Annotated in this window: 48 protein-coding genes and 2 pseudogenes (1 of these 50 running past the window's edge); 35 read left to right on the top strand and 15 right to left on the bottom strand. The window is 37.3% G+C overall.

The genetic code is table 11. The features are described 5' to 3' along the window. Nucleotides 1-700 carry the 3' portion of an Ig-like domain-containing domain gene (locus tag H6G59_RS23825; RefSeq protein ID WP_190719448.1) on the top strand. Its footprint begins 800 nt before the window's first position, so only the last 700 of its 1,500 coding nucleotides appear in the window; its start codon lies off the left edge, out of view; its stop codon occupies nucleotides 698-700. 66 nt (nucleotides 701-766) lie between these two features. Here the strand turns inward: H6G59_RS23825 and H6G59_RS27895 are convergent, their stop codons facing one another. The 3 genes and pseudogenes from H6G59_RS27895 to H6G59_RS23815 form a co-directional block, all read right to left on the bottom strand. Continuing rightward, a complete protein-coding gene (locus H6G59_RS27895; RefSeq protein ID WP_422603025.1) occupies nucleotides 767-1,162 on the bottom strand; it encodes a TOBE domain-containing protein in 396 nt (131 codons plus the stop codon). 243 nt (nucleotides 1,163-1,405) lie between these two features. Beyond that, nucleotides 1,406-2,038, bottom strand: a pseudogene (locus H6G59_RS27890) (ABC transporter ATP-binding protein); the annotation flags it as partial. Nucleotides 2,039-2,114: 76 nt separating this feature from the next. Beyond that, entirely contained in the window at nucleotides 2,115-3,482 is a 1,368-nt protein-coding gene (locus H6G59_RS23815; protein ID WP_190719463.1) for a response regulator, read from the bottom strand. Nucleotides 3,483-4,266: 784 nt separating this feature from the next. Between H6G59_RS23815 and H6G59_RS23810 the strand changes: the two genes are divergently transcribed. From H6G59_RS23810 to H6G59_RS23690, 25 genes are all read left to right on the top strand, one after another. Beyond that, a complete protein-coding gene (locus tag H6G59_RS23810) occupies nucleotides 4,267-4,941 on the top strand; it encodes a vWA domain-containing protein (RefSeq protein WP_083389541.1) in 675 nt (224 codons plus the stop codon). Nucleotides 4,942-5,086: 145 nt separating this feature from the next. Then, nucleotides 5,087-5,872 (top strand): PP2C family serine/threonine-protein phosphatase, encoded by a 786-nt coding sequence (locus H6G59_RS23805; RefSeq protein ID WP_190719442.1) that lies wholly within the window; start codon nucleotides 5,087-5,089, stop codon nucleotides 5,870-5,872. A gap of 42 nt (nucleotides 5,873-5,914) precedes the next feature. Beyond that, nucleotides 5,915-8,110, top strand: coding sequence for a tetratricopeptide repeat protein (locus H6G59_RS23800; RefSeq protein WP_190719439.1), 2,196 nt, complete (start codon nucleotides 5,915-5,917; stop codon nucleotides 8,108-8,110). Between the two features lie 1,428 nt (nucleotides 8,111-9,538). After that, nucleotides 9,539-10,312 carry a glucose-1-phosphate cytidylyltransferase gene (gene rfbF / locus H6G59_RS23795; RefSeq protein ID WP_190719436.1) on the top strand — a complete coding sequence of 258 codons (774 nt, stop codon included), beginning with the start codon at nucleotides 9,539-9,541 and terminating at the stop codon, nucleotides 10,310-10,312. Nucleotides 10,313-10,363: 51 nt separating this feature from the next. Beyond that, the gene (lhgO, locus tag H6G59_RS23790) at nucleotides 10,364-11,575 is read left to right on the top strand and encodes an L-2-hydroxyglutarate oxidase (protein ID WP_190719434.1); all 1,212 of its coding nucleotides are present in this window, start codon (nucleotides 10,364-10,366) and stop codon (nucleotides 11,573-11,575) included. A 407-nt stretch (nucleotides 11,576-11,982) separates the two neighbouring features. Then, entirely contained in the window at nucleotides 11,983-13,011 is a 1,029-nt protein-coding gene (locus H6G59_RS23785) for an NAD-dependent epimerase/dehydratase family protein (RefSeq protein ID WP_190719431.1), read from the top strand. Between the two features lie 146 nt (nucleotides 13,012-13,157). Further along, complete coding sequence (locus H6G59_RS23780; protein WP_190719428.1) at nucleotides 13,158-14,129, top strand: glycosyltransferase family 2 protein; 972 nt, start codon at nucleotides 13,158-13,160, stop codon at nucleotides 14,127-14,129. Nucleotides 14,130-14,189: 60 nt separating this feature from the next. Continuing rightward, nucleotides 14,190-15,197 carry a glycosyltransferase family 2 protein gene (locus H6G59_RS23775; RefSeq protein ID WP_190719409.1) on the top strand — a complete coding sequence of 336 codons (1,008 nt, stop codon included), beginning with the start codon at nucleotides 14,190-14,192 and terminating at the stop codon, nucleotides 15,195-15,197. 47 nt (nucleotides 15,198-15,244) lie between these two features. Next, nucleotides 15,245-16,066 (top strand): phytanoyl-CoA dioxygenase family protein, encoded by an 822-nt coding sequence (locus H6G59_RS23770; RefSeq protein WP_190719406.1) that lies wholly within the window; start codon nucleotides 15,245-15,247, stop codon nucleotides 16,064-16,066. A gap of 26 nt (nucleotides 16,067-16,092) precedes the next feature. Next, complete coding sequence (locus tag H6G59_RS23765; RefSeq protein ID WP_190719403.1) at nucleotides 16,093-16,941, top strand: phytanoyl-CoA dioxygenase family protein; 849 nt, start codon at nucleotides 16,093-16,095, stop codon at nucleotides 16,939-16,941. A gap of 43 nt (nucleotides 16,942-16,984) precedes the next feature. Continuing rightward, a complete protein-coding gene (rfbC, locus tag H6G59_RS23760) occupies nucleotides 16,985-17,530 on the top strand; it encodes a dTDP-4-dehydrorhamnose 3,5-epimerase (RefSeq protein ID WP_190719400.1) in 546 nt (181 codons plus the stop codon). Nucleotide 17,531: 1 nt separating this feature from the next. After that, nucleotides 17,532-18,845, top strand: a complete 1,314-nt coding sequence (locus tag H6G59_RS23755) for an NAD(P)H-dependent oxidoreductase (RefSeq protein WP_190719396.1) — start codon at nucleotides 17,532-17,534, stop codon at nucleotides 18,843-18,845. A 778-nt stretch (nucleotides 18,846-19,623) separates the two neighbouring features. After that, the gene (locus H6G59_RS23750; protein ID WP_190719393.1) at nucleotides 19,624-20,724 is read left to right on the top strand and encodes a glycosyltransferase; all 1,101 of its coding nucleotides are present in this window, start codon (nucleotides 19,624-19,626) and stop codon (nucleotides 20,722-20,724) included. A 53-nt stretch (nucleotides 20,725-20,777) separates the two neighbouring features. Continuing rightward, nucleotides 20,778-23,006 carry a polysaccharide biosynthesis tyrosine autokinase gene (locus H6G59_RS23745; protein ID WP_190719390.1) on the top strand — a complete coding sequence of 743 codons (2,229 nt, stop codon included), beginning with the start codon at nucleotides 20,778-20,780 and terminating at the stop codon, nucleotides 23,004-23,006. Between the two features lie 622 nt (nucleotides 23,007-23,628). Beyond that, entirely contained in the window at nucleotides 23,629-24,345 is a 717-nt protein-coding gene (hepC, locus tag H6G59_RS23740) for a heterocyst development glycosyltransferase HepC (protein WP_190719387.1), read from the top strand. A gap of 208 nt (nucleotides 24,346-24,553) precedes the next feature. Continuing rightward, nucleotides 24,554-26,404, top strand: a complete 1,851-nt coding sequence (gene hepA, locus H6G59_RS23735; RefSeq protein ID WP_190719384.1) for a heterocyst formation ABC transporter subunit HepA — start codon at nucleotides 24,554-24,556, stop codon at nucleotides 26,402-26,404. A gap of 90 nt (nucleotides 26,405-26,494) precedes the next feature. Continuing rightward, on the top strand, nucleotides 26,495-27,352 hold the full coding sequence (locus tag H6G59_RS23730) for a hypothetical protein (protein ID WP_190719381.1): 858 nt from the start codon (nucleotides 26,495-26,497) through the stop codon (nucleotides 27,350-27,352). 124 nt (nucleotides 27,353-27,476) lie between these two features. Continuing rightward, a complete protein-coding gene (locus tag H6G59_RS23725; protein WP_190719378.1) occupies nucleotides 27,477-28,658 on the top strand; it encodes a glycosyltransferase family 4 protein in 1,182 nt (393 codons plus the stop codon). A 12-nt stretch (nucleotides 28,659-28,670) separates the two neighbouring features. Beyond that, on the top strand, nucleotides 28,671-29,816 hold the full coding sequence (locus H6G59_RS23720; RefSeq protein ID WP_199332140.1) for a glycosyltransferase family 4 protein: 1,146 nt from the start codon (nucleotides 28,671-28,673) through the stop codon (nucleotides 29,814-29,816). A 27-nt stretch (nucleotides 29,817-29,843) separates the two neighbouring features. Then, a complete protein-coding gene (locus tag H6G59_RS23715) occupies nucleotides 29,844-30,839 on the top strand; it encodes a glycosyltransferase family 2 protein (RefSeq protein WP_190719375.1) in 996 nt (331 codons plus the stop codon). Between the two features lie 196 nt (nucleotides 30,840-31,035). Next, the gene (locus H6G59_RS23710) at nucleotides 31,036-32,235 is read left to right on the top strand and encodes a glycosyltransferase (RefSeq protein WP_190719372.1); all 1,200 of its coding nucleotides are present in this window, start codon (nucleotides 31,036-31,038) and stop codon (nucleotides 32,233-32,235) included. Next, complete coding sequence (locus H6G59_RS23705; protein ID WP_190719369.1) at nucleotides 32,153-33,163, top strand: glycosyltransferase family 2 protein; 1,011 nt, start codon at nucleotides 32,153-32,155, stop codon at nucleotides 33,161-33,163. The genes H6G59_RS23710 and H6G59_RS23705 overlap by 83 nt, the downstream gene beginning before the upstream one ends. Nucleotides 33,164-33,267: 104 nt before the next feature. Further along, nucleotides 33,268-34,698 carry an O-antigen ligase domain-containing protein gene (locus H6G59_RS23700; RefSeq protein WP_190719366.1) on the top strand — a complete coding sequence of 477 codons (1,431 nt, stop codon included), beginning with the start codon at nucleotides 33,268-33,270 and terminating at the stop codon, nucleotides 34,696-34,698. A 3-nt stretch (nucleotides 34,699-34,701) separates the two neighbouring features. Continuing rightward, nucleotides 34,702-35,850, top strand: a complete 1,149-nt coding sequence (locus tag H6G59_RS23695) for a glycosyltransferase family 4 protein (protein ID WP_190719363.1) — start codon at nucleotides 34,702-34,704, stop codon at nucleotides 35,848-35,850. A 471-nt stretch (nucleotides 35,851-36,321) separates the two neighbouring features. Beyond that, nucleotides 36,322-37,203: an aspartoacylase gene (locus H6G59_RS23690; RefSeq protein WP_190719359.1), complete on the top strand. Its 882-nt coding sequence runs from the start codon at nucleotides 36,322-36,324 to the stop codon at nucleotides 37,201-37,203. 373 nt (nucleotides 37,204-37,576) lie between these two features. Here H6G59_RS23690 and H6G59_RS23685 read toward each other — a convergent pair whose 3' ends face one another. From H6G59_RS23685 to H6G59_RS23675, 3 genes are all read right to left on the bottom strand, one after another. Continuing rightward, nucleotides 37,577-38,686 (bottom strand): glycosyltransferase family 4 protein, encoded by a 1,110-nt coding sequence (locus tag H6G59_RS23685; RefSeq protein ID WP_190719344.1) that lies wholly within the window; start codon nucleotides 38,684-38,686, stop codon nucleotides 37,577-37,579. Nucleotides 38,687-39,007: 321 nt separating this feature from the next. Then, on the bottom strand, nucleotides 39,008-39,793 hold the full coding sequence (locus H6G59_RS23680) for a PIG-L deacetylase family protein (RefSeq protein WP_190719341.1): 786 nt from the start codon (nucleotides 39,791-39,793) through the stop codon (nucleotides 39,008-39,010). 504 nt (nucleotides 39,794-40,297) lie between these two features. Next, complete coding sequence (locus tag H6G59_RS23675; protein ID WP_190719338.1) at nucleotides 40,298-42,628, bottom strand: NHL repeat-containing protein; 2,331 nt, start codon at nucleotides 42,626-42,628, stop codon at nucleotides 40,298-40,300. A gap of 746 nt (nucleotides 42,629-43,374) precedes the next feature. Here H6G59_RS23675 and H6G59_RS23670 point away from each other — a divergent pair. Both H6G59_RS23670 and H6G59_RS23665 read left to right on the top strand, forming a co-directional pair. Further along, nucleotides 43,375-44,544 (top strand): glycosyltransferase, encoded by a 1,170-nt coding sequence (locus tag H6G59_RS23670; protein WP_190719336.1) that lies wholly within the window; start codon nucleotides 43,375-43,377, stop codon nucleotides 44,542-44,544. A 65-nt stretch (nucleotides 44,545-44,609) separates the two neighbouring features. Further along, nucleotides 44,610-45,749, top strand: coding sequence for a glycosyltransferase (locus H6G59_RS23665; RefSeq protein WP_190719333.1), 1,140 nt, complete (start codon nucleotides 44,610-44,612; stop codon nucleotides 45,747-45,749). Nucleotides 45,750-46,033: 284 nt separating this feature from the next. Here H6G59_RS23665 and namA read toward each other — a convergent pair whose 3' ends face one another. The 3 genes from namA to H6G59_RS23650 all read right to left on the bottom strand — a co-directional run bounded on the left by namA (nucleotide 46,034) and on the right by H6G59_RS23650 (nucleotide 49,760). Beyond that, nucleotides 46,034-47,098 (bottom strand): NADPH dehydrogenase NamA, encoded by a 1,065-nt coding sequence (gene namA, locus H6G59_RS23660; RefSeq protein WP_190719330.1) that lies wholly within the window; start codon nucleotides 47,096-47,098, stop codon nucleotides 46,034-46,036. 441 nt (nucleotides 47,099-47,539) lie between these two features. Next, nucleotides 47,540-47,803, bottom strand: coding sequence for a hypothetical protein (locus H6G59_RS23655; RefSeq protein ID WP_190719327.1), 264 nt, complete (start codon nucleotides 47,801-47,803; stop codon nucleotides 47,540-47,542). Nucleotides 47,804-48,116: 313 nt separating this feature from the next. Further along, nucleotides 48,117-49,760, bottom strand: a complete 1,644-nt coding sequence (locus H6G59_RS23650) for a mechanosensitive ion channel domain-containing protein (RefSeq protein ID WP_190719324.1) — start codon at nucleotides 49,758-49,760, stop codon at nucleotides 48,117-48,119. A 363-nt stretch (nucleotides 49,761-50,123) separates the two neighbouring features. On the opposite strand from H6G59_RS23650, the gene ahcY reads away from it, so the two are divergent. The 3 genes from ahcY (at nucleotide 50,124) to H6G59_RS23635 (ending at nucleotide 52,256) form a co-directional block, all read left to right on the top strand. Further along, the gene (gene ahcY, locus H6G59_RS23645) at nucleotides 50,124-51,401 is read left to right on the top strand and encodes an adenosylhomocysteinase (protein ID WP_190719322.1); all 1,278 of its coding nucleotides are present in this window, start codon (nucleotides 50,124-50,126) and stop codon (nucleotides 51,399-51,401) included. 121 nt (nucleotides 51,402-51,522) lie between these two features. Continuing rightward, nucleotides 51,523-51,939 carry a XisH family protein gene (locus H6G59_RS23640; protein ID WP_190719317.1) on the top strand — a complete coding sequence of 139 codons (417 nt, stop codon included), beginning with the start codon at nucleotides 51,523-51,525 and terminating at the stop codon, nucleotides 51,937-51,939. After that, nucleotides 51,927-52,256, top strand: a complete 330-nt coding sequence (locus H6G59_RS23635; protein WP_190719313.1) for a XisI protein — start codon at nucleotides 51,927-51,929, stop codon at nucleotides 52,254-52,256. The genes H6G59_RS23640 and H6G59_RS23635 overlap by 13 nt, the downstream gene beginning before the upstream one ends. Before the next feature lie 9 nt (nucleotides 52,257-52,265). Here H6G59_RS23635 and H6G59_RS23630 read toward each other — a convergent pair whose 3' ends face one another. The 5 genes from H6G59_RS23630 to H6G59_RS23610 all read right to left on the bottom strand — a co-directional run bounded on the left by H6G59_RS23630 (nucleotide 52,266) and on the right by H6G59_RS23610 (nucleotide 55,172). Continuing rightward, nucleotides 52,266-53,849 (bottom strand): coiled-coil domain-containing protein, encoded by a 1,584-nt coding sequence (locus tag H6G59_RS23630; protein ID WP_190719310.1) that lies wholly within the window; start codon nucleotides 53,847-53,849, stop codon nucleotides 52,266-52,268. Nucleotides 53,850-53,924: 75 nt separating this feature from the next. Then, nucleotides 53,925-54,071 (bottom strand): type II toxin-antitoxin system RelE/ParE family toxin, encoded by a 147-nt coding sequence (locus H6G59_RS23625; RefSeq protein ID WP_190719308.1) that lies wholly within the window; start codon nucleotides 54,069-54,071, stop codon nucleotides 53,925-53,927. After that, complete coding sequence (locus tag H6G59_RS23620; protein WP_190719306.1) at nucleotides 54,068-54,334, bottom strand: ribbon-helix-helix domain-containing protein; 267 nt, start codon at nucleotides 54,332-54,334, stop codon at nucleotides 54,068-54,070. The genes H6G59_RS23625 and H6G59_RS23620 overlap by 4 nt, the downstream gene beginning before the upstream one ends. A gap of 92 nt (nucleotides 54,335-54,426) precedes the next feature. Then, nucleotides 54,427-54,849 carry an HNH endonuclease gene (locus H6G59_RS23615; RefSeq protein ID WP_190719304.1) on the bottom strand — a complete coding sequence of 141 codons (423 nt, stop codon included), beginning with the start codon at nucleotides 54,847-54,849 and terminating at the stop codon, nucleotides 54,427-54,429. Nucleotides 54,850-54,851: 2 nt separating this feature from the next. Further along, nucleotides 54,852-55,172 (bottom strand): hypothetical protein, encoded by a 321-nt coding sequence (locus H6G59_RS23610; RefSeq protein WP_190719302.1) that lies wholly within the window; start codon nucleotides 55,170-55,172, stop codon nucleotides 54,852-54,854. Between the two features lie 212 nt (nucleotides 55,173-55,384). On the opposite strand from H6G59_RS23610, the gene H6G59_RS23605 reads away from it, so the two are divergent. The 4 genes from H6G59_RS23605 to H6G59_RS23590 all read left to right on the top strand — a co-directional run bounded on the left by H6G59_RS23605 (nucleotide 55,385) and on the right by H6G59_RS23590 (nucleotide 57,060). Further along, entirely contained in the window at nucleotides 55,385-55,714 is a 330-nt protein-coding gene (locus H6G59_RS23605; protein WP_190719299.1) for a XisI protein, read from the top strand. 45 nt (nucleotides 55,715-55,759) lie between these two features. Further along, nucleotides 55,760-55,987: a hypothetical protein gene (locus H6G59_RS23600; protein ID WP_190719297.1), complete on the top strand. Its 228-nt coding sequence runs from the start codon at nucleotides 55,760-55,762 to the stop codon at nucleotides 55,985-55,987. Then, on the top strand, nucleotides 55,977-56,393 hold the full coding sequence (locus H6G59_RS23595) for a putative toxin-antitoxin system toxin component, PIN family (RefSeq protein WP_190719294.1): 417 nt from the start codon (nucleotides 55,977-55,979) through the stop codon (nucleotides 56,391-56,393). The genes H6G59_RS23600 and H6G59_RS23595 overlap by 11 nt, the downstream gene beginning before the upstream one ends. A gap of 85 nt (nucleotides 56,394-56,478) precedes the next feature. Next, nucleotides 56,479-57,060 (top strand): Uma2 family endonuclease, encoded by a 582-nt coding sequence (locus H6G59_RS23590; RefSeq protein ID WP_190719291.1) that lies wholly within the window; start codon nucleotides 56,479-56,481, stop codon nucleotides 57,058-57,060. A 288-nt stretch (nucleotides 57,061-57,348) separates the two neighbouring features. Here the strand turns inward: H6G59_RS23590 and H6G59_RS23585 are convergent. Continuing rightward, nucleotides 57,349-57,671: pseudogene (locus H6G59_RS23585) on the bottom strand (photosystem II q(b) protein); the annotation flags it as partial.

Genomic DNA, 57,671 nt, shown 5'->3' with positions numbered 1-57,671 from the left:
CAACCATACATCAGGAGAAAAAAACACCCCAAAACGTCTGGAAAGTCAACCTGGTGGAGACTTTTTGATTACACCAGATAGTAAAGCCGTAGCCGTAGCCCAAGGACAGGGAACAGCAATTTTATCTCTTTTAGGAGATGCTAGTAAACCCCTAGATTTTTTGCCGCAATTTGGTTTAGTCCAAGCTTTCTCTAAGGATGGTTCACAAGCGGCAATGGTTAAGTTTAATACTGACTACACGCGAGATTTGTTCTTGGTTACAAACCAAGGTGTACAGAAACAACTCTTAAAAACAACAGGCTCTATTCTCGGTTGCAATTTTGATACTGCTTCACCCACCCTCTACTGTTTGACAACACAGCTAATATCAAAAGAACAATATATAGAACAGCCTTATTTAGTGGCGATTAATCTCAAAACCGAACAGCAGAAGCCACTGTTAATGCTACCTCCCGCTCAACGTAATGTGCAAATGAGTTTAGCACCTGACGGTTTGGGCATATTGTTTGACCAAGTAGTGCCACTACAAAATACCACTACACCATTACCAGGTAACAACTTAAAAACTGATGATGGTGAACCCATTGCTACTAGTAGTCTGTGGCTTATGCCTCTGTTACCCATCACAGAAGGAGAAAACATCGAAATTAAGCCTGAACAACTTCCTTTAGTCGGCTTTCATCCCCACTGGCTACCCTAGTACCGCTTTCTCGGAATTAAAAATTAACAATTAAAAATGAAAACAGCAAATTTCACGGACAACTGACTATGTTGTCGGAAATAGTGCTAACTCAGTTTTTGGGTCAAAAAAGTGCAGTTTTTCTGGTATGAATGATAACCACAGTTGCTCACCCAGGGTTATAACCCTATCGGGTGGTACTCTTACCTGTAAAGCTTGACCATTTGTATTTGCTAAATCAGGATCAGCAATTCTCACGGAGAGAAAAGTATCATTTCCCAAGTTTTCTACTAAGTCTACTGTTACTGGTAAATTTTTGGTAGCAGCTACACTCAAATTCAGGTGTTCTGGACGAATACCTAACATTAAAGTTTTGCCATCGTATTTTTGTAAGGCATTTCCCCATACATCTGGAAGCGTAAAGCGAAAGTCAGAATGGGTAATTAATAAAGGTGCATGAAATTCCACCGGGATAAAATTCATGGGTGGTGAACCGATAAATTCTGCTACAAAGCGATTAGCTGGACGGTTATAAAGTTCCAATGGTGCAGCGACTTGCTGTATTTTCCCTTCTGACATGATCGCAATGCGATCGCCCATTGTCATTGCTTCTGTTTGATCATGGGTGACGTAAATCGTTGTCGTTCCCAATTGACGCTGCAATTTGACAATTTGGGTGCGGGTTTCTGCCCGTAATTTCGCATCTAAGTTAGATAATGGCTCATCCATTAAGAATACTTGGGGATTGCGTGCGATCGCTCTTCCCAATGCTACCCTTTGTCTTTGTCCCCCGGAAAGTTGTTTGGGGAAACGATGTAACAAAGCTTCAATTTGCAACAATTGAGCAACACTCCGCACCCTTTCATTGATAGCCTGTTCTTTTTGAGAAACATAACGCAGTCCCTTCGGTAGTTTCCTGCTTACCCCTACCAAGAGATTTTCTTTCCATTTGGTAATTGTTTTTTTCCCCACTTCCCCATCATCAAACCGACGACGTAACCCAAAAGCGATGTTGTCATACACCGTCATATGGGGATAGAGGGCGTAATTTTGAAACACCATAGCGATGTCCCGTTCTTTAGGCGGTAAATCATTAATCAAGCGATCGCCTACGGAAATATTACCACCGGTCATGACCTCTAAACCGGCGATCAACCGCAGCAAGGTGCTTTTACCACAGCCAGATGGTCCCACCAATACCATAAACTCACCATCGGCGATGGTTAAATTTATTCGTCGCAAAACATTAATACTATCGGGACTTTCTTTTCCTGGTGATAACTGCTGCTGATTCTGCAAACCTTCCCCCTTCCGAGGAGGGAAACTTTTATAAACGTTTTCTAATACAACTTGTGCCACGATTAATTACTTTATAGAGTCAGTTGTCAGGGAACAGGGAATTCTGAGCTTTTGCCAGCGTCTCCCCCATTTACCTTTATGCTAAATGCATAAAAATCATTTTCAGTAACTCAGCCCGAGTAAAAGGTTTAGTTAAATACCCAGACGCTCCTACCATTCTTGCTTTTACCTTGTCTACAATTCCTCTACTTCCAGTCACAAAAATAATGGGAATTTCTTTAAACATGGAATTATTACGGATAATCCGGCATAATTCATAACCATCAATTCCTGCCATATTCAGATCCAGCAAAATCAAATCTGGTTTATGTCTAATAATAGACATTACTGCTTTGACAGGCTCATTAATCGTCACTACAGAAACATTTTCATCTTCTAAACAACGACTGATTTCTTTGAGAATTGTGGGGCTATCATCTACAGAAATAATTTTGTAGACTTTTGTAGCATTTATAGTAGCATTAGTTACACTTTGCTCATCAGCTTCTATGTTATTTTGTATATTTAATTGTTCCCGGTTATCTGTGGGTAAAGTAGAAATTGCCGATTCAGTATCTTCTGCGGACGTAGCAGGATCTGATAATACTTCTACATTAAATGATTCTCTATTAATTGTTGCTATGCCATATGGCAAAATCGGTGATAGATCTTTAAAAGTCTTCGGTAATTGATCAAATGGAGGATCTGGTTCATGTAAAATAATCGAACCCTCAAGTATATGTGGATATAGCGTTTGAGCCAGTTGCACTTCATCTTGATTGATAATTACAGCCAGATGACGCAAGCTAAAACCCTTCATCCAGTTAGTTAGATTTTGCTGTAGTTCTGGGAGTCGTTTATCATAGAATTTACTGTTAATCAACAGATATGGACGCTGATAGGGAGAAGATATTTGGGGAGCGAAAGACTGCCAATTTTGTAACCGCTTTTGACAGCGTTCTATAATATTCTCTACGTCTAACTTACAAATTTTGGGAATGCTAATTACTGGTTCTGCTAATTTATAAGTTCCGTCGTGAATGAGCAGAAATGATTCAATTACTTCTTTAACTAATTCTTGAATTAGTACTGCGGCTTGTGTAGAAAGTAGATGTTTTTGATTAATCAGCCAGTAAATAGCTTGATATTCTGGAGGTTGACTTGGTAAATTGTCGTCATCATCTGTTAACGGAATTTGCCAATCAGGTTCAAACATCATACGTAACTGCACACGAATGTCACTAGTCAAAAGAGGAATTTGCTGACTTAGGCGACGCATATGCCGTTCTAGTCGATCAAATGGTTCTACTGAATGGGTAGCATAGATAATTTTGCCCTGTTCTAAGTATATTGTCCAAGATACGGAGTTGTTCAGGACTTGTAAACAAGTAGTATCAGAACAATTAGTTAACTGCCTTAATAAACGCTCAGGAGATAGTTTGCTAAATGTGCCAGTATTATTCATATTTGTTACAGTTTTTTCTGGAGAAATTGACTTAGTATTGAGAAAGAGTAAATTTTGAGATAAAATTTTCACTTCTCTTTTATTGTTCTCTATAAACCAATATGTATTTACCAATATTATGTACTTATTATTAGCTATAGCAATTACTTCGGGCTTTTTCTAGCTACCTAATAATATTACTACTGTAAGAACGCAGAAGATAACAAGCTTGTTAACCTTTTGTAACTAGTACCGCTTTCTCGGAATTAAAAATTAAAACAGTAGATTAAACAGGCTTTTTCAGTATTTTTAATGGTTGCTTAACTTACGCCGTGTTGTACTAGATAGTTATTGCCACCCTTGTGTACTAGTCTATAAATATGACTCATGTTTTCACTATAATTAAGGTTTTTCAGTTTTGGTTTTGACATTGTAATAATTATCAAATGCCAAAATTAATGAGGATTACTTAGTAGTTAATCAGTTGTTTATTTTTCCACATAAAATCTTTAAAAACTTATTTTGATAAATGTATATATTGAATATTATATTCTTCTGGTGTTTAACATAAATTATAGTGCATACACTACAAAAACTAAGGTTCTCACCCTGATAAATTTGCTTTAACTAAACTATATAGTTATTCAAATTTCCTGAAATAGAGAATTGTGTGAGAATAATTTGGTTAATGAAGATTAAGCTATTTACCGCCAAATACCATACTTGTAGTCGTACTAGTGTTAGAAATTATATACTTTGAGGAAAGGAAATTAAAGCTTTGGACTATAACATAACACAAAAGGTTATGCTGGATACAATAAAACTAGATGAAGTCGTAGAGTTTGCAGAAAACCCCGAACCCCGTTGTCCTTGCGTGCTATTGCTAGATACATCTGGCTCGATGCAAGGAGAGCGAATAGAGGCTTTAAATCAGGGCTTGCTGAGTTTTAAGGATGAACTAGTCAAAAACTCCTTAGCAGCTAGAAGGGTTGAGGTAGCCATCGTGACATTTGATAGTCATGTCAACGTGGTGCAAGACTTTGTCACCGCAGACCAATTCAACCCACCTATTCTAACAGCCCAGGGACTAACGACGATGGGCGCGGGAATTCACAAATCATTAGAAATAATTCAAGAACGTAAATCCCAGTATCGTGCCAATGGTATAGCTTACTATCGTCCGTGGGTATTTATGATTACTGATGGGGAGCCACAAGGTGAGCTAGATCATGTGATTGAGCAAGCAGTGCAGCGCCTACAAGGAGATGAAGCTAATAAACGCGTTGCCTTTTTTACTGTAGGAGTAGAAAATGCCAATATGATGCGTTTAAATCAAATAGCTGTGCGTACTCCTTTGAAACTCCAGGGATTAAACTTTATCGAAATGTTCGTATGGCTTTCAGCTAGTATGTCAGCGGTTTCTCATTCTAAAGTAGATGAACAAGTGGCACTACCACCAATTGGTTGGGGGTCTGTTTAACAGTTAACAGTTATCAGTTACCAGTTACCAGTTCAATTGCTGGGCAGGGCATTCCCATTAATTGGTAAGCATACTTGCAGGTAGTGATTCTTGATCACCTACCTTGAAACTGATAACTCTTGACTTTAGCTGTGAGAGCAAAATTATGAACACACCAAAACAGATTTCTCAATGGCGGATAGTAGCCGCTTCTGTATGTGGTACTAGCCACGTCAAAAACAAGCAGTTATGTCAGGATGCTCACCATTGGCAAATATTGCCAGATAATGTGTTGGTAGTAGCGACGGCAGATGGTGCGGGTTCTGCCACTTTGGGGAAAGTGGGAGCAATGATTGCTGTAGAAACAGCAATAGATCATCTCTCAAACAATCAAGAAATTACCCATGACACTCTTACCGATGATGATCTGTTGCGTGGACTGCTTACGGGTGCCATATTAGCCGCCAAAAAAGCCGTAGAAGAGGAGGCAAATCTCTGCAACCATCAGCCTCATGATTTAGCAACTACCTTAATTATTGCGATCGCCACACCAGAAGTAGTAGCCGTAGGCCAAATAGGTGATGGCTTGGCTGTAGCCAAAGATAACAGCGGCAATCTACTGGCACTTACCATACCCAATAACGGTGAATACATCAACGAAACTACTTTTTTGACTTCGCCTGATGCGGTAGATACAGCACAAATCAGAATATTGCGGCAAAAAATAGTCAATATAGGTGTTCTTACCGATGGACTACAAATGCTGGCTTTGAATATGGTGGTTGGTGAACCTCACAAACCATTCTTTTTTCCTTTATTCGAGTTTGTAGCGAATGCTGAGGATAAGATTATGGCCAAAGAGCAGTTGGTGAGGTTTTTATGCTCAGAGCGGATTACTCAACGCACGGATGATGATTTGACTTTAGTCCTAGCCGCACTCAGCCACTCATAAGCAATATCTGTAAACATAACCTCTCTTAATCGTAACTCTACCATGCAGGTACTACGTTGTTCTCCCAAGCGGGAAATTCTGGATCTCACTGTTAATTTGGGGCGTGGCGGTGAAGCTTGTGTATATGCAGTGCCGTCTGATGAAAATTTAGTGGCAAAAATTTATCACAAGCCAGTGATCACCCATGCTGAAAAACTTCAGGCCATGCTTGCCAAACCCCCCGAAAACCCTACAGCCAATTTAGGGCATATTTCCATCGCTTGGCCACTGGAATTGTTGCAAGCAGCAGATGGTAGTGGTAGCATCATCGGCTTTTTAATGCCCCGCATTCGGGGGATGCGGCCGATTATGGACTTTTACAATCCTGGAACCCGTCGTCAAAACTGCCCCTTATTCAATTATCAGTATTTACTGCGGACGGCTCGCAATCTAGCCGCAGCTTTTGCCGCGCTGCACGCTAGTCAATACTGTATTGGGGATGTGAATGAGTCGAATATTCTCGTTAGTGACACCGCTTTAGTTACCTTGGTAGACACAGACTCATTTCAGGTGCGTGACTCAGAGCAGAATATTGTCTATCGTTGTTCAGTCGGTAAAGCAGAATATACTCCACCGGAATTACAGAATAAAACTTTCGCTCAGTACGATCGCGATAGTTCCCATGATTTATTTGGGTTAGCAGTGCTGATATTTCAATTGTTAATGGAAGGCACGCACCCATTTTCTGGGATTTTTCAAGGTGTATTTGACCCTCCTGCCTATGAAGCCCGAATAATTGATGGTCATTTTACATACTGTCGAAAACGGCAAGTTCCCTATCAGCCAACCCCCATCGCACCCCCTTGGGAAATGCTCCATCCCAGCTTACGGGATTTGTTTGTGCGTTGTTTTGAGGATGGCCACCACAATCCCCAATTGCGTCCTAGCGCTCAAACTTGGTTATCAGCAATAGCTGCGGCTGAAGAAAGTCTTGTTACTTGTAGTGTAAATCCCCAGCATTTCTATGATCATCACCTGAAACAATGTCCTTGGTGTGAACGTTCCTTGCGATTAGGTGGACGTGATCCTTTTCCATCACTAGAAGCGATCGCTTCCAAAGAACATCTGCAACCGCGCCGAAAACCCAAAAAGCGCCATACAGCAACTCCTCGTTTCCGAAAACCAGTTACAGTAGGATCTTCATTACATCATTGGCAACCAGTATTTACTCAAAACTTTTATGCTTCTCAACCGCCCAAGAATTCTAACAAATCTAGGTTGTACAAGATTATGTTTTGTTTCTTGGGTTTTGGTTTGTTGGGATATTTAGACGTAATGATTAAATTTACTCGCCCCTTTGTCTCCCAAAATCCTTACACTCAACAAACGTTGATGTCTCGCCAAGAAAATAATCCTCTTTCAGATGAAAATATAACTTTTACAGATTACTATGAGCGTGGTAATACTGATTATCAAAAGCGAGACTATGAGCGAGCCATTGAAAATTTTAGCCAAGGCATCAAAAAAAATCCCAATTACGCCAAATTATTTATTAACAGAGGTAATGCTCGCTACAATATGAACGATTTTGAAGGAGCATTAGCAGATTATAACCAAGCTCTTAAAATCAATCCTCAGGAAGTAAAAGCACTTGTGAACCGGGGCAATGCCCATTATATGCTTGCCGACTATAGTAACGATCCTGAACAAGAGTATAAGAAAGCTATCAGCAACTTTAATACTGCTATCAGCCTCAATAGTCAAGATACTGAAGCTTATATCCGCAGGGGTATTGTTCGTTCTCAAATTGCTAAATATAGCCATAGCTCCCAACAAGAATACCAAAAATCAATTGCGGATTTTACCCAAGCGATAAAACTAAATTTATCCAACGCAGAAGCTTATTTTCAGCGAGGTCTGGCTCGGTATCAATTTGCCCAATATAGCAGCAATTATGCTCAAGAATATAAACAGGCAATTACTGATTTTACCGAAGCAATAAATATTAATCCTCATATGGCAAAAGTTTATCTCAAGCGGGGGATGGTGTACTATGAACTAGCACAATATGGAGAAAGTAAAGTTAAAGAAAATCATGCCCAAGCAATTGAAGATTTAGAAAAATCTGCTCAAATGTACCTCGCACAAGAGGATATGGATAATTACCAGCAAGCTCTCAGCAACATTTGCGTTATCGTCTCCAACAAGTGTGATACCATCTTCCAAAGTTCAAGTATTCTTGAACAAATTCATCAGTAATATCAAGCTGTCCTAATTACTGCTGATAGCTTTGGTATTGTTGATATTTACCTTGTCTCAATTATCTCTTCAACAATTATTAATCAACCCGACTTGATTAGGACTTACGCAATAACTCTCTGAAAATTCTTATTTCTTCTCTTCTCCGGTTGGAGACACTGCGTGAACGTTTTTTCATGATTCTGCGTAAGTCCTGTTGATATTACTTGTCAAAAAAATCTCCGTCTCATACCGTTTCACTTTAAGGAGAGACAGTATTATTATATCTTGTCCGGTTAAAAACTTATCATAAAGATAGCTGGGTTAAAGCGAATTTGGCGATGTTGCACAAATGGCGTAATCATAACTAATTAGCCGGACATGGTATTAAATAAATAGGACTTACGCACCAGTCACGGAAAATCGTATCCCTGACGGGAGCCGTCAGGCATACCGCAGAGGACGCAGAGGACTCAGAGAAATAAGAGTTTGAGAGGTTTTTTGCGTAAGTCCTAAGAGGATGTCTGAGAAGTATCAGAATTGATCAAGATCCCCCCTCACCCCCCTTTCTAAGGGGGGATAAATTACTCAAAGTCCTCCTTTTTAAGGAGGATTTAGGAGGATCTACAAGTGTTAGATACCACACGAAAAAGTTTTCAGATATCCTCTAATCAAGTCCGAATAATTGCTTATCAACAAAACTCACCGCGTCAACCCTATTAAAAATTAAAAATTAAAAATTAAAAACAGTTGGAGTAGGGGTTTCAAACCCTTGAATTTAATTAAGATAATATAGGAATCATAAATGATATTTGATAGCTTGCGTGGCGTAGCCATAAAATTTTAAGTAGTGTAGGTAGGGCTATGCCTTACAGAACCGGGATATCGTGGACAATGCCCACCCTACGTAAAATTTCAAAAATCAAATATTAGTCCTATATATTTCTAATCATACGCTGAAGCGAACAACTGGACACAATATTAGATTCCACCATAACCGTCATATTATAATTAACATTATTTTGCTTATTCTTCAGGAAAAATCAGTCCTTTAGAGGTAGGCAATATTTGATGCTACTTATTTGTATATTTAATTTGTATATTTATTTGCTTTTATTAATACCAAGTGTCAAAAAAAATAGTATCAGATGGAAAATTATAAAGCTGATACAGTCAGTCTTTTACCATCTAAAATCTAAAATATCAACTAGTATAATTTATTAAAATTGAACTCGGAATTAGTATATTCATCAAGCTTTTATATATAAAGTATCTTAATTTACTTTTTCTTCATAATATTGCATCAATTTACGGTTAAATTGTTTCTATATAGTTGGTAGAGAAAAATAACTATATGAAAATAAATTTTTTCTCTAGTATTTGTGCATCCTCTTCATCTCGATAACTTAAATAATAACCTATCTGCAAATTTTCGAGGAAATTAATTGCATGAAAGCGGTGATTTTAGCTGGAGGACTTGGTACACGCCTCAGTGAAGAAACCAGTATTAAACCCAAGCCTATGGTTGAGATTGGTGGTAAGCCAATTCTCTGGCATATCATGAAAATTTATTCCTCCCACGGGATTAATGAATTTATCATTTGTTGTGGTTATAAAGGCTACATAATTAAAGAGTATTTTGCTAACTACTTCTTACATATGTCAGATGTGACATTTGATATGCGATTTAATCAAATGAGTATACATTCTGGATATGCAGAACCTTGGCGCATCACCTTAGTAAATACAGGTGATAATACGATGACTGGTGGACGTTTAAAGCAAGTTCGTGAACATATTGGTAACGAAACATTTTGCTTTACCTATGGTGATGGTGTCAGTAATGTAAATATTACAGAGTTAATTAAATTCCATCGAGAACAAAACACACTAGCTACACTCAGCGCCGTCCAACCTGCGGGAAGATTTGGGGCGATTTCTCTAGGACAAGAACAAACAAAAATTACCAGTTTTAAAGAAAAACCAGAAGGTGATGGTGCTTGGATTAATGGGGGTTATTTTGTTCTAGAACCGCAAGTAATTGATTTTATTGCTGATAGCTCAACTGTGTGGGAGAAAGAACCATTAGAAAAGTTAGCTGAGTTAGAACAATTATCTGCTTACAAACATGATGGTTTTTGGCAACCAATGGATACTTTAAGAGATAAAAACTACTTAGAGGATCTATGGCAGAGTGATAAAGCTCCTTGGAAAATTTGGTAATACCAATTTGGGATTTTAGATTGTGGATTTTGGAGTGGGGAAAAATTACTAATGTATGATTTTGCGATTATCGGCGGAGGAATAGTTGGACTTTCCACAGCGATGGCTCTAGGAAATCGCTATGATGATGCACGGATATTAGTGCTAGAAAAAGAAAGTCAATGGGCATTTCATCAAACAGGTAATAACAGCGGCGTAATTCATTCAGGAATTTACTACAAACCAGGCAGCTTTAAAGCTAAATTTTGCCGTGATGGTAGTCGCTCAATGGTAGAATTCTGCCAAAAACATGAAATTGAACATGATATTTGTGGTAAAGTTATTGTTGCCACAGAAGAACAAGAAATACCCAGATTAGAAACCCTCTACAAACGAGGCTTAGAGAACGGCATACCAGTTCAAAGAATCAGTCCCGAAGAAGTTAAAGAAATTGAACCTCATGTCAGTTGTGTAGGTGGAATTCGTGTATTTTCAACAGGGATTGTTAATTACAAGCAAGTTTGTTTAAAATACGCTGAAATCATTCAACAGCAAGGTGGAGATTTACGCCTCAATACCAAAGTTTTACAAATTTCCCAAAGTGGTAAAAATCAGGTAATTGAAACCAATAAAGGTAGTTTTGAAACTCGGTTTGTGATTAATTGTGCCGGATTGCATAGCGATCGCATGGCAAAATTAGGTAAAGCTAACCCCCAAGCCAAAATCGTCCCCTTCCGAGGCGAATATTACGAACTCACTCCAGAAAAACGCTATCTGGTCAAAACTCTCATTTACCCTGTTCCCAACCCCGATTTTCCCTTTCTGGGTGTCCACTTCACTCGAATGATTGATAGTAGTGTCCATGCAGGGCCAAATGCAGTTCTCAGTCTTAAACGTGAAGGTTACAAAAAAACCGACTTTGACTTAAGAGATTTTGCCGAAGTTATCACCTATCCTGGTTTCTGGAAACTAGCAGCTAAACACGCTGATGAAGGAATTCAAGAAATCATTCGTTCCTTTAGTAAAGCTGCCTTTGTCAGAAGTTTACAAAAACTAATTCCCGAAGTCCAAGCGGCAGATTTAGTCCCCACCCATGCGGGAGTTCGCGCTCAAGCATTAATGAATAATGGTTCCTTAGTAGATGACTTTTTAATCATCCAAGGTAACAACTCTATTCATGTTTGCAATGCTCCCTCTCCCGCAGCAACCTCTTCCTTGGAAATTGGTAAAGCAATTGTGGCACAAATACCCCAACAATCATATTTACAAAGCTTAGTAGCCTAGTATCACCAGGCTTTATTTCCACCGCAGTTTACTAGTTAAAAAGGCAAAAATAAAAAGACTTAGATATCTATATAAGCGATCGCACTTCTAAGTTGCAGATTTTTATTTTTGGGCAAAAGACTGCAAAACTGCTCCATCAGCCTAAAAGTTAAATTTGTCAGCTTAGTTGCGATTGCTATCACTGGATCTGATATCTTTATTTCTGCTATTTTTTCTTCATGAAAGTGATTGAAAATTTGGATTTATATCGGACAAAATGCTGATCAATATCCAATTCTTTCATCAAAAAGTATGCGGATATTTGCACAAAAAGTTGTAAAAGTTTTATGAGACAAGAGAAGTCTGCGACAGAATAAAACTCTCAACTTACGACAACTTAACTAATCAACAAATAGGACATAACAACAATGAAAATATTAGTAACAGGAACAGAAGGCTATCTAGGTTCTTTACTACCTCCTTTATTAATTGCAAGAGGTCATGAAGTTCTCGGCGTAGATACTGGTTTTTATAAAGTTGGTTGGCTATATAACGGAACTGAGGTAACAGCTAAAACTCTCAACAAAGATATTCGTAATATTACTCCTGAAGATTTACAGGGTGTAGAAGCAATCGTTCACATGGCAGAACTTTCCAATGATCCTACAGGACAATTAGCACCCAATATTACCTATGAAATTAATCATTTAGGTTCAGTTCGCCTTGCTAACTTAGCTAAAGCAGTAGGTGTACGTCGTTTTGTTTATATGTCTTCTTGCAGTGTTTATGGCGTTGCTAGTGAAGATGATGTCACAGAAGAATCACCTGTTAATCCCCAAACGGCTTATGCAGAATGTAAAACATTAGTAGAAAGAGATGTTAAACCATTAGCTGATGATGATTTTTCTCCCACCTTTATGCGGAATGCTACAGCTTTTGGTGCTTCTCCTAGAATGCGATTTGATATTGTTTTAAACAACTTGTCAGGATTAGCATGGACTACCAAAGAAATTAAAATGACCAGTGATGGTACACCTTGGCGGCCATTAGTTCATGCTTTGGATATATGTAAAGCCATTGTTTGCGCTTTAGAAGCACCTAGAGATATTATCCACAATCAAGTCTTTAACGTCGGAGATACAACAAATAATTATCGGGTTAAAGAAATAGCAGAAATTATTGCTGATACTTTCCCTGGTTGTAAATTGTCTTTTGGTAATAACGGTTCAGATAACCGCAGTTATCGAGTATCTTTTGAGAAAATTAACACAATTCTCCCCGGATTTAAGTGTGATTGGAATGCTCAACGCGGCGCTCAACAGTTATTTGATTTATTCAGTCAAATCCACATGAATGAAGATACTTTCTTGTTTCGAGGATTTACAAGATTAAAGCAGTTAGAGTATCTAATTCGTACTCAGCAAATTGGTCAAGATTTTTTCTGGAATAAACAATAGTTAGAGGATAAATTAGGAGGATTTTCCGAATCAAATTAAATATATTTATATTTGGATATTTATATTTGGTTCGGAAGTGCCTAATATAACCAGGCAAAATCATCATTTTTTCCCAAGTAGACTCCTAATTATTTAGGAAACATATCATGAATAAATTACTGACTATTGCTATTCCTACTTACAATCGTGCTACATTGCTAGATAAACAACTTACTTGGTTAGCAAAAGCAATCAAAGGATTTGAATCTGAATGTGAAATTATTGTTTCTGATAATTGTTCAGAAGATAATACCCAGGAAATAATTAACAAATGGCAAGCCAGATTTAGTAATACCGTATTCCTCAATAATAGGAACAGTAAAAATATAGGTTTAATGCCTAATATCGCTTTTTGTATACAGTCAGCTAGTGGCCAGTATATTTGGACGGTTGGTGATGATGATCCCATTCAAGAAAAAAGTCTTGCTTATGTAGTAACTACACTCAAGCAGCATCCAAGTTTAACATTAATGTTTCTCAACTGTTGTGGTCGTGATAAACGAACAAATAAAATCATTGTCGAACATTGGTTTAATAGTCATACTAATGAGCCAGCTACTAATGGCAAAAATGTATTTCAACGTTATTTACAGGAAAGCTTTGGTGGCGTGCTGTTCATGACAGCAGTAGTTTATAAAACAGAACTAGTACAACGTGCTTTAAAAACTTGGTCAACTTCTGTGAAAAACTTGGCATCCCAAGCATATTGGACTGGATTTTGTGCGCTGCATGGAAGTATATTTGTAACTCAAGATAATTTTTTAGAATGCACAATGCACGCTAGTTATTTGGAAGAAAATCCAAGATTAGCATTAATGATGCAATATATCCACATACCTGAAGTTTATTTCCAGCTTTTAACTATAGGTTATTCTTATAGATTTTGTCAAAGTAAAATTTTAAAAAATCTGGTCGATTTAAATGACTGGAGAATTTTACTAGGTGCTTTTAAAAGATGGCCTTTCTTGGCAATTAGAGTCATTATTTATTACTTGGTAGTGATCGGTAAATCTGGTTATGGACTTATCTTAGTATCAAGAAAAAATAATGATGTTGAAACGCAATTAATGACTTCTTGAAGCAACTAAAGTTAATAGTTACATCCCGGCAATTTGATCAACTTATAATCCTGATTTAACATGACTAAAATACTGACTATTGCCATCCCTACTTACAATCGAGCCGAACTACTTGATAAACAATTAACATGGTTGTCTCAAGCTATTAAAGGCTTTGAATCAGAGTGTGAAATTCTAGTTTCTGATAACTGCTCTACAGATCATACTCAATCTATCATTAAAAAATGGCAAAATATTCTGAGTGATATCACATTTAAGTCCAATAAAAATCCTGAAAACATAGGCGTAATGCGAAATATTATTTATTGCCTAAGTTCTCCGACAACTAAATATGTTTGGGCAATTGGTGATGATGATCCAATTCAGGAAAGAGCAGTTGCTTATGTGATGAGCAAAATTAAAAATATTGAGGATCTATCATTATTATTTCTCAATTTTTCTGGTAGGAATAAAATCACTGGTGAAGCAGTTCATCCACCTAAAATAGTTGGTAATCGCTGGTTTGATGCGGATAGTGAAGATGGTGAAGGTGATAGTAAAGCAATATTTGAACATTGTTTTGCTAAAAGTGTAGGTGCAGTAATTTTTATAACTGCTACAGTCTATCGGACTGACTTAGTGAAACAAGCTCTACAAATTTGGCCAACTGCTAGTAATAATTGGATATCTTTAGCATATTTAGCAGGATATTGTGCTGCTAATGGCAAAGTAATTGTCACTAAAGAGACTTACTTAGAATGTGTTGTTGGTGTAAGTTATTGGCAAAAAGAGCCAAAGTCTGCACTTTTAATGCAATACCAACACATACCTGAAGTTATTTTAAAACTTGAGGAAGTTGGATACTCTAAAGCATATTGTTGTCGGATGCTTTTACAAAACTATCATGAAGTAGACTTAAAAGTCTTTTTAGGAGCAATTAGAAGATGGCCTGTGTCGGCTATCAAAACAGTAGTTCCTTTTTTAGCTTTAGCTAGTTTGGCAGCGTTTGAATTAATGCCAACAAGAGAATTAAAAGTTAAAAAAATGGCTGAAATTCCTACTCAACAAATAAGAAATAATGACTTATGATTTCTTATCTTGGTGCATTGTAATATTCATTTTTAAGAGAGTGTGCCATGTTTAATAGTAGTGTTAAAGATAAAATCTCAGCATTAGAAAGTGAATTAGCTTATAGAGCTAAACTTTGGCAGCATAAAAATAAATTACCTGCATTAACAGGACATGATCGCATAATTGCTGAAACTCTAAAACGAGAAGGTGTTTATATTACAACACTTGCAGATTTAGGATTTAGTTCCACACCAAAACTGCTGAATGCCGCTCACAATTTTCTCCCCAGCATGGGAAGGTCTAATTACAACCCTTCAGTCCAAAATCCGCCAGAAATTTACACAGTTACAGATTTAGCTGATTTTTATCAATGGGGAAATGAACAAAGATTACTGAACATTTTAGAAAATTATATTGGTCTTCCTATCGCTTATCATGGTGTACAAATCCGCAAAGACTTTATTAATCAAAGTCAATTCAGTACAATGCTGTGGCATAGAGATTCAGAAGACCGCCGCATTATCAAAATTATCATTTATCTAAATGATGTAGGAGAAAAGCAGGGACCTTTTGAATATGTGCCATCATCTTTTACTTCTGGAATTAATTTTTATCGACTTTACTACAAGATTCATAACTCAGGAATTAGCGATGAAATGCTAAATAAAATCGTACCAAAATCAGCTTGGAAGTCTTGTACTGGTGCAGCAGGTACAGTAATTTTAGCTGATACCCAAAGACTTTTACATCATGGAACTGTCCGAACACAAGAGCGTTCAACGCTATTTTTTGTCTATACAGCTAACCCTCCCAAACGACCAGGACTTTGTACTCAATACTGGGATAATACTTTTCCTAAACCAGAGTTACACAAAGAACTTAATTAAGTTTAAATAGTCAGGTAAATACTATCATGCTGAACAAAATTAAAAGCATAGTATCAACTCTAAACTCTGAGTTAAATTATCGATCCTCACTTGGGAATCATGCCAAAAATTTGCCTGTTATTGATTCAGGTGATCGCATAATTGCTGAAACCTTAAAACGAGAAGGTGTTTATATTACAACACTTGCAGATTTAGAATTACCATCAACCACACAAATGTTAGCTTCTGCTAATAATTATGTAACAAGTATGGTAAATCCACGAGATATTCAGGCAGGTTACAAGTTACCACAAATTTATACAGTTACAGATTTACCCGAATTTTTTATCTGGGGAAGTGAAGCACGACTGCAAAATATCATTGAGAATTATATAGGATTACCTATAGCTTTTCATGGTGTGCATTTGCGGAAAGATTTCCCAAATGAGCAACAACTACAAACACTGCTATGGCATAAAGATTCTGAAGATCGGCGCATGATTAAAGTCATTATCTATTTAAATGATGTGACAGAAAAACACGGACCATTTGAATATTTGCCTTTACCTGCTAATCTTTTAGAGTGGTTGAATTATTATCGGGTTGATTATAAACTTTGGGAATCTAATTATTTAGGAATAAATGATGAAAAAATGATGACAATTATCCCCAAATCAGCTTGGAAATCTTGCCCTGGAAAAGCTGGAACTGTGATTTTTGTAGATCCCAGAAATGTTTTACATCATGGGACTGTCAGGACTGAAGAACGTTCAACTTTATTTTTTGCGTACACAGCTAAATCACCGAAACGTCCAGAACTTTGTACACAATATAATGATGATACCTTTGCTAAACTAAATAAACAATTAATAGCTGAAGGTATAGGACAAAGATAGAAAATTACTGGAAATTGATTGAACACCACTTTTAGGAAAAATTATGATTTTTACATCCACTAATCTCTCTGGCGCTTTCATTATCGACTTAGAAGAAAAACCAGATCATCGTGGTTTCTTCGCTCGGACTTTCTGTGCTGAAGAATTTGCAGCACATGGTTTAAAGCCAACAGTTGCCCAATGTAATTTGTCTTTTAATCACAAAAAAGGCACATTGCGGGGGATGCACTATCAAGTTCTCCCAGCAGCAGAAACAAAATTGATTCGCTGTACTCAAGGAGCAATTTATGACGTAATTATTGATATGCGTCCTGAATCTCCAACTTATCTATCGCATATTGGTGTAGAACTAACTGCGGAAAATCGCCGCGCTTTATATGTACCAGAAATGTTTGCTCATGGCTATCAAGCTTTGACAGATGGTGCAGAAGTTGTTTATCAAGTTGGTGAATTTTACACCCCTGGATATGAGCGGGGTTTGCGTTATGATGATCCAATTTTAGAAATTTCTTGGCCTTTGAGTGTTACTGAAATATCTGATAAAGATCGGAATTGGCCTTTACTAGAATCTATTTTGATAGGAGTTTAAAATGATTATTATCGATAAAGCTCTTCAAGCGCGGGAAGCATTAGGTAAGCCAGTTAAAGTAGCAATGATTGGTGCTGGTTTTATGGGACGCGGAATTGCTAATCAAATTATCAATTCTGTTCCCGGAATGAAGTTAGTTGCTATTTTCAATCGTCACATTGATACAGCTAAACGAGCTTATTTAGAAGCAGGTATCGAGGATATCAAGGTTGTTAATAATGTAGCTGATTTAGAAGATGCGATTGCCCAAGGGCAATATGCAGTCACCGAAGATGCCATGTTGCTGTGCGAAGCAGAAGGCATAGATGCAATCATTGAAGTCACAGGGACAATTGAATTTGCGGCTCATTTAGTTATGAGTGCGATCGCTCATCAAAAGCATATCATCTTGATGAATGCCGAACTCGACGGTACAATTGGCCCCATTCTCAAAGTCCATGCAGATCGCGCTGGAGTCATTCTCAGCGCCTGTGACGGCGACCAACCAGGGGTAGAAATGAACCTGTACCGCTTCGTCAAAAGCATCGGTTTAACCCCCCTATTGTGCGGCAACATCAAAGGTCTACAAGACCCCTACCGCAACCCCACCACCCAAGAAGGCTTTGCTAAACGCTGGGGTCAAAATCCTGCTATGGTAACAAGTTTTGCAGATGGCACAAAAATTTCTTTTGAGCAAGCAATAGTTGCCAATGCTACAGATATGAAAGTAGCAAAACGCGGGATGTTGGGATATGACTACACAGGTCATGTGGATGAAATGACCAAAATGTACGATGTTGACCAACTCAAAGAATTAGGTGGCATCGTTGATTATGTCGTTGGCACAAAACCAGGCCCCGGAGTGTTTGTTTTTGCCACCCACGACGACCCCAAACAACGCCATTATCTTAACCTCTATAAACTCGGTGAAGGTCCCCTTTACAGCTTCTACACCCCCTATCACCTCTGCCATTTTGAAGTTCCCCTATCAGTAGCGCGTGCAGTCCTCTTCCATGATGCCGTTCTGGCTCCCTTAGCAGGCCCTGTTGTCGATGTCGTCGCTACTGCCAAAATTGACCTCAAAGCCGGAGAAACCCTTGATGGCATTGGTTATTACATGACCTACGGTCAATGTGAAAACTCAGAAATTGTCCACCAAGAAAACTTACTACCAATGGGGATAGCAGAAGGATGTCGGTTAAAGCGTGATATTCCCAAAGATCAAGTCCTCACCTACGACGATGTGGAACTGCCAAAAGGTAGACTTTGCGACAAACTACGTGCTGAACAAACAACTTATTTTGCTCCTGCCAAAACCCTGATACTGACAAAATAGCCAAAGTAATTCGTAACTATATCATGTCCGCCTAAGAGGTTGTTTGAGAAGTCTAAAAATTTACTGAAAAACCTCCCTCCAAACCTCTCTCCTACGAGGAGAGAGGCTTTGAAACCCCCATTCCCTTGTAGGGAAGGGGGGAAGGGGGGTTAGGTTTTTGGGGTTGATTGGTTTCATGCAATACTTTTCAAACATCCTCTAATCACTTATCAAAAAAAATTCTCCGCGTCCCCGCGTCAGTCCAAATGATAAGTATATCTCTGACGAGACGCTACGCGAACAACCGGACATGATATTACTAGAAGTAGGGTGCGTTACGGTATCGCTAACGCACCTTAAATTTTCCATATTCACAGTGCATTAATAACGCACCCTACAAATGGGAGATTTTTATGAGAGTTTTTTAAAATTGGCAGCCTCTTCAGCAAGCATGGGTTTGTTCAAAATGAGCGAATAGTTAAAATTTTTCCTGATATTCTTATTCAACTGCTGATTCTTATTTATAGGTAGTAAAAATTTTAGTTGATAATATTTACTTAGTTTTTGTCCAAGTTAAATAACTTATTTATTAAGTGTAACTTACTTGACTAAAAAAATCTCAAAATAAGTAAATATTCTCGATAGTTTAGATTTTTTCAAGGGCATTATCCAAAATCCAAAATCTCTACAACTCTCTTTAGATGGGTTTAGTCTAGACAATAGACTGATATAAACATATCGGTACATCCTTGTTCATCAAGCCCAAATTTAATCAACATTGCAATATAAGGCATCATCCATGAAAATTGCTCTTGTCCATGATTATTTAACCCAGCGCGGTGGGGCAGAGCGTGTGTTTGAATTGCTTTGTAAACGCTACCCAGAAGCGGATATCTTCACCTCTTTATATGATTCACAAAAAACTATTGATCTGGGTGAGCGTATAATTAACACAACTTTTTTGCAAAAGATTCCTGGTGCAGCAAAGCATTTCCGCTTGATGGCTCCCCTTTACTTTCCTGCTTTTCGTGCCTTAAATTTACAAGACTACGATTTAATTATCAGTAGTAGCACCAGCTTTGCTAAAGCAGTCAGGAAAAAACCACAAGCACGTCATATTTGTTTTTGCCATAATGTTACCCGATTCTTATGGGATACAGAAACTTATTTACGAGAGTATGGAGACTATCGCTATTTCGCCCCCTTAATAGAAAAAATCTTTCAAATGATGAGAAATGTAGACCTGAAATATTCTCAGGAACCCGACCTCTACATTGCTAATTCCAGTGTTGTTGCCCGTCGTATTCAAAAGATTTACGGCAAACAAGCAATTGTAATTAACTATCCAATTGATACAAGTAACTTTGTATTTTCAGATACAAAAGAGGAATACTACTTGGCATCTGCCCGGATGATAAGTTATAAACGTCTTGATATCATTGTCGAGGCTTTTAATTGGTTAGGGTGGCATTTATTAATATCAGGTGACGGGCCCGAACTAGAACGGTTAAAATCCAAAGCATTAGGCAATATAGAGTTCTTAGGTCATGTTAGTGATGGTAAACGTAAAGACTTATTTTCTAGAGCTAAGTCTATTATTGTTGCAGCCTTAGAAGACTATGGATTAGTTCCAGTAGAAGCAAATGCTAGTGGAACACCAGTAATTGCTTATGGAGCCGGTGGGGTATTAGATACTCAGATACCTGGGCAAACCGGGGTTTTTTTTAAGAGGCAAACACCCGATTCTCTACAAGCCGCATTACTAGAAGCTAAAGGAATATCTTGGAATTACGAGAAAATTCGTAATCACGCTGTCAATAATTTCTCAGAACAAGCATTCTTTAGTAAGGTTGAGCAAATCATTGATCAATCTGGGGAAATGCATCACTCATTCGTTTGATTTGTTAACTCTATCCCTAAAGGGAAGCCATCTCGCAGAGAAGGATAATAAACGTGGTTCAAACTAGCCTAAATCCCCATTTAAATTCAGTAGTAGAATCAGAACCAGGCTACGGACAAATACTGACTGTGTTTGTTCGGAGATTTCCCTGGTTTTTGTTAGTATTTCTCAGTTCTACTGCTCTTGCAGGCATCATAACTTTGAAGACAAATCCCAACTTCAAAAGTACAATGCAACTATTAATAGAACCTAATTATCAAGGTAAAACAGAAGGAGGTACGGTAGATAATCAGTTTACCGACACTAACGTTGTCATAGACACTGCAACCCAGCTGAATCTGATGCAGAGTTCTGGACTCATCCAAAAAGCAGCTGATAAACTGAAATCAGACTATCCAAACATCACTGCCAAGGAAATTAAAACCTCCTTAGTTTTAACTCAAATTAAAACTAAAGAAGATAATGTCGCCACTAAAATATTTCAAGTTGATTATACAGGTAGCGATCCTGAAAAAACCCAAAAAGTGCTGAGTGCCATTCGGCAAGTTTATGTAGAATACAATAAACAACAGCAAGATTTACGGTTACAGAAAGGTTTACAAGTTATCAGGGAACAGTTAAGAAAAGCCAGTGATGAGGTGAATGCGTCTGAATCCAATCTTCAACGCTTTCGCAGAAACCAAAATTTAATTGATCCAGAGTCACAGGCTAGAGCAATTGAGGAAACTTTAAACAATATTCAGAGAGAGCGGCAGACCACTCGTTCTCAATATGAAGAAGCTTTGGCTCGGCAAAAATCTTTAGAAGAACAACTGAACCGTTCTCCACAGAATGCCTTGGTTTCTTCTCGTTTGAGTCAGTCTACTCGTTACCAAGGCTTACTCAATGAAATCCAGAAAACAGAACTAGCTTTAGCACAAGAACGTTTACGCTTTACCGATGGCACTCCCAGCGTGCAGAAGTTGAACGAACAACTTCAAAGTCAAAAAGAACTATTACAAAAAGAAGTCAGTCGAACTTTAGGTAGACAGTCTACTGGTGCATTCAGTTCTAGAGACAGTCTTCTTGAACAAGGACAGCTTGGTGAAATAGATCTTAACCTGACTGGTCAGTTAGTAGACAACCAAACCAATATAGTTGCGTTGACTGCGCGTGATCAAACCTTGGCACAAAAAGAGAGCGAATTGCGATCGCAACTTAAACGCTTTCCTTCTCTATTAGCTTATTACAATCGCATACTCCCACAATTACAATTTAGCCGGGAAAGAATGGAGCAATTGTTGAGAGCAGAACAGCAATTGCGGCAGGAACTTTCCAAAGGTGGGTTTAATTGGGAAGTAGTGGAAGAACCACAAAAAGGCATACTCACTGGTCCTCTCCTCAAACAGAATCTGTTGTTAGGTGCAGTGGTGGGATTAATGTTAGGTGGTATTGCGGCCTTTATTCGAGAAGCATCTGATGATTCATTACATACTACTGCTGAGTTGGAAAAACAATTTTCTCTGCCATTATTAGGAACAACACCCAAGTTACCACCAGCTAAACCCAGAGAATCAGTTATCAAGTTACCTTTTGGTAAGCCTGAAGTTCTTGCTCCTTGGACAATTCAGGTGCTGCAATCCCCACCTCGTTGGGAATCCCTAGATCTGATTTATAAAAATATAGAACTTCTCAATACTGTATCTGACTTAAGGTCGTTGATGGTGACATCAGCACTACCAGATGACGGTAAGTCAGCTTTGGCATTAGGTCTGGCTATGAGTGCGGCTCGATTACACAAAAAAGTCCTGCTTATTGATGCTAATTTACGCGCTCCCAGTTTACATCAACAGCTGAATCTTCCTAATGAACAAGGACTTTCCACCCTACTAGCAAGTGATGTCAATCTACCTAATCAAATAGGAATTCAATACTCAGGTTCATCCTACATCGATATATTGACTGCTGGACCAATACCCCCTGACTCAGCGAATCTCTTGAGTTCTCCACGCATGATGCAATTGATGGCAGCATTTGAAGAAAACTATGATTTAGTACTCATCGATGCTCCAGCAGTTCTTGGTTTAGTAGATGCCATGCTCGCAGCATCATCTTGTCGGAGTGTGATTATGGTAGCAAGCATTGGTAAAGTAACACGAACTCAACTTTCCCAAGCTACAGCTATGTTGAGCAAGTTAAATCTGATTGGAGTTGTAGCCAATGGAGTATCCAACTCTGATAGTGCTTATTTACCTTATGTCAAACAACAACAATTGGCGCTACAACAAATTGTGGAAAAATAGGTAAATGATTTCCACTTCAGTCTTCTGTTTATTAATTTATTTCCCAGCCCGATTAGGGCTGGGCTTTCAGTCATCCGACCTTGGATTAATTCCCCGGATAAATTCGCTGGCTCTGTACCATCAAGGAATTATTAGTCAAAACTAAATGGAGGGGGTAGGGTCTAGAGAAAGATGCTGTTTTTCTCCATAAAAACTACCTTCTGCCTGATCTATTTTCATCCTTCTTTTGTTAATATTGGGGTCGTTTATATTTTTTGTATCCTTGGCTATAAATGTGAGGAATTCTGTTTTCCAGATCAAAAATATAATTTTATTTGCTTCATTATCAAGTGATTAAATTTATCCTAACTTAATATTTTGTCCAAAACCCAAGCTTTATTTAAAGAGTGAATAAAGAATTTATTTAAGCATTAGTTATTTCTGATGATTACTATATTCTAGAAATTGAAGACAAAAATAAAAGCTGAAAGGGTAAGAGTAAACAGGTTTTGTGATAATTGTCTAAAAATTAAGTAAGTGAAAGGAAATTGATGTCTTGATGAGGCGATAGGGTGATTACCCTCTACGGTACTAGCCTGAGATATCAAATCAGTAATTTGCTACTATATACATTCAAAGAAATATGACAACATCAATCATCCCAAATTTACATAATCACTCTACTATACCTCAACAGCATCAAAATTATCACTCTCAATACTGCACACTTCAATGGCGCAGGAGTCAATTGTTGGTGAAGCTTCCTGGAAACTTAAAACAGCCATATTTACCTTCACTAGATAATAAACAATTATTGGTAGAGTGTTTAAAACATTCTCCCGTTACTTTGGTAAGTATAGATCCAAAACTAGGTGATACTTCCCTACGATTTTGGGCAGATGCTTGCAAACAGGCTAAGAAGCCAATCTTCCTTAGCACAGTATCTGGTAAGAAATTGCCTAAACAAGGTAAGCAAATATTGAGGACTATACAAAGACTAATTGACTGGATTTTAGCTTTATTTATCCTGTTATTAGTTAGTCCAGTCATGCTGGTATTGGCTTTATTGATGCAGATGTACTCGCCTGGGTTACTATTTTCCTATGAGTGGCATATTGGTGAAAAGGGTAAACTTTTTCAAGTTATCAAATTTTGTACAACTGGAAAACAGAATATCACCTTTTTAGGTTTTTTAATGCGTAAGTATGGTCTAGATAATTTACCTAAATTATTCAATGTACTGCGGGGTGATATGAGTTTTTTTGGCTCTAATTGTTGGGCTTTAGCAGATGCAGTGCAGCTAAGTATAAAAGATGAAAAACAGCAAAATCAGCTATCAGTAATTACAAATCTATGGTAAGTAGATCATCAAGATTCTCAGGCGTTGCATTTAGATAGACAAACACTGTGACTTGCCTATAGCATTGTAATTTTAAAGGATATAATTATTAGCCGTTAGTGCGGTAATTCGACATTTGAATTAATCGCACTAAAAATATATCCGAAATTGGTTGCATCGTATTTATGGGGGACTACCTAATTTGATCCAATACTTTTAGAAAATACCGATGAATCTGAAAATTTTTCACCCGCTTCGCCATCTCCTTAATGGTACTAAATTTTGGAAAGAAAATCATTTGATTTTGCGAGAGTTTAAACACTTTCGTAGAATTACCATACTCGCCTTAATTTTTACATTTTTAGCTGCCACATTTGAAGGTATTAGCATTGGTTTTTTGCTCTCGTTTTTGCAGAATTTAACAAATCCTAATTCTCAACCAATTCAAATAGGAATAGGCTGGTTTGATCATTACATATTGGGAATCCATACATCAGCAGTTAGCCGATTATATCGCGTATCTTTTTTGATTTTATTGAGTACTTGGATACGTGCTGCCTTTAACTACTTTTCCCAAATATACACAGAATTTTGTCAATTATATCTTGGAGACCGCTTACGCAAACAAATTTTCGAGCAATTACAATCTTTATCTCTTAGTTACTTTAGTACCACTCGTTCTGGTGAAATAGTTAACACCATCACCACAGAAATTGAGAGAATTAGACAGGGTTTTAGCGGTGGAGCTTTTTTATTTACTAGAGGCTTGACGGTTATTGTCTACTTAACTACAATGGTGTTGCTCTCATGGCAACTGACGCTAATTGCAATATTTCTATTCACTCTCTTAGCTGTCGGCTTATCAACTCTCAATGCCAGAGTGCGAGAATCTAGTTTTGGTACGTCAGTTGCTAATGGTAATTTTACCTCAATAGCCCTAGAATTTATCAATGGCATTCGCACTGTTCATGCCTCTGGTACTCAAGAATTCGAGCGTCAGCGTTACTACAAAGCTAGTAATCAAATAGTCAGTAGTTCAACTAAAGTTATTTTAACTTGGACATTGGTAAGACCAATTGCTGAAAGCGCAGCTACTACTGTGCTGGTAGGTATGATTATTTTAGCTTTTAGTAGCTTTGTAGTTAATGGTGCTTTACAAGTTAGTTCTTTACTCACCTTTTTCTTCGTACTATTCCGTCTCGTACCATTTATTCAAGATATTAATGGCACAAGAGCATTTCTCAGCACTCTCCAAGGTTCAGCCGAAAATATTAAAACCTTATTGAAAAGTGAGGATAAAACCTACTTTCAAAACGGCACAATTGAATTTACAGGTTTTAAAAGATCAATTGATTTAGTATCTGTAGATTTCGGCTATAGTCAGAATCAACGAGTCCTGCATAATATCACTCTGACAATTGAACGAGGTAAAATGACAGCCTTAGTCGGTGCATCTGGTGCTGGTAAAACCACAATTGCCGATTTAATTCCTCGGTTTTATGATGCTACAGACGGCTATCTTTACATCGATGAAATTGATGTGCGACAATTTGAAATTAACTCTCTCCGGCGCAAAATGGCGGTTGTTAGTCAGGATACTTTTATCTTTAACACTTCTGTTTGGAACAATATTGCCTACGGTATACCAGAGGCAACAGAAGCAGAAATTAAAGAAGCGGCTCGACTGGCAAATGCACAAGAATTTATTTTAGAAATGCCTGAAGGGTTTGATACACAATTGGGAGATAGAGGTATCCGGTTATCTGGTGGACAAAGGCAGCGACTTGCAATTGCGCGTGCGTTATTACGTAACCCTGAGATTTTGATTTTAGATGAAGCAACTAGTGCTTTAGATTCTGTGTCTGAGCGATTAATTCAGGAGTCATTAGAAAAGCTCGCTGTTGGTCGAACTGTGATTGCGATCGCTCACCGTCTTTCTACAATTGCTAAGGCTGATAAAGTAGTAGTTTTAGAACAAGGACGAATAGTAGAACAGGGTAAATATCAGGAGCTTTTAGAACAGCAGGGTAAGCTTTGGGAATATCACCAAATGCAGTATGAATTAGGTCAATCAAAATAGGTTTTAAGGGTGTAATTAATAATAAATCAAAACTTTAATTACACCTGGAATAGTATTGTTTTAAGCCAGTAGGTTTTTTTGGGGTAAACAATGGTTAACATAGGCTATCATTCGGCAAGACTTCAAGGAAAATTAAATTGCTTTATATACACAAAAGCAATTAATAATATTGTTGATTTTCCACTTGATCAACATCGAAAAGTTAACATCAACGTCTATTCCTTCTCTTGTCAAAGAGACTTAGCTACCCAAGTAGCAAATATTCGCTCATTTATTCGTCATGTTGGTATTCCTAACAAATTTACTGTGATTTCTGACGGTAGCTATTCGTCAAATTCTAGTAGAATTTTAGGTAAAATCAATTCTTGTGTTGATGTTGTTGAATGGAAAGATTTAGCAACAGGTGATATTCCTCAATATATTTGGGATTATGCGTTTCATCATCCTCAAAAATCAGTAATGGCAATGTGGAGAAGAATGGCAGTATTGATGTCACTTCCAATCGAACAACCAACTATTTACACTGATGCCGATATTTTGTTTTTCCCAGGTGCTGATGAAATTATTAATTTATGTCAGTCAGATGATAGTTTGCCTTGGTATTTACCTGATTGTCTAGCTTCACTGGACGAGCGAATACTTTTACATGATCATGAAAAAATCAACCCAGTAAATGCAGGATTTTTCTTGCTTAAAAAGCAAATAGATTGGCTAAGTTCATTAAATCGCGTTGCCGAATTAGTAGATTCACCAATATATTTTACAGATCAAACTGTAGTTCACCTAGCTATGCATAATGCCCAGGCAAAGCCACTTAATCCAGAGAAGTTTGTTTTAAGTGTTGATGACCAATTTAGTTATTCAGACAAGTTTGATAAGCGAAAAATTGCTTTGAGACATTATGTTAATGATGTCAGACATAGATTTTGGTTAAACTTGGGAAATTAATTTCTTGAATAATCAAACTAATGTTGATCTGACTAAAATATATGCTGAAGAAGGTTTTCTCAAAAACTTGATTTAGTACAGGGAATAGCAAAGAAATTAAATTGACATCTACCGAAAATCCATTATGAAAATTACACTTACTTGCAATACAGGTTTAGGAATAGGTGGACAAGGTGTTTGTTTAAAAAATGCTGCATTAGGATTACATAAATTAGGAGATTTAACTGTATTCTGTAGTGGTTTAACAGCGCCAAAAACCGATTTTACTGTATATCCCGTGGGGAATTCTTCCTGGAGTAAAAGATTATTAAGTATCCCACTTTTGCGTCGTCGTCATGATTTAGTTGTATTGCTAAGTGACTTGTATTTTGATCAACAGGTAAGCAAAAAATTAAAATCATATCCCTGTGATTTAATTATCGGAGTAGCAGGACAAACTAATTTAGCATTTAAAGTAGCTAAATCCCAAGGTGCAAAAGCGTGGCTATATTGTTTGAATAATTATCTGCCCTTTATGCAGCAACAAATTCAACAAGAATTAGATTTTTTATCTGATTCAACTGTAGCCACAATGAATTATAAAATGCTAACTAGATTTGCTAATGAATGTGAACAAGCAGATTTAATTATTGTACTTTCAGATGTGGCTAAAAAAACTTTTGTTCAAGCTGGTTTTGAACCAACAAAAGTTAAAGTTGTCACTCCTTTCATAGATACTAATAGATTTCATTCTACTTTAAAACCTGATCAAATATTTCGTGTTCTTTATGTAGGAACTATTGAACCCAGAAAAGGAGTTCCCTACCTGGTTCAAGCTTTTTTACAAGCTGATATTCCCAATTCAGAATTATTAATTATTGGTGGTGCTTCTACTCGTGGGCTAAGAAAATTCATGACGGAAACATTACAAAAAAACACCAATATTAAACAAGAATTTTGGAATTTTAGTCAAGATGATCCTACTAGAGTTTTTGGTAAATCTTCGGTTCTAGTTTTACCTTCTGTAGAAGATGGTTTTGGTTTAGTTGCATTAGAAGCTATGGCTTGTGGATTACCTGTAATTGTTACTTCTAATTGTGGTGCTGCGGATGTAATAAATAATGGCATAAATGGTTTTATTACTCCTCCTAGAGATGTAAAAACTATGGCTAATCAACTCAGATTTTTAGCAGAAAATGAATCTATGAGAGCAGAAATGGGAAGAGTTGCTAGAATTACTGCACAACAATATAACGAGAAAGCTTACCAATATCAATTCCGCGAAATATTTTCAGAGCAAGGTTTAATTACATCAGTTTTTAGTTAAGAAGGAAACATAATGTTAACTATAAATGAAACCATATTTTCTAAAGAAAAGATATTTTACCAATGCTCTGCTGTTGATATTAGAGGAGGTGGTGGATTAGAAACTTACATATCTTCTTTGATCAATGCGCCAATTGATGGGGTGAGCAATCGCCATATTAATTCTTTGAAAAATTTAGACCAAAGTCAATGTCAGTTACTCCACCTTCACGACCCAGAACTTTTAGCAGAATGGAGTGGTGAATGTCCAGCAGTCTTTACATTGCATAATCACTGTAGCTACTGTCCAAGTGGGACAAAATATTTAGCAGATCGCCAAAAACAGTGCGATCGCAATATGCACCCCCTTGGCTGTACTTGGGGACATTTGGTAGATGGTTGTGGCAGTCGCCGACCGCACAAAATACTCCATGTTTTGCAGAATACTTATAATTTTCTCAACACTGCCAAAAAAATTAAGATTCCTGTAATTGCTAATAGTAATTATGTGCGGGAACAAATTATTAGTAATGGGTTATCGCCCGATCAGGTGATTACACTTCACTGCGGCGTACAAGATCCTCAAGATCCCACTGCATCTTTAACCAAAGAAATTCATCAAAATCAGCGAATTTTGTTTGTGGGTCGAATTGTTCCTGATAAAGGAATTGAATGGTTGATCAAAGCTTTAGCAAAGACGGACTCCCGCATTCATCTTGATATTGCTGGTGAAGGTTGGATTAAAACCAACATGGAAAAATTAGCAAAAAAAATGGGTTTGAGCGATCGCATTACTTGGCATGGTTGGTGTCATAAAGAAAAACTCGAAACCCTTTATCAACAGTGTTTAGCTGTAGTTTTTCCTAGTCTTTGGCCAGAACCTGCTGGTCTGGTAACTTTAGAAGCTTATGCCCGCTATCGTCCTGTAATTGCCAGTGCTGTTGGCGGAATTCCTGAATATGTACAAGATGGTCAAACAGGAATCCTCATTCCAGCTAATCATATTCAAAAATTGGCAGATGCCATTAACGAACTAGCTACAAACTATCAGAAAAGCCGATTAATGGGCGAACAAGGTCGGCATTGGTTTGAGCAAGAATTCACCCTTGATATTCACATTCAGCGATTGGAAAAAATTTACACCAAAACTATTGCTGATTTTCGATATTTTTCAGAATAAATATGCAGAAATAACGGAATTGTAATTATGTCTATCAATACTAACCTCACCGAACCTCTAGTCAGCGTAATTATTCCTACTTATAATCGCCCCGATTACCTAAAGCAGGCTATTTCTAGCGCGGTTCAACAAACTTATCAAAATATTGAAATTATCGTTTCTGATAATTGTAGTTCTGAAAATCCTCAATCTCTGATTGAATCTTTCCAAGATTCACGCATCAAATTTTGGCGACATCAACAAAATATTGGTATGCTGGCTAATCAGCTAAGTGCTTTTAAAATGGCACAAGGAAAATATGTTGCTAGTCTTCATGATGATGATATGTGGAATGAAGATTTTTTAGCCAAACTTGTACCACCTTTAGAAGCAAATTATGATTTAATTCTGGCTTTTTGTGATCAATATCTTATAGATTCACAAGGGATAATTAATGATGCTTATACTGTTGGAAATAGCAAAGCTTTCAAGCGAGATACCTTAAAAAAAGGAGTGCATAAATCTTTCACTAAGATTGGCTTAATAGATAAAACTATCGGCACTGCTGTTGCTTGTGTGATTCGTAATCATATTATTGATTGGGATAGTATTCCTTTTGAAGTTGGTGGTATGTGGGATTTGTATTTAACATACCTCTCCTGTATCTCAGGTTATGCAGTTTACTATGAACCCGAAAAATTAATGCGATATCGTATCCATGAACAAAGTGATACGATGCTCAGTGGTGGTCGAGATAATCTAGCAAAAATTCGCAAGGCTAAAAGCGAATTGTTTTGTTATAAACAATTTATGGAAGACCCTCACCTTGCGGAATTTAAATCTCACTTTGAACAGAAATGGTTAGAAGCTCATACGACTTTAGGCATTGGTTTGATGCGAAATAAGCAGACGGTAGAAGCACGTTCTTATCTTTGGCAAGCCATGAAAGCACAAAAATTTAATTTGCGAACTATGGCATCACTAACTATCAGTTTAAGTCCTCAAGCATTAGCTAATCAATTACTAAAAATAGCCAAATCATAGAGTTTAAATAATTCGTAATAGTGCTTACAGCAGGCTACCGCCAACGTAATTCGTAATAGAGCCTACGGTCCCGCTAGGGATACGTAATTAAGTTTTGTAATGAGGATTTAACCCCAACAAAAAACTTACCGGTTATAGAACCGGGGGACTTAAACCCACGGTATTTGGTTAAATTAATTTAAAAGTGAGGTGGTATGTGAGACTTTGTATTGTAACCCATAAAATTAAAAAGGGTGATGGTCAGGGACGAGTAAACTATGAAGTTGTTCAAGAAGCAATTCGTCGCGGTCATCATCTAACATTATTAGCAAGTGAAATAGCACCAGAACTAGAGCAAAATAGCTCTGTAAATTGGGTTTCAATTCCGGTGAAAGAATATCCTACGGAATTTATTCGCAATTTCATATTTGCCAAAAAAAGCAGCGACTGGTTACGTCAATATGGTAGAGAAGTTGATTTAATTAAAGCTAATGGTGCCATTACTATGGGCGCTACTGATGTGAATGCTGTGCATTTTGTCCATAGTTCATGGTGGCGATCGCCTGTGCATATTTCTCGTAACCGTCGAGATGCTTACGGCCTATACCAATGGCTTTACACAGCCATGAATTCTTATTGGGAAAAACAAGCTTTTCAGCAAGCCAAAGTGGTCGTCGCCGTATCTGCAAAAGTAGCTGAGGAATTAGTCAATATTGGCGTACCTCTTGGCAAAATTCGTGTCATTGTCAATGGAGTTGACTTACAAGAATTTTCTCCTGGTGTGGCTTCTCGTCAACAATTGGGGCTACCAGAAAATGTAACTTTAGCACTTTTTGCCGGCGACATCCGCACCACCAGAAAAAACTTAGATACGGTGCTGCAAGCCTTAGTAAAAGTTCCTAATTTACATCTAGCGGTAGTAGGAACAACAGAAGGTAGCCCCTTTCCAGAGTTAGCAGAGGCTTTGGGCATAACTGAACGAGTGCATTTTATGGGATATCGACGGGATATGGCCGAGATCATGCGGGCTGTAGATTTATTTGTCTTTCCTTCCCGATATGAAGCTTGCAGCCTTGTTTTGTTAGAAGCATTAGCTTCAGGATTACCAGTAATCACTGCTACTGCTACAGGAGGTGCAGAATTAGTCACACCAGAAGCGGGAGTTATTTTACCTGACACAGACGACATAGATGCTTTATCTAGTGCCTTGTTTTCCTTAAAAGATGACTCACTACGCCAGCAAATGAGTAAAGCGGCTCGTACTGTTGCTGAACAACATAGCTGGGCGATTATGGCACAAACCTATCTAGATTTATTTGAAGAGTTAATGAAAAATGAGGAATACAGTTCTCATCCCCACCTATCGCCGTCCTTTGGATCTCCATCGCTGCCTTTTAGCGCTTCAAGCCCAAACTAAACCCGTTGATCAATTAATCGTAGTTGTCCGGGATACAGATACGGAAACTTGGCAATTCCTAGGGGAATTTCACCCCCATCACCTACCATTACAGGTTGTCACAGTCACACAACCGGGAGTAGTAGCAGCCCTCAACGCCGGACTAGCAGTAATCGAGGGAGACATTGTTTCTATCACTGATGATGATGCTGCCCCCCATCCTGATTGGTTAGAAAAAATCACTGCTCACTTTCAAAGCGATGGTTGCATAGGTGGTGTTGGCGGACGTGATTGGATACACCAAGGCAACAGCATCGAAGATGGCGAACGCTCAATAGTAGGGCGTTTACAGTGGTTTGGACGAGTAATTGGCAACCATCACTTAGGAGTCGGCGCACCTCGCGAAGTTGATGTCCTCAAGGGTGTAAACATGAGTTTTCGTCAAGCAGCCAGGGGAAAATTATGCTTTGATGAAAGAATGCTCGGCACGGGCGCACAAGTACATTTTGAGATGGCATTTACCCTCGCTCTTAAGCGGAATGGTTGGAAGATAATTTACGATCCTAGTGTTGCAGTAGATCACTATCCAGCCCAGCGATTTGATGAAGACCAACGCCAACATTTTAATGAAGTTGCCTACACTAATTTAGTCCATAACGAAACCCTAGTTTTATTAGAACATTTTTCTCCTCTGCGCCAGATTGTCTTTTTAGTGTGGGCAGTATTAGTAGGAACAAGAGATAGTTTAGGACTATTACAATGGCTGAGATTTCTCCCCAGTCAAGGCAGATTAGTGAATAAAAAGATGCTGGCATCTTTGTGTGGACGTTGGCAAGGATGGCAAACAAATCAATTACGGCAGGGAAAAGTTAATAAGGAACAGGGAATAGGGTTGAAACTCTCTTTTTATATAGCTTTGTTCTTAAATTTTATACCTCCTACAACCTAAAATAGGCTGTAAAAATTTAAAATATTTCTTTTTGAGGAACTACGCTCACAAAATTCAAGAAAACTCCTGACTCCAATTCACAATTACCAATCACCAAAAATAAAGTGATTTCCAAACAAATACTTTTTAATAGTTTTTCACGACAGAACTTTTATCCTCAACAACGAGCAGCACAGGCTTGGATAGTCATTATTGGCTTCCTTTTTTTAATAACATCTAGTTATTTTATTAGTGCTGCCATGTTGCGCCTGGTTTTTCCGGCAACCGCTTTGGTGGTAGCTATATTTTTATATTTGCGGCATCCCTTACTCTACATTGGCTTCACTTGGTGGATATGGTTTCTTTCACCTTTGCTGGCTCGGTTAGTTGACTATCGTGTTGGCTGGGACCCTACCCGTCAAATGCTTATAGCACCTTATCTAGTAGTGTTTGTCACCATAGCAACTTTCTTAAAATATATTCCTAGCACAATTCGCCAAGGGGGTTTGCCTTTTATTTTGGGTTTTATTGGGGTATTATATGGTTTTTTGGTTGGTCTAATTTACAATCAACCAATTCCGGTGTTCCGGGGGTTTTTAGACTGGGTGAGTCCTATTATTTTCGGTTTTCATTTATTTACAAATTGGCGAGATTATCCCAGTTATCGGCAAAATATTCAGCGTGTATTTGTCTGGTGTGTATTAATCCTAGGAGCTTACGGTATATATCAATTTGTGGTTGCTCCTGAGTGGGACACATACTGGTTGATAGAATCAAAAATGTTCACCAGTTCTGGGAATCCTGTCCCTTTTGGGATGCGCGTTTGGAGTACAATGCATTCAGTCGGTCCATTTGGTGCGGTGATGCAAGCTGGGTTGTTGTTATTATTTACCAGTTCAGGGCCTTTAATTTTTCCGGCTTCAGCCGTGGGCTATTTATCATTTTTGCTGGCACAAGCAAGGACTAATTGGGGTGGTTGGTTACTTGGGGTAATTATGATTATGGGTTCGGTTAAAGCCAGAATTCAAATGCGCTTAATTACTATCATTTTGGTAATGGCAATGTGTGTTTTACCCTTACTAACTATAGAACCAATTAGCAAAGTTGTGACTTCTAGATTAGAAACTTTTGCTAATTTACAAGAAGATGGTAGCTTAAAGGATAGATCAGGGAGTTATGACAGAAATCTCAGTTTAGCCCTTACGAATGGGTTCGGTAACGGTTTAGGAAATACCTGGAAAGTCAACGAAAAAACGGGACAAATCGAAGTATTTGTGATTGATAGTGGCATTTTAGATATGTTTTTTACATTGGGTTGGTTCGGAGCCATTCCTTATATGGGTGCATTAATCTTAATGATATTTACCGTCAGCCAATATACTGAAGCGCGGTTTGATAGTTTTGTCAGTGCTGCCCGTGCGATCGCATTTAGTTGTTGTACACAACTAATTATTGGGAGTGGAATGCTGAGTATAGCAGGCATGATTCTTTGGGGATTTTTTGCTATGGCTATGGCAGCACATAAGTATTATCAACATCAAGGAATAAAGGTTTAAATTATGAAGGTAATCGTTATCATGCCGTTAGCTGAACAACGTGGCGGCGGCGAAGTTTCGTTTTTCGATTTGATGCAGCAAGGTCGTAATGCAGATGTGGAATGGTTGGCAATCTTCTTAGAAGATGGACCAATGGTGGAACAAGTGAGAAATCTGGGCATTGATACCAGAGTTGTCGAAAGTGGCCGTTTGCGTCAAGTCCATCGTTTGATTGCGACTATTTTTCACATAGCAGCGATCGCACGCCGTGAAGGTGCAGATATGATCCTCAATTGGATGTGGATCACTCACATCACTGGGGGACTAGCAGCAATGTTGGCAGGTTTGCCGGCTGTGTGGTATCAACTAGAAGTCCCCTATGATCAGACTTGGTTGGTGCGTCTTGCCACTTTAATTCCAGCCCAATCCATCATGACTGTATCTAAAGATGGTCAAAAAGCACAGTCACAGATTTGGCCTTACAGACCAACTCCTTTGGTATATCCTGGTGTAGCTTTAGATCGGTTTGATCCAGCAATTTTGCCCACTCCAGCAGCAGCACGCCAAAAGCTCGGTTTACCAATGCATGGGCCTTTGATTGGCATTGTCGGACGCTTACAACGCTGGAAAGGAATGCACGTATTGGTGGAAGCAATGCCCCAGATTTTGCAACAATATCCCGATGCCCATGTAGTGATAGTCGGTGGTAAGCACGATTTAGAATCAGATTATGAGGATTTCTTAAAAAAACAAATCACAGATTTGGGACTGAGCGATCGCATAATTATGGCAGGGTTACAGCGTAACGTCCCGGAATGGGTACAAGCAATGGATATATTTGTTCATGCCTCTGATAAAGAACCCTTTGGGATTGTGATTATCGAAGCTATGGCCTTAGGTAAGCCAGTTATTGCTAGCAATGCTGGGGGGCCTACAGAGATTATTACCGATGGTGTAAATGGATTGTTAACACCTTACAACAATAAAGACGCATTAGCCCAAGCTATTCTCCGTTATCTGAACAACCCAGATTTTTCTCAAACTTTGGGATTAGCAGCACGACAACGCGCCCTCCAATTCTCTACACAACGTTATGCCCAAAACTTGATTAATGTTATTCGCTCAAAGATGCCAACTGTTTTAGAAAAAATGCCCAAAAGAATCACATCATAGGCACATAAGCAGGAAAATTTGTTTTCATTCTAGAAGAAATGAGATAATTCATCTTTTGGACTTCCCATAATCAAAAAATACGAAACAATGTAGAGACGTTGCGTGCAACGTCTCTACTTGAATGAACTGGGGTACGACTTCAATTCGCTCGATATTTTTGCTTTTTCCTAAAAATCAAAACTATGCACATTAAATTTGTAGTTGAGTGAAAACAGAGGACTAGGGTTTTATAGTAAGAATTCAGGAGTCAGGAGACGCTTCGCAGACCTTTGGTTCAGAATGCTTATAAAATGAAGAATAGAGAGAAGCAAAATTTTATCAAAATCCTTAAATTTGACTCGAAAAGTCTTTATTCTCCTGACTTGGAGTATTCTCTATCCTGAATATTTACGTTTTATATGTCCTCTAAATTAAAGCTGGCAGACAATTTCCGCTATTATCATTAATATAATAATTTATACTGAGGCGCTTATGAATCAAATCAACCGCGTGGCAATTGTTGGAGGCAGTCACGGTAATGAGTTAACAGGAGTTTACCTAGTTAAAAAATTTCACCAATATCCAAATTTAATTAATAAAACAAGTTTTGAAACTTTGGCATTACTCGGTAATCCCAAAGCTATAGCTGCTAGAAGAAGATACATTGATAAAGATTTAAATCGTTGCTTTACTGTTGACAATTTTCAGTCTCCTACCTCCTCCATTTACGAAGAATTACGCGCTAAAGAAATTCAACAAATATTGCAACCACCAAACCAGGAATTCGTGGATGTAATTATGGATTTACATACCACTACTGCCAACATGGGATTATGTATTATTCTTGGTAATATGCATCCGTTTTTGCTTCAATTAGCAGCTAATTTGAGTTCAATTAATCCTTTAGTAAAAGTTTATAGTCATCAGCAACCCAGCAGCAGTGGTTTTCTCCGTTCTTTATCCCCATTGGGTTTTGCTATAGAAGTTGGTGCTGTAGCTCAGGGTATTTTAGATGCAGAACTATTCCAACAAACAGAACAGCTTATATATGCAATATTACAGTATTTTGAAGAACACAACCAAGGTAAAATTTCCCTAATTAACAACACTCTGACACTTTATAAATCTATTGGTTCTGTCGATTACCCTAGAAATGAAGATGGGGAAATAGAAGCGATGATTCACCCCCAACTTCAGTTTAAAGACTATGAACCCTTGCATCCAGGTGATCCCATATTTCTAACTTTTGCAGGCAAAGATATTTTTTATCAGGGAGAATCTACTGTTTATCCAGTTTTTATCAATGAAGCAGCTTATTATGAAAAAGGAATTGCTATGCATCTGAGCCAAAAGGAATGGATTCATATTTCTTGAAGGCTTCTATCTGATTTTAGTCATGATAATTAAGATATATCGCCATCCTTAATAAGATGTGAACACATTGTAAATTGGGTTAGACGCGGTAATTAACTGATAACGCTTACAGATAAATCACCAAACCTTGTCGTAACCCAACATTTACTCTTCAAATATGTGTTCACGATTCATGGTGACAACAATTTTCGGCTTTGCTGATTAAGAGTAGGATTTTGTTTCACGCTCCAGGCGCAGAGCGCTGTAGGAGGGTTAGCCCGACCCAGGCGACTGCTGTATCCCTTACGGGAGTCACAGAGAGTAAGAGTTTGAAATCATTGATTTTTCAATTTCATACTTCAGTTCAGCAATGCTCAATTTTCCATCTGGCAATCTATTTACCGACTACCAATTCTCTTGTTCTCATGATTCTGAAGACATCATAATTTCTGCTTAACTCACGGTACACAGCCAGTGTTTCTTCATTTACCCGCGCTACACTGAAGCGTTCTAGGTTTTGTGTGGCGCGGAATTTCCACTTGTCTAGTAGTTCAGAATTGCTGAGTAATTGCGTCAAAGCACTGGCTAAGGTTTGGCTATCTTTGGGTGGTACCAATACACCAGCCTGACGATGATCCAAAGTCTCAGGAATACCATCTACATCACTGGCTACAATTGCACAACCGGCTTCTCGTGCCTCTGTCAGCACCAAACCAAAGGATTCGCAATGTGAAGCGAGAACAAAGATATCTGTTGCTAACATATAGCGTTGCGGTTCTGATTGGAAACCTTCAAAATGGATGCGATTCCCAACAGATGTACTTTGCGCCATTGCCTCGAATATAGACCGATCTGGACCGTCTCCTACTAAATAAAGATGGGCTTGGGGAAAATCTTTGGCAATGATGCTGAATGCATCAATTAACTCACTAATCCCTTTGCGGCTATACATCCCAGCTACAGTAGTGATAGCCGGATGATGCAGTGGTAGCGGTTGGTAATCTTGAATTTTTTTATGCCGAGGACTGCCTAAAGTACCGTTGGCAACCACACGCAACTTTTTGGTTGGAATACCACGCCTAATCATTGAATCAGCAACTGCATGACTAACGGCAATTACCCTATCTGCTAATCCCATCAGAACGGCACTACGTTGAAATTCATTATGTACAGTAGAAACTAAACTATATTTACCACTATTTCTCAGAATTCCCGCCAGCACGACTCCTGTCATCATATGGGCATGAACAATGTCTGGTTGAAATTCTTTGATAATTTCTCGATAACGCCAAGATGCTTTCATCATATTTAGTGGCGTTCTTGATTGATCTAGTTTAAAGTGGCAAATACCATGATCTGCTAATAATTCTTCGTATTCTCCACCTGCTGATGCGACAGCAACATCAAGACCTTTTTTGGTTTGTAAACAAGCTAAATCTACTGCTACATTGACAATGCCATTACCGATTTTATGCACATGATTTGTAATATGAAGGATTCGCATTTAAATTTTCTCCACGGTAATAATTTAGCTTCACTGCCATGATGCTTACCAGTAGAAATTTCACCTTGATTTAATTAAATATTTAGATAACTGCTCATATCCAATCTGGATAATCACTTATTATTAAAATATCTTCGCATCACCACGTTGCCGTGTCTATGTGTCAGTTATAATGATAAGTCTTAAACCAGACTTGATATCAGAGAATGTTTGGATATTTATACAGTTTATCAATAAACCCTCTCCAAACCTCTCCCCACAGGAAGATAGGTTGTTAATCTCCAATGTTTTGAAATAACGATAATTTCACATTCTCAAATACTAATATTCCGATTTAAAGAAGATTTCTTCTGAATTTAAAAATCGCTTAATGAATCCACGAGGTAACATTTGAATCTGGGAAGGATATGCAGCAATTGCTCTCTTTTTTTTATCTTGTACCGATTTAATTGACAGTCGATAAGCTGCTGCAATATCCTGTAAGTTCAAGAGGATAAATAGCGGCGCTCTCCAGAATACCCAGATAGGATATTGTAGTAATTCAACTGTAATTCCAGCTTGGGCAATTGCCTCCTTAACTAAGTCATAAGTAGCTTCATGATCTTTATGGCAATCTTTATGATGAGGAACATAAACTTCTCCGGGCTGATAACGCTGAAGCAATTCACAAATCTGGGAAATTGTCTGTTGCTTTTCTTCTAAGTTTAAGTCTTTTAGAGTTCCATCCTGCTTGTCTAAAAAGTGAATTGCTGAAGGTTCCACTCCCAAAATATTTAATGCCGTTAAGGATTCTTGTTTGCGAATATTAATGATTTTATTTTGAATATGTGGATCTACACCATGGGAACCTCTTCCATCTGTCAGAAAAGTTACAACTACTGATATACCCTGTTCCCTTTTTCGTGCAATCATCCCGCCACATCCTAATGTTTCATCATCTTGATGGGGAGAAAAAACCATTGCTAATTCTTGATTAAAGATTAGTGGTTTACTTCCCCAAATTAATATCCACCGTGAGAGTAAATAGGAATGGATATATTGAATCTGATTTAGTAAAATATTCGGAATAATTTTTTCTAATTTGATTAGGCTATTTTTATGATTCATATTTACTGGTACATTGGTTTATGGAAATATTAATAATTATTTACTGAACTTTAATGATTATGAGACTTATAAATATCAACCAAAATCTTTGATGATAAGTCTTAATAACTTCCTTGAAATTCAGCCATCAATAATTATTTTTATCATAGTTAACTACAACCAATCCTATTTATTTTTTTTGTAAATTTACCGTGAAAATATGAAGATGAAATCATAAGAGTTCAGGTAATAAGTAAAGAGATTGACATCATGTGCGCTTAAAGACTGATACTTAAGGAAGTATAGAAGCTGATAAAAACAGATTCACCAGATATTTGCACAAAATCGGGAATTATAACTTTTTTATGTCTATGTGTTATCTATTTGTAGCTTTAATTAAGCAATATAATCAAGGGCGGGGTTTCCCCGCCCCTACAGGTTTTGCGATTGAATGACTTTATCTCACAAAGAGTGCATACCGCTATATTATGAGTGATTATGCGAACATCAATTAACTCATTTTTGTCAAATTGGTAAACGATACATAATCACCTTTCCTTTCCAATTTTCTTCCACAAACACTAAGTATTCACCATTAGAACGGCGAAAAGCTCGGATACCATAAGGTATATCAATCCAACCACTTTCTCCACCGACTTCTGGCCCTGGACTGAACTTGTGTACCATTTTGCCTGTAGCGGCTTTATAGACATATACATCTGCGGTTTTAAATGTCACTGCAAATACATAATCGCTGGCTACACTCATAGCTGCGGTAGAAAATTCCCGTTTCCCAGTGGTGTCGTAAGGAATTACAGTTCGCCATTTAGGAGTGCGATTTCCTCGACTCCAGTTATCAAAGCGGACAATTTCCGATCCCACAACTCCAGCGTCATCACCAACTGCGGGATGTTCTGCGGTGAAGCCTGACAAATACATAGTATCTGTTTGAGGAAAATACTCAATCCGGCGCAAATCCTTAAATAGGTTGGGAGTCTTTTCCTTTTGCATGGAACTATAGGTGTAGATGGGATTCCCTTTGCTATCTAAACCCTGTAAAGGATAATGGCGAATGCCATCTTGAGTTCGCAAGGTTTTCCAAACATCTCCTTTGCTATCTACCCACCAACCACCTGTGTAGGGATAATCTTGGCCGCTGTCATATTCATTTTGCTCAAATGCACCATTACCATTACTATCCCGCCAAATCCATTCCCCTTTAGCTGGTTGATAGGGAGGCCAATTACCAGTAATGGATTTACCACTTTCATTAGTATTCACAAACATTCCCGCAGGGATAGCAATTTTACCGTCTGTAGCAGGTTGAAAACGATAAATTTGCAGAAAGCTACCATACATATCTTTGAGGAATAAAAAAGGCTTCCCCTGAATACGACGGAAAAAAGTAGCATCTGGGGATGTATGCAAGCGTGGATCTTGAGGATATTTGAAAGGATTAACAGTGTAGGCTTTGTAAGTCCACTGCTTACCAGCTGGTTTACTGTAATCCATCAAGTATTCTTCTTGCTTGGTGAAGACATTTACACCATCACTTTTAGGATCAGTATCTGCATTATCTACAAATATCAAGCCTAGTAATTGCCATTGCTGTTTTCCAGATGAGGAAAATTTTCTTAAATCTGTGCCTGATTTGTTAAAACCATTGTTGTTGATATAAATATTGCCAGCGGTATCTGTACCAACTCCTGTGATTCCATAAAATTTTAAACTTTTAACTTCTCCTGCTACATCACTATAAATGCCATTTTTATTTCCAAAAGTTCCTACTTGTAGAGGCTGTTTTTGGATGTTGTAAATTACTATTTGTTGCCGGATTCCATTTTCTGCTACTAAGAGTCTACCTTGATTATCAATAGCAATTGCTGTTGGTTCTACAATATCTACAATTTGTTCTGGTAGCTTTTTACCCGTTTGCGAATAATGCATGATTTTAGCAGCGGTGCTACCTTTTTTATTTTGAATAATCCACAAACTTTTTTGTTTGTCAATAGCTATTGCACTTGGATTATTAACAGTAAATCTGCCCTTCTCCTGCATTGTTTCGGTATTAACAATACTAACTATGTTAGCAGCCGCATTACTAACAAATAACTGATTATCTATAATTGCTAAACCAGTAACTTCGCTGTCATTACTAGTAATTAACATACTTTTATCCCAACCACGCCCTCCAGGAAAAGGTGCAGGTTTTCCCGCTAAATCATAGCGTCTTACACAATACCAAGTTTTACCTTCGGGAGGATAATCCTCTTTCTGATTATTCATCCCACCTTGAGTCATAGCAAGGTAAATATATTTGCTATTTGCTGTTACAGCTTTACCACCAAGACGATTCCAGCCGTGAGTACCCTCAAGGGTAGCAATTACTTTACCATCTTTATATATTCCCGCTTCTCCTCCAGCTTCATCCCAGTAACTATTAGTATAAATCTCCCCATTTGCTGTTACATACATCGCCTCGATATTGTTTTGTACCCGCAATTTTCCCTTACCAATTGTATTACCAATCCAAGAGGTTTGATAGGTGAGTGTGGCAGATTCTTTATCAGTTTTAGTCGTAGCCTCAATATTGTTTTGTACCCGCAATTTTCCCTTACCAATTGTATTATCAATCCAAGAGGTTTGATAGGTGAGTGTGGCAGATTCTTTATCAGTTTTAGTCGTAGCTCTGTCCATAGACATTCCTACGAATGTCACCATTAATACACAGGTTAAAGCGAGTAAAATATTGAAAGCTATTTTTTTTCTCCAATATCTCTTATGAACCAATTTATTGAGGTATTGATGAAGTTTTTGGTAATTTCTATTGAACAGTGACGATAATCTATTTTTCATAGAAACAGTATAAGTAAATATTGGTAATTTTTATTAATCGAAGATGAGTGTATAGGAGTAGTTTGCTTGGCTAATTAATATAAATGCATTTATATATACTTACTCATCCATATTTAAAAAATTTTTAGGTACTAATTTGTTTATATGGCTAATGAGACTCCATATATAAATTAACAGGTAAATAGTAGTTATCATATATGTTTATCAAAACTTTATCAATAAAATATATTTTTTACATTTTAATTATTCTTATTCAGGTTTTACTTATATAATTTTTGACATAATAAATAGCAATAATTAATACTTTAATAGTGATAATTAAGTTTACTTTGATAGAAATTAATTTGGAAAATACTTATCTGTCAATCATCTTGACGAAAATAGAATCAAGTAACATATTTATCCCTAGTGATAGCGCGGAGTTCATAAAAAACATTTGGTAATTTATTGTTTGACAGGTAGCTAAAAATAGTTTATAAAAAAGTATCCTGTTGCAAATAGCCAAATAAAGAATATATAAAGATATTATTTCATTAATGACCCAATTTTTTGAGATTTTTAAGTAACTGATCCCTATCAGTGAAAATTCCAATAAATTATTTAGCACAGGTTTGATGACTGCTATATATACAGATAACTTCATTTAAAACCCATCTACGTGTCGCTTTTAGGTTTGATGTAATTGATGATTTGACTATTAAATTGTCTCTAAAAAGCACACTTAATTCATCGGAGGAGATAAATAGGTGGAAGATAACCAAAAAATTTGTAAATTAGCCTCTGCATCTATTCTCACATTGGGAACAGGTTGGTTTCCTAAAACCCCTGGAGGTTTGGAAAGGTATATTTATGAACTAACTCATAAATTAGCTGCACATCAAGACCAAGTAGAATTATGTGGAGTAGGTCTACCAGCGGGTGAAAAAGATACACCTATTAAGTTAACAAATTTAGCTTCCCCAGATAGTCCTATTTCGCAAAGATTTTGGTCAATTCGTCATCAATTTAAGAAAACAAGATTAAGTAAGCCAGATGCAATTAATTTGCATTTCGCACTATACAGTTTTCCAATTTTAGATATTTTACCTAAGGGAGTACCAATTACGTTTAATTTTCATGGACCTTGGGCTTCGGAAAGTCAGGAGGAAGTAGTAAATAAGAAACTGAGTATTTGGCTCAAGCAGCAGTTAATAGAAAAAAATACTTATAATCGATGCGATCGCTTTATTGTCCTTAGTAAGGCTTTTGGGCATATTCTACATCAAAAATACCAAATTCCCTGGAACAAAATTCACATCATTCCCGGTGGAGTGGATATTAATCATTTTCAAACAAATCTATCACGTCAAGATGCTAGAAAACAACTGGGTTGGCCTAGTAGTAGGCAAATATTATTTACATCCCGTCGCTTAGTACATAGAATGGGAATTGATAAATTATTGCAGGCTATAGCGATAATTAAACCCCATATTCCTGATATTTGGTTAGCTATAGCTGGTCGTGGTCATATCCAAGATTTACTTCAACAACAAGCTATAGAATTAGGTTTAGAAAACAACGTTAAATTTTTAGGTTTTTTACCTGAAGAAGAGTTACCAATTGCTTACCAAGCTGCTGATTTAACTATTATGCCTAGTCAATCTTTTGAAGGTTTTGGATTAGCTATTCTTGAATCTTTAGCTTGTGGTACTCCTGTTGTTTGTACTCCTGTGGGAGGTATGCCAGAAATTTTACAGGGATTTTCACCGGATTTAATTACTAATTCTACTACTGTTGAAAGCATTGCTGAAAAATTAGAACAAGCTCTGTTAGGTAAAATTTATTTACCTTCAAGAGAAGAATGTCGTGATTATACAATCATCAATTATGACTGGACTAATATTGCTCAAAAGGTGCGGCAGGTTCTTTTGGCTTAAGCTGATAAATTTTGAAGTAAATATTAACGATATTTAAACATAGAGTTAGATGTTTTGGAGATGGTATGAAGATTCTTTTTTTAGATCAAAGTGGAAAACCAGGTGGTGCTGAATTATGTTTAATTGATATTGCTAAATCCTATGGTAAAAACGCATTTGTAGGTTTATTCGCAGATGGTGATTTTAGGAAGTTACTAGAAAAGAATCAAATTCCTGTTGAAGTTTTAGCGACTCAAGTTATTAATGTTCGTAAACAAAGCAGTTTGTTACAAGCTTTAGGTGGTTTGGGACAACTCGCTCCCCTCATTTATAAGGTTGTTCAACGTGCCAGAGAATATGATTTAATTTATGCTAATACTCAAAAAGCTTTAGTTGTGGGGGCAATAGCTAGTTTTTTTGCGCGTCGTCCGTTGGTTTATCATTTACATGATATTCTTTCTACAGAACACTTTAGTAAAACTAATCTGCGGATTGCTGTTACTTTGGTTAATCGGTTTTGTTCATTGGTAATTGCTAATTCTGAAGCTAGTAAAACCGCCTTTTTAGAAGCAGGAGGTCAACCAAATCTTATTGAGGTTGTTTATAATGGTTTTGAATTGAATAATTATCAAACTTGTGAAGCTGATATTCAAAACTTAAGGCATGAATTAGGATTAAAAGATAAATTTATAGTTGGACATTTTAGCCGTCTTTCTCCCTGGAAAGGACAGCATATTTTAATTAATGCACTTGTTAAATGTCCGCAAAACGTGATAGCAGTTCTGGTTGGTGATGCTTTATTTGGTGAACAAGATTATGTGCAGGATTTACACCAAAAAGTTGCCGCACTGGGTTTAGAAAATCGGGTTAAGTTTTTAGGTTTTCGCTCAGATATTCCTCAATTAATGGCAATGTGTGATGTGGTGGCACATACTTCTATCGCACCGGAACCTTTTGGAAGAGTGATTGTGGAAGGGATGTTGTGTGGTAAACCTGTGATTGCGGCTAAAGCCGGTGGTGCAATGGAATTAGTAAAAGAGGGCATCAATGGTTTTTTAGTCACACCAGGAGAAGCTCTAGAATTAGCCCAAGTGATTAATACCTGCGTTCAAGAACCTGAAAGAACTGCGAATATTGCCAATCATGCCAGAATTACTGCTAGTGAATGTTTTGATGTGAATATGATTAATCAGCAAATTCAAAAGTTACTGCAATCATTATTTTAATTGGCATCAGATCAAGTCCGGTTTCTCGTTTCTATACTGTGTATGGGAATGAATTCTAGAAGGCTTTGCCTGAGTGTGACGACAGTAGAGTCAGAGCCTCTATGATAGCATTAAGAGTCAGAGACTAGGAACGAGATAAATGAATTCTAAAAGGCTTTGCCTGAGTGTGACAGTAGAGTCAGAGCCTGTATGATAGCATTCCCAGCCAGAGACTGGGAGCGAGATACGAGATAAATATGCAATTTATTTTGCACGACTACTTAATAGATTGATCGCAGATATACTTACTTCCAGGCGCGATCGTACTGAATCGGAACTGATACGGATTGGCGCAGTTGCTTGGCTGCCCGCCTTGCCCAGTAAGGATCACGCAACATTTCTCTACCGATTAAAACTATGTCTGCTTGACCTGTACGAATGATATGATCTGCTTGTTCTGGTGCTGTAATCATGCCAACAGCACCGGTCGCAATTTGGGCTTCGCGGCGAATGCGATCGCTAAATGATGTTTGATAACCAGCACCAACTGGAATTTTTTCGCCAGGGACAATTCCACCTGATGAGCAATCAATTAAATCAACACCCAGTGATTTTAATTTACTGCAAAGGGCAATACTTTGTTCAATATCCCAGCCATTACTGACCCAATCAGTTGCAGAAATACGAACCCAAAGCGGAGTCTGATCCGGTAAAATATTTCTTACTGCTTGAACAACTTCACATAAAAACCGGATGCGATTCTCAAAACTGCCACCGTATTCATCTGTCCGTTGATTGCTCAGTGGAGAGAGAAATTCATGCAATAGATAACCGTGAGCCGAGTGAATTTCAATCACGTCGAATCCTGCTTCTAGGGAACGTCGAGCAGCATTCACAAATGATTCGATCAGATTTTGAATTTCTTCGATACTCAATGCTTTGGGAGTAGGACTTTCTGACTCAAATGGAATAGCACTGGGAGCGATCGCTGTCCATCCCCCTTCTGATTCCAAAAGCACTCCACCACCATCCCAAGGAGTGGCTGTACTAGCTTTTCTACCTGCATGAGCAAGCTGAATTCCTGCCACAGATCCATGACGATGAAGTGACTCTACAATTCTTGCCAGCATTTCAATGTGGGCATCTTCCCAAATTCCTAAATCTTGCGGCGTGATCCTTCCTGGGGGTTCAACTGCCGCTGCTTCAGTAATTATAAGTCCTGCTCCTCCAACAGCACGACTCACAAGGTGAATAAGATGCCAATCATTAGCGAACCCATTTTCACTGGAATATTGACACATGGGAGAAACCGCAATGCGATTTGGAAACGTAACGCTGCGTTGATTCAATGGTTCAAATAAATGTGGCATGGTTGAATGTCCTTCGCAGATACATAAATGATGATGAAGCTAAGTAGGTGGGCGTTAAAAAATATAAGATAGACCTAACCCCCCAGCCCCCTTCCCTACCAGGGAAGTGGGAGTCAAAGCCTCTCCATTATTAAGAGTTATTCCTTTTCCCTCTCCTTGTAGGAGAGGGTTAGGGAGAGGTTTTATATTTAATTGCGCCAAGCTACTTATTGTCTATTTAATTTACATGATTTGAACAAACAAGATGCCAGTGCCTCAAGAGTTTTACAGCGTATTACAGGTTTGTAAACTACTTGTTTAAATGTTTGGGATTAATTAAATCAAGCGTAGTAGTAATTAGAATATCAACTATTTTCGCAGTAGTTGGAGAAAACTGACGTAAAAAATTTTTATAAAGACTATAAAGGCGCAGACACTGCGCCCTAAAATATTTGGTAATTTTTAAGCTGCTTCGCGCAGTTGCGACGGGAGGTTGACTTCCAGAAAGGGTAGGGAAAGTTGTTCTGCTGGTGATGGGGATGCTTGTTCTAATACTGTGACTTCAATATTTACACTTACTAAATAATTGCCTGTCTCTGCACCTACGGCTTCGGAAATTAATTTAGCTATATCTGGACGTTTTGCAGTAAGAGGATCACGTAAAATACAACGATCCCATTCATGCTTGGCAGTTGGATTGAGGCTGAGAATATAATGCTTCATCATAGGTATAGTCCTTTAAATCCATCTTCCATAAGTCTTTCAAGGTTTGAAGACTATTTTTATAGTATAGTACATATATACTATATTGCCAAGAGGGCAATCAAAAATTATTTCTAATCAGACAAGCTACTTTATACAAGTAAGTCAACAGAATAAAATTCTTTTTCTTCTGCAATAGCAGCTTTAGTCCAACGATAATTATTTACGTGTACCTAATTATATAAATAAAATCATGTATAGACGCTTCATAAAACGCCCATACATGATTATTTCCCGAATGGGAAAAGGGTTAGGTGATTAAAAAACTTTGCACTATTTAGGTTTCTGGTGCTGTAATTGAAGGGAATTCAGACTTGTCATTATTCTGAGAGTTCAAAAACTGAGGATGATTGATCCAAACGGCTTGTTGCGGGACGGGAATGGAAACTCCGGCCTTATCTAAGGCAACTTTTACGCGACGACGATATTCTCGCGCTACATCCCATTGTTTGAGGGGCTGGGTTTTAATCCATACACGGATAATCAAACCGCGATCGCTAAAATTATCAATTCCCAACACAGTTGGTTTTTCGATAATTTGCCGTCGCCATAGGGGTTCTTCATTCATTTTCAAAGCCACATCTTCAATTAATTTCAAAGCATTGTCAATGTCGGCTTGGTAGGAAACTGGGATTGTTAAATCTGCCCGTGACCAACGACTAGAAAGATTAGCTACTATTTTCACTTCGCTATTGGGAATTGTAATCAAACGGCCTTCTGCATCCCGCACTTGAGTCATTCGCAGATTGAGATTTTCTACCAAACCACCCACATCTCCCACATTAATGACATCACCAAGAGCATATTGATCTTCGAGAATAATCAGAAAACCATTAATTGCATCTTTGATTAAGTTTTGGGAAGCTAGGGACAAGGCCACACCGACTAATCCAGCACCAGCGAGGAGCGGAATAATATCTATTCCCAAGGAAACCAAGGCTAATAAAATGCCAGTTCCCACCCAGAGAATAGTGGCAATACTTTTCGTTACGCCGGAAAATGTGGAAATTCGCAATTGTAGACGTTCGTAAGTTTGTGGGGTTAATAAAGCACCACTGCTAACGATAGTCGAGGTAAAGTGATCTATTAAGGCATAGGTAAAGCGAATTGCTACGTAAGTTCCCAAAACAACAGCTGCCAATCTTAAAGGAATTTGGGCAACAACGAGAATTCCTAATTGCAGCGCCCTAGTGTAAGGAAATAGACCGAGAATGATAAAACTACCACTTCCCCAAATTCCAGTTTGTGCGATTTGGAATAGTCTTTTTTTAACTTCTTGAAGATGCTGCTCTTGTTGTTGATTGAGTAGGACGGTAATTGGTTGATCTGTTTCTGAAGTTGGAGAGATAAAGTTTTCTGCTTTCTGATTTAAACGCCTTTGCCAGCGTTTGATTCCCCAACTCAGTAAAATCATCCCTAGCCCAATACCAACAGCAATTTTGCCGTTGTCGATTAAAGATGAAGTTTGGCGTTCTTCCTTGGCTCGTTCCAAGTATTGCTGCAAATCTCCGGCAATTTGATTAGCCAGTGTCAACGTATCTACTTGACGTAATTTAGCATCTTCTGAATTGACAGTCATCAAGTAGTTTTCATTGATGTAAATTACTGGCAAGCCATTCACAGTTCGGATTTGGACATTGAAGGCTTGTGTGGGTGAATTAAAGTAATTTTGGCTGATTGTTTGCAAATTTTGCTGGATATTTTGTAACCGCTCGGAAATATTGTTTTTTGATCCTGCTATCCGAAATAATGGGCGACCATCTAAATAAATCCATTCCGAAACATTTTTGTTTTCTGAATCATTACTCACACTGCTAGGAGTTTGTAAGTAAGGTAAAAGAGGGATCTGGGCTGTAGCTTTTGGTACAGATACAATGGCTATTGCCACTGCGCTTGTTATCCCCAAAAATTTAAAGCGCACTCAAACACCTCCTTGAGCAAAATCTACTCTTGAGTACTTTTAGGGTCATTTTCAACAAATAATCGCTGTTATCTATCACAGGTGCAATCTTTTTCTAATTACCTTGATTTCTATCTGGAGATAGATAAAATTTGTTGATAGTCATAACCAAATTTGTTGTTCATAATACTCATAACAGATATCAGTCAAAAAAGACAACTTGGATGTAGACATTGAAAATGCTTTAATCCAACGTCAAGCTAGTGTAGAGTACCATTGACTAGCTGGTTGGCAATTACAGCCAAAAATTGCCAGTCAGGGAAAAATCTATTAGAGTACGTAAAGGTCTGAGTACCTTTTTTTGTTTTTTAGAGGATTATTTGAATGACCGCAACCACTCCCAGATTAAAGCACGAGGTTAAAGACCTCGCTCTCGCTCCCTTGGGAAGACAACGCATTGAATGGGCTGGAAGAGAAATGCCCGTGTTGAAGCAAATCCGCGATCGCTTTGAGAAAGAAAAGCCATTTGCAGGATTGCGCTTAGTAGCTTGCGCCCACGTGACCACAGAAACAGCACATTTAGCGATCGCCCTCAAAGCCGGTGGTGCTGATGCAGTTTTGATTGCTAGTAACCCTTTATCAACTCAAGATGACGTAGCCGCAAGTCTTGTAGCTGATCATGAAATTTCCGTATTTGCTCAAAAAGGCGAAGATAGCGCCACCTATAACCGCCACGTGCAAATCGCATTAGATCATCGTCCCAACATCATCGTTGATGACGGTAGCGACGTGGTAGCAGAATTAGTTCAACATCGTCAACACCAAATCGCAGATTTAATTGGTAGCACCGAAGAAACCACCACCGGTATCGTGCGGTTACGTGCCATGTTTAACGAAGGCGTTCTCACCTTCCCCGCGATGAACGTCAACGACGCAGACACCAAGCACTTCTTTGATAACCGCTATGGTACAGGTCAATCTACCTTAGATGGAATTATCCGCGCTACAAATATTTTGTTAGCTGGTAAGACTGTTGTGGTTGTCGGTTATGGCTGGTGTGGTAAGGGAACAGCCCTCCGCGCCCGTGGCATGGGTGCAAACGTCATTGTTACCGAAATTGACCACATCAAGGCAATTGAAGCCGTTATGGATGGTTTCCGCGTCCTTCCAATGGCGGAAGCAGCGCCTCATGGTGATATCTTCATTACTGTGACAGGTAACAAGCACGTCGTTCGCGGTGAACACTTCGATGTGATGAAAGACGGTGCGATCGTTTGTAACTCTGGTCACTTTGATTTGGAACTTGATTTAAAATACTTAGCCGCTAATGCTAAGGAAATCAAGGATGTTCGTCCTTTCACCCAAGAGTATAAATTGACAAATGGTAAATCCGTTGTTGTACTCGGAGAAGGACGTTTGATTAATTTGGCTGCTGCTGAAGGACACCCCAGCGCAGTTATGGATATGAGTTTTGCTAACCAAGCTTTGGCTGTTGAATACCTGGTGAAGAATAAGGGTAAGTTAACTCCTGGTTTGCACTCTATTCCTAGAGAAGTGGATGAAGAAATTGCTCGTTTGAAGTTGCAAGCTATGGGCATTTTCATTGATAGTTTGACAGCCGAGCAAGTTGAGTATATCAATTCTTGGACTTCTGGAACGTAAATCATTAATTAGTTGATTTTTTTGGGGATAGGCGTTTTGCTTATCCCTTTTTTTCTCTCGCAGAGGCGCAGAGACGCAGAGAGAGGATAGAATGAGATGGAGGGTGTTATTGTAAGTTTGTATGTCAGCAAAAGATTTTTTTCACAATGCAGTTAGGTTAGCTTTAGAAAAAGATGGTTGGTTAATTACTGATGATCCTTTATCATTTACAGTAGATGGTCTTGACTTTAGAATTGATTTAGGAGCAGAAAGACTTTTAGGAGCAGAAAAGGAAGGTCAAAAAATAGCAGTTGAAATAAAATCTTTTTTGGGTAAATCAACTATAAGTGAATTTCATACAGCTTTAGGACAAACACTTAATTACCGTTACATTTTAAAAAAAGCAGCATCAGAACGTCTTTTATATTTAGCAATTAGTTATGAAATATATACAGATTTTTTTCTAATTCCTGTAATTCAAGAAATAATTGTGGAACATCAATTAAAATTACTGATCTTTGAAAGTCTTAAACAGGAGATTGTTTTATGGAAGGAATGAGTTATCCTGAATTAGTCCAAACCGTATTAGCAAGACACACTGAAAATCATCAATCAAATGAAACAGAAAAAGAGTTAATTTTTGATAGTGAAAGAAATCGCTATTTAGTAGTTCATGTAGGATGGGAAGGGGAAAAAAGGAATTATGGTTCAATGATTCATGTAGATATTAAAGATGGAAAAATCTGGATTCAGAGAGATTTAACTGAAGAAGGTGTAGCTAATGAATTGGTAGAATTAGGAGTACCAAAAAGCGATATAGTTTTAGCTTTTAGAGCGCCTCATATCAGACAATTTACTGATTTTTCGGTGGGTTAGGATTTTAATTCATCTTCTGCACTTTTTTAGCTTTCTTATGACACCACGAAGATGTTTAACGTTCCGTTGTTCTTCATACAGAGAATTTTCTAACGAGCTAATAATGTTAAGATCAATATCAATCTCTGCATCATGAGATAATTTCAAATTTAGGATATAAGCATCTTTCTTATCAATTTGTTTTTTCCGATACTCTACTTCGGTTATATTTATAAAATCTGAACAATTTTCTAGTTTCACTTTCAACCGTCTAATACAAGTATCTTTCTCATCAATTTGTTTTTGTAACTCCTCTAATTCGTTTATATTAGAAGTATATGTATAGGTTTCTAACTCCTCTAAATAATACTGTTCTAAATCTTCTGCATATTGTTCTATATCATCTGCATACTGAGACATTAATGAAAGATCCTGCTCTAATTCACTAATTTTTCGCTTTAATTCACTAATTTCTGATTCTTTATCTCTTAACTTCTGAATTAATAAATACTTTTCTTCTTCCAACTCTTTAACACGATTATCCAAATCAAATTTCTCTCTTTGAACTAATTCTAGCTGATATTCTTTTTCATTAAAAATTATTCTGAATTTATTAAAGCTTTCAATAATTTCAGATTTTTCAGATTCCAATTTTTTAATCACAGCATCTTTTTGAGTAATCTGTTTTCGTAATTTCTCAATTAAACTATCAACAATATTTTCTGGTAACTGCTTTAAAAAATCAATCTCATCTTTTAATTCTTGAATACGATTATTGCTATTCTGGATTGTTATTTTTAACTCTAATTCTTTTTCAGCAATATTTATTTCTAACTGCTTAATTTTTTGAATATTTTGATTTTTCTCATCTTCTAACTTCTTAATATTATTATCTTTTTGAGCAATCTGAAATTCTAACATTTCTATATCGCTATCTATAGGTTTATCGTTTAAAACTTGAATTTCTCTTTCTAATTGTTGCACACGACTATGCAAACTAACTTTCTCTTGTGTCAGTAATTCACAATTAGATTTTTCAATATTAACACTAGCTTCTAACAATGATATTTTTTGTAAATTTTCACCTTTTTTTATTTCTAAACTTTGAATCAAACTATCCTTTTGAATTATAACATCTTGCAGTTTTTTTAATTCGTTTTTCATTTGCTCTAACTCAATATTATTATCAGTTCTAAACTGTAAATCTTTAACTAACTCTTCACATCTAAATTCTAAACACCTCAACTTTGGAGTTAATGAATTAATCTCATTTTCTTTTGTAGCGATAATAGACTTGAGAACTTCCAAAGATTGATTAAAAGTATCCTTTTCTTTAATCAGAAGCTCATTTTTCTGTTTAATAACTTCAAAATCTCGGTTAATAGCTTGAATTTTGATCACAGCTTCATTGCGTTCATTCATTAATACCTGAACTTTATCTAAAACTAAATCCCATGTCTTATCTTCTAAATTCTCCTTATAAACAATACCACCCAACCTTTGAATAAATGATTTTTGGTTAATTTCTAAATCTTGATTTCTTTGTGTAAAAATAGTATTTTGTATCTGTAACTTATTATTTAACTCTAAAGTTGTTTGATATTCCTGAAGCAAAGTATTAATTTGTTGTTCTAGCTTATGAATGAGAAAATATATCTAAAAAAACTTTAGTGATTAAATTATATTTAGCTACATGGGGAAATTAGCTAAATATTTACATTTCTTCTCAAACTCATCAACAAAACGCTCTCCAGCATCAATATTTTTAGTAGCAAAATAATCAATAATTTCTGACAAATCACGACTAGCTTCTGGAGAGATAATATGTATCTTCATCCTTGTATCTCTCTCGCTTGACGCAACTTATCCCGCAATTGTGAAATCACAACATCCCCATCAATACCTTCCCCTCTATCCAATTGTTCAATAGCAACATCAACCTTTTCCCGTGTTTCTTCTACCCACTGCTGATAACCCTTCTCCCACTCTAAAAGCAATTTCAAAGCTTTACTAATTACATCTTCAGGATTTGTATATCTACCCGTAGCAATTTGCGCTTGAATAATTTGCTCTAATTCCGGTTGAATTTGGATATTCATGATTTATTCTGGTATTTGACCTATATATATTTTATAACACTTCTATTCCTTTGCGCCTCTGCGTGAGATAAAAAACAAAAAAATACCCATCATTAATCATCAGGAGGATGCCAATTTAAACTAATCCAAATAGCCCTAGCTTGTACAACATCCTCATTATTTAATCGTAAAGCTAAAACCGTACCTCTGCCAATAGCAGTTGTCCCAATAATATGAGTACCACCATTTGCCCATTGAAAATGATCTAACCATCCTTGTTGACGAGGATTAAACAAAGATACAGATTCATTAGTTACAGGATCATTAGCAGTTATTTTCGCTCCTTTAAACTCATTACAACGATAACAACAAGCAGCTAAATTTTCTCGCTCATCATCTCCCCCCAATGAACTAGGTAAAATATGATCCATAACTAGAGGCATACCTATTAAACGGCTAGATGTGCGACAATATTCACATCTATAACCAGCCTCATTAATAACTTGTTGACGAACAGATTTAGAAATAGATGACACCGCTATTCACTTGGTAATTGCTCAAAATCTGGAAGAGTATAACCTTTCCACTGTAACAGTGCATAAGCATAAGCTTTTTTCAACATTAAATAATCAGCACTCACTCGCAGAGATTTCAACAATAACTTATCTGATTCACTTAACTGATTATTTTGATTTTTTTCTAAAAGTTGTAAGTGTAGTTCTTGCTGACTTTCAGGAACTTGACTTTGAGCAATATTTAATAAATCCTCAATCGTTAATTCTTGCATAGCCATTAATTCCCCTTGTAATTCCAGAGGTGCATAATCAACAGCAGGAGGAGCATTAATTTGTGTAGTCATAATTTATCCTTGTATTTGACCTATATATATTTTATAACACTTCTCTTCCTTTGCATCTCTGTGTGAGAAAAAATATTCATAACTTCTTGATATACTAGAAAGATTGCCAGAAAAACTTCACCAGCTATCTTCACCAAGTAGCAGCAGGAGAAAGTATTATTATCATTGAAGCAGGTAAAGCGATCGCAGAAATTAAACCAGTTTCCAGTGTTATGGAAAAATTAGATTACCCCGAATTAGTACAACAAGTGTTAGCAACACATACAGAAAGTCATTGCTCTGAAGGAACAGAAATCGAGTTAATATTTGATATTCAAAGAAACCGCTATTTAGTAGTTCATATAGGTTGGGAAGGTGAAAATAGAACGTATGGTATAATGATTCATGTAGATATTAAAGATGGAAAAATTTGGATTCAGCGCGATTTTACAGAAGAAGGAATTCCTAATCAATTAGTAGAGTTAGGAGTACCGAAAACAGATATTGTGTTAGGTTTTAGAGCGCCTCATATTAGGCAGTTTACTGGTTTTGCAGAGGGTTGATTTTTACTCGATTTTCTGTGATTCTGATTCAAAAAATATAATACCATGATACAAAAAACATACCCACTTCCTCTAACCTTCGAGCAAATTCTTAATCTTGTATTACAACTTCCCCCACAAGAACAAGAAGAAATTATCCAACAAATAAAAATAAACTCACCCAAAAAGCAAGAAGAAGATTTACTTACTGTTTTTGATAGAATTGGTAGAAATGCTCAAGCAAAAGGACTTACAGAAGAAATTTTAGAAGAATTATTAGCTGATGAATCATAAACTAATTGTCATTGACACCAATGTTTTACTTAGTGCTGCACTCAGTCCAGATGGAACAGCCCGTAAAGCCCTAGATAAAGCCTATAAACAATTCAAAATAGCTCAAAGTGAGGAAACTTATCAAGAATTAAAAACACGAATTTATAAACCTAAATTCAATAAATATATCTCCGATGAAGAACGGGAAGATTTTTTAGAAGTTGTCAAAAAATATAGCCAATTTATAGAAATTAAAACTCAAATAGATATCTGTAGAGATCCAGACGATAACAAATTTTTAGAACTAGCAAAAGATGCAAACGCCGAATTTTTAATCACAGGAGATCAAGATTTGTTATCACTCAAAACTCTAGCCAAATATCTAAAACAGATCATTACTCCGAGAGACTTTATAAACCTTGATTAAATTATAACTATACTATTCAAATAATTTTTAATTGCTATACTAGAAACATACCTAAAAAACTATCTCATGTTAACCATAAAAATATATGACCCTTAGCCAATTTCAACCCTATCTTTCCCCAGAAGAGTACCTAGAAGCTGAAAAATCCAGCCCTATTAAACATGAATATATCCAAGGGCAAATTTACGCAATGGCTGGTGCTAGTGACGCTCATGTAACAATTACCGCTAACTTAGTCGCCCTTTTAAGAAATCATATTCGTGGTACAGGATGCCGTCTTTACGTCGCTGACATGAAAGCTAGAATTGAAACTCTGGATATTTTTTATTATCCTGATATTATGGTAACTTGCGATTCAAGAGATACACAATTTGAATATTTTAAACGATATCCTAGCTTAATTATTGAAGTTTTATCACCTTCTACAGAAGCCTTAGATAGAGGTGATAAATTTAGTGATTATCAAGAATTAGACACTTTACAAGAATATGTTTTAGTAAGTCAAAATCGTCAACGAGTTGATTGTTTTCGGCGTGATGCTGAAGGAAGATGGGTTCTTTATAGCTATAAAGGAAATCAACAATTAGAATTAACCAGTGTGAATTTTTCTTGTCCTCTAACTGATGTTTATGAAGACGTTACTTTTCAGACAAATTTAAGTAAATAAAAGATGACATTGGTATTATACTAATTGCTCAAAATCTGGAAGAGAAAAACATTTACTTAATTCTTCCTTTGCGCCTTTGCGCGAAATAAAAAATTATCCCATTCTCCGTATTTACTTATCTTTACATAGTTCGGTTTTTTCATGCCGACTTACTTACCTGTTTAAAAGACATCTATATAAATTATGGAATCTTGTGGGGTGGACATCTTACCCACCTCCATAATCATTAAAACAACAAAAAACGCCCCCCGTGAGGAGAGCGTTTTTTATTTAACTAAGCTTGAAATATTAACCGTTGATTGCAGGTGCAGTTAAAGCAACAGGAGCAACATCACCAGCAGCCAAATCTAGAGGGAAGTTGTGAGCGTTACGCTCGTGCATTACTTCCATACCCAAGTTAGCGCGGTTGATTACGTCAGCCCATGTACCAATTACACGACCTTGAGAATCAATGATGGATTGGTTGAAGTTGAAACCGTTCAAGTTGAACGCCATTGTGCTTACGCCCAGAGCGGTGAACCAGATTCCAACTACTGGCCAAGCAGCCAAGAAGAAGTGAAGTGAACGGCTGTTGTTGAAGGATGCGTATTGGAAAATCAAGCGACCGAAGT

It is taken from the genome of Anabaena lutea FACHB-196, from assembly GCF_014698305.1.
Lineage (GTDB): Bacteria > Cyanobacteriota > Cyanobacteriia > Cyanobacteriales > Nostocaceae > Anabaena > Anabaena lutea.
This window is presented reverse-complemented; position numbering and strand designations above follow the sequence as displayed.

Bases quoted from the DNA above. Each gene is read 5' to 3' on its own strand.
- namA (WP_190719330.1), bottom strand. From the start codon at position 47,098: ATGCCACATTTATTTGAACCATTGAATCAACGCAGCGTTACGTTTCCA.
- hepC (WP_190719387.1), top strand. From the start codon at position 23,629: ATGACAACATCAATCATCCCAAATTTACATAATCACTCTACTATACCT.
- H6G59_RS23680 (WP_190719341.1), bottom strand. From the start codon at position 39,793: ATGAATCATAAAAATAGCCTAATCAAATTAGAAAAAATTATTCCGAAT.
- H6G59_RS23625 (WP_190719308.1), bottom strand. From the start codon at position 54,071: ATGAAGATACATATTATCTCTCCAGAAGCTAGTCGTGATTTGTCAGAA.
- H6G59_RS23775 (WP_190719409.1), top strand. From the start codon at position 14,190: ATGACTAAAATACTGACTATTGCCATCCCTACTTACAATCGAGCCGAA.
- H6G59_RS23685 (WP_190719344.1), bottom strand. From the start codon at position 38,686: ATGCGAATCCTTCATATTACAAATCATGTGCATAAAATCGGTAATGGC.
- H6G59_RS23765 (WP_190719403.1), top strand. From the start codon at position 16,093: ATGCTGAACAAAATTAAAAGCATAGTATCAACTCTAAACTCTGAGTTA.
- H6G59_RS23705 (WP_190719369.1), top strand. From the start codon at position 32,153: ATGAGGAATACAGTTCTCATCCCCACCTATCGCCGTCCTTTGGATCTC.
- H6G59_RS23715 (WP_190719375.1), top strand. From the start codon at position 29,844: ATGTCTATCAATACTAACCTCACCGAACCTCTAGTCAGCGTAATTATT.
- H6G59_RS23725 (WP_190719378.1), top strand. From the start codon at position 27,477: ATGAAAATTACACTTACTTGCAATACAGGTTTAGGAATAGGTGGACAA.
- H6G59_RS23610 (WP_190719302.1), bottom strand. From the start codon at position 55,172: ATGACTACACAAATTAATGCTCCTCCTGCTGTTGATTATGCACCTCTG.
- H6G59_RS23800 (WP_190719439.1), top strand. From the start codon at position 5,915: ATGCAGGTACTACGTTGTTCTCCCAAGCGGGAAATTCTGGATCTCACT.
- hepA (WP_190719384.1), top strand. From the start codon at position 24,554: ATGAATCTGAAAATTTTTCACCCGCTTCGCCATCTCCTTAATGGTACT.
- H6G59_RS23690 (WP_190719359.1), top strand. From the start codon at position 36,322: ATGAATCAAATCAACCGCGTGGCAATTGTTGGAGGCAGTCACGGTAAT.
- rfbF (WP_190719436.1), top strand. From the start codon at position 9,539: ATGAAAGCGGTGATTTTAGCTGGAGGACTTGGTACACGCCTCAGTGAA.
- H6G59_RS23750 (WP_190719393.1), top strand. From the start codon at position 19,624: ATGAAAATTGCTCTTGTCCATGATTATTTAACCCAGCGCGGTGGGGCA.
- H6G59_RS27895 (WP_422603025.1), bottom strand. From the start codon at position 1,162: ATGAATTTTATCCCGGTGGAATTTCATGCACCTTTATTAATTACCCAT.
- H6G59_RS23590 (WP_190719291.1), top strand. From the start codon at position 56,479: ATGACCCTTAGCCAATTTCAACCCTATCTTTCCCCAGAAGAGTACCTA.
- ahcY (WP_190719322.1), top strand. From the start codon at position 50,124: ATGACCGCAACCACTCCCAGATTAAAGCACGAGGTTAAAGACCTCGCT.
- H6G59_RS23805 (WP_190719442.1), top strand. From the start codon at position 5,087: ATGAACACACCAAAACAGATTTCTCAATGGCGGATAGTAGCCGCTTCT.
- lhgO (WP_190719434.1), top strand. From the start codon at position 10,364: ATGTATGATTTTGCGATTATCGGCGGAGGAATAGTTGGACTTTCCACA.
- H6G59_RS23595 (WP_190719294.1), top strand. From the start codon at position 55,977: ATGAATCATAAACTAATTGTCATTGACACCAATGTTTTACTTAGTGCT.
- H6G59_RS23810 (WP_083389541.1), top strand. From the start codon at position 4,267: ATGCTGGATACAATAAAACTAGATGAAGTCGTAGAGTTTGCAGAAAAC.
- rfbC (WP_190719400.1), top strand. From the start codon at position 16,985: ATGATTTTTACATCCACTAATCTCTCTGGCGCTTTCATTATCGACTTA.
- H6G59_RS23785 (WP_190719431.1), top strand. From the start codon at position 11,983: ATGAAAATATTAGTAACAGGAACAGAAGGCTATCTAGGTTCTTTACTA.
- H6G59_RS23605 (WP_190719299.1), top strand. From the start codon at position 55,385: ATGGAAAAATTAGATTACCCCGAATTAGTACAACAAGTGTTAGCAACA.
- H6G59_RS23755 (WP_190719396.1), top strand. From the start codon at position 17,532: ATGATTATTATCGATAAAGCTCTTCAAGCGCGGGAAGCATTAGGTAAG.
- H6G59_RS23640 (WP_190719317.1), top strand. From the start codon at position 51,523: ATGTCAGCAAAAGATTTTTTTCACAATGCAGTTAGGTTAGCTTTAGAA.
- H6G59_RS23600 (WP_190719297.1), top strand. From the start codon at position 55,760: ATGATACAAAAAACATACCCACTTCCTCTAACCTTCGAGCAAATTCTT.
- H6G59_RS23675 (WP_190719338.1), bottom strand. From the start codon at position 42,628: ATGAAAAATAGATTATCGTCACTGTTCAATAGAAATTACCAAAAACTT.
- H6G59_RS23655 (WP_190719327.1), bottom strand. From the start codon at position 47,803: ATGATGAAGCATTATATTCTCAGCCTCAATCCAACTGCCAAGCATGAA.
- H6G59_RS23730 (WP_190719381.1), top strand. From the start codon at position 26,495: ATGGTTAACATAGGCTATCATTCGGCAAGACTTCAAGGAAAATTAAAT.
- H6G59_RS23770 (WP_190719406.1), top strand. From the start codon at position 15,245: ATGTTTAATAGTAGTGTTAAAGATAAAATCTCAGCATTAGAAAGTGAA.
- H6G59_RS23815 (WP_190719463.1), bottom strand. From the start codon at position 3,482: ATGAATAATACTGGCACATTTAGCAAACTATCTCCTGAGCGTTTATTA.
- H6G59_RS23665 (WP_190719333.1), top strand. From the start codon at position 44,610: ATGAAGATTCTTTTTTTAGATCAAAGTGGAAAACCAGGTGGTGCTGAA.
- H6G59_RS23620 (WP_190719306.1), bottom strand. From the start codon at position 54,334: ATGAATATCCAAATTCAACCGGAATTAGAGCAAATTATTCAAGCGCAA.
- H6G59_RS23720 (WP_199332140.1), top strand. From the start codon at position 28,671: ATGTTAACTATAAATGAAACCATATTTTCTAAAGAAAAGATATTTTAC.
- H6G59_RS23695 (WP_190719363.1), top strand. From the start codon at position 34,702: ATGAAGGTAATCGTTATCATGCCGTTAGCTGAACAACGTGGCGGCGGC.
- H6G59_RS23780 (WP_190719428.1), top strand. From the start codon at position 13,158: ATGAATAAATTACTGACTATTGCTATTCCTACTTACAATCGTGCTACA.
- H6G59_RS23635 (WP_190719313.1), top strand. From the start codon at position 51,927: ATGGAAGGAATGAGTTATCCTGAATTAGTCCAAACCGTATTAGCAAGA.